At 71.2% G+C, this 56,678-nt stretch carries 51 protein-coding genes and 3 pseudogenes (1 of these 54 only partly in view); 34 read left to right on the plus strand and 20 right to left on the minus strand.

The window, feature by feature from the left end:
- The first annotated feature begins 498 nt into the window (after positions 1-498).
- A pseudogene (locus tag ACIBAD_RS03060) lies at positions 499-2,266 on the plus strand (SulP family inorganic anion transporter).
- A 45-nt stretch (positions 2,267-2,311) separates the two neighbouring features.
- On the opposite strand, the gene ACIBAD_RS03065 reads toward ACIBAD_RS03060, so the two are convergent.
- Positions 2,312-3,694 (minus strand): diacylglycerol/lipid kinase family protein, encoded by a 1,383-nt coding sequence (locus ACIBAD_RS03065; protein ID WP_398904024.1) that lies wholly within the window; start codon positions 3,692-3,694, stop codon positions 2,312-2,314.
- A 191-nt stretch (positions 3,695-3,885) separates the two neighbouring features.
- Between ACIBAD_RS03065 and ACIBAD_RS03070 the strand changes: the two genes are divergently transcribed.
- Positions 3,886-5,712 carry a glycoside hydrolase family 15 protein gene (locus tag ACIBAD_RS03070; protein WP_134068726.1) on the plus strand — a complete coding sequence of 609 codons (1,827 nt, stop codon included), beginning with the start codon at positions 3,886-3,888 and terminating at the stop codon, positions 5,710-5,712.
- An 82-nt stretch (positions 5,713-5,794) separates the two neighbouring features.
- On the opposite strand, the gene ACIBAD_RS03075 is transcribed toward ACIBAD_RS03070, so the two are convergent.
- On the minus strand, positions 5,795-6,430 hold the full coding sequence (locus ACIBAD_RS03075) for a maleylpyruvate isomerase family mycothiol-dependent enzyme (protein WP_398904026.1): 636 nt from the start codon (positions 6,428-6,430) through the stop codon (positions 5,795-5,797).
- Positions 6,431-6,500: 70 nt separating this feature from the next.
- Between ACIBAD_RS03075 and ACIBAD_RS03080 the strand changes: the two genes are divergently transcribed.
- Positions 6,501-7,472, plus strand: coding sequence for a LysR family transcriptional regulator (locus ACIBAD_RS03080; protein WP_398904028.1), 972 nt, complete (start codon positions 6,501-6,503; stop codon positions 7,470-7,472).
- Here ACIBAD_RS03080 and ACIBAD_RS03085 read toward each other — a convergent pair.
- The 3 genes from ACIBAD_RS03085 to ACIBAD_RS03095 all read right to left on the minus strand — a co-directional run bounded on the left by ACIBAD_RS03085 (position 7,426) and on the right by ACIBAD_RS03095 (position 9,669).
- The gene (locus ACIBAD_RS03085) at positions 7,426-8,223 is read right to left on the minus strand and encodes a hypothetical protein (RefSeq protein ID WP_398904030.1); all 798 of its coding nucleotides are present in this window, start codon (positions 8,221-8,223) and stop codon (positions 7,426-7,428) included. The genes ACIBAD_RS03080 and ACIBAD_RS03085 overlap by 47 nt on opposite strands.
- 129 nt (positions 8,224-8,352) lie before the next feature.
- Positions 8,353-8,982: a hypothetical protein gene (locus tag ACIBAD_RS03090; RefSeq protein WP_398904032.1), complete on the minus strand. Its 630-nt coding sequence runs from the start codon at positions 8,980-8,982 to the stop codon at positions 8,353-8,355.
- A gap of 138 nt (positions 8,983-9,120) precedes the next feature.
- Positions 9,121-9,669 carry a DUF4262 domain-containing protein gene (locus ACIBAD_RS03095; RefSeq protein WP_134068729.1) on the minus strand — a complete coding sequence of 183 codons (549 nt, stop codon included), beginning with the start codon at positions 9,667-9,669 and terminating at the stop codon, positions 9,121-9,123.
- A gap of 460 nt (positions 9,670-10,129) precedes the next feature.
- On the opposite strand from ACIBAD_RS03095, the gene ACIBAD_RS03100 reads away from it, so the two are divergent.
- The 9 genes from ACIBAD_RS03100 to ACIBAD_RS03140 all read left to right on the plus strand — a co-directional run bounded on the left by ACIBAD_RS03100 (position 10,130) and on the right by ACIBAD_RS03140 (position 22,023).
- A complete protein-coding gene (locus ACIBAD_RS03100) occupies positions 10,130-10,291 on the plus strand; it encodes a hypothetical protein (RefSeq protein ID WP_166681978.1) in 162 nt (53 codons plus the stop codon).
- 336 nt (positions 10,292-10,627) lie between these two features.
- A complete protein-coding gene (locus ACIBAD_RS03105) occupies positions 10,628-12,364 on the plus strand; it encodes an immunity 49 family protein (protein WP_398904751.1) in 1,737 nt (578 codons plus the stop codon).
- A 288-nt stretch (positions 12,365-12,652) separates the two neighbouring features.
- Positions 12,653-14,344, plus strand: coding sequence for a hypothetical protein (locus ACIBAD_RS03110; protein WP_398904035.1), 1,692 nt, complete (start codon positions 12,653-12,655; stop codon positions 14,342-14,344).
- A gap of 297 nt (positions 14,345-14,641) precedes the next feature.
- Positions 14,642-14,905 (plus strand): hypothetical protein, encoded by a 264-nt coding sequence (locus ACIBAD_RS03115; protein ID WP_134068731.1) that lies wholly within the window; start codon positions 14,642-14,644, stop codon positions 14,903-14,905.
- Between the two features lie 435 nt (positions 14,906-15,340).
- Positions 15,341-15,865: a VOC family protein gene (locus tag ACIBAD_RS03120; RefSeq protein ID WP_134068732.1), complete on the plus strand. Its 525-nt coding sequence runs from the start codon at positions 15,341-15,343 to the stop codon at positions 15,863-15,865.
- 439 nt (positions 15,866-16,304) lie between these two features.
- Positions 16,305-17,774: a xanthine dehydrogenase small subunit gene (locus tag ACIBAD_RS03125; protein WP_398904753.1), complete on the plus strand. Its 1,470-nt coding sequence runs from the start codon at positions 16,305-16,307 to the stop codon at positions 17,772-17,774.
- The gene (xdhB, locus tag ACIBAD_RS03130; RefSeq protein WP_398904038.1) at positions 17,771-20,170 is read left to right on the plus strand and encodes a xanthine dehydrogenase molybdopterin binding subunit; all 2,400 of its coding nucleotides are present in this window, start codon (positions 17,771-17,773) and stop codon (positions 20,168-20,170) included. Before ACIBAD_RS03125 ends, xdhB begins: the two co-directional genes overlap by 4 nt.
- Position 20,171: 1 nt before the next feature.
- On the plus strand, positions 20,172-21,044 hold the full coding sequence (gene xdhC, locus ACIBAD_RS03135) for a xanthine dehydrogenase accessory protein XdhC (RefSeq protein ID WP_398904755.1): 873 nt from the start codon (positions 20,172-20,174) through the stop codon (positions 21,042-21,044).
- A 283-nt stretch (positions 21,045-21,327) separates the two neighbouring features.
- Positions 21,328-22,023: an N-acetylmuramoyl-L-alanine amidase gene (locus ACIBAD_RS03140; protein WP_398904040.1), complete on the plus strand. Its 696-nt coding sequence runs from the start codon at positions 21,328-21,330 to the stop codon at positions 22,021-22,023.
- A 96-nt stretch (positions 22,024-22,119) separates the two neighbouring features.
- Here the strand turns inward: ACIBAD_RS03140 and ACIBAD_RS03145 are convergent, their stop codons facing one another.
- Complete coding sequence (locus ACIBAD_RS03145) at positions 22,120-23,739, minus strand: sigma-70 family RNA polymerase sigma factor (RefSeq protein WP_398904042.1); 1,620 nt, start codon at positions 23,737-23,739, stop codon at positions 22,120-22,122.
- A 385-nt stretch (positions 23,740-24,124) separates the two neighbouring features.
- Between ACIBAD_RS03145 and ACIBAD_RS03150 the strand changes: the two genes are divergently transcribed.
- Genes ACIBAD_RS03150 through ACIBAD_RS03160 form a run of 3 tightly spaced genes read left to right on the plus strand, consistent with a single transcriptional unit; the run spans position 24,125 to position 26,558 of the window.
- Positions 24,125-24,928, plus strand: coding sequence for an alpha/beta fold hydrolase (locus ACIBAD_RS03150; protein ID WP_398904044.1), 804 nt, complete (start codon positions 24,125-24,127; stop codon positions 24,926-24,928).
- Entirely contained in the window at positions 24,928-26,190 is a 1,263-nt protein-coding gene (locus ACIBAD_RS03155) for a PP2C family protein-serine/threonine phosphatase (RefSeq protein WP_398904046.1), read from the plus strand. Before ACIBAD_RS03150 ends, ACIBAD_RS03155 begins: the two co-directional genes overlap by 1 nt.
- 20 nt (positions 26,191-26,210) lie before the next feature.
- Positions 26,211-26,558 carry an STAS domain-containing protein gene (locus tag ACIBAD_RS03160; RefSeq protein ID WP_134068736.1) on the plus strand — a complete coding sequence of 116 codons (348 nt, stop codon included), beginning with the start codon at positions 26,211-26,213 and terminating at the stop codon, positions 26,556-26,558.
- Positions 26,559-26,613: 55 nt separating this feature from the next.
- Here ACIBAD_RS03160 and ACIBAD_RS03165 read toward each other — a convergent pair whose 3' ends face one another.
- Entirely contained in the window at positions 26,614-26,835 is a 222-nt protein-coding gene (locus ACIBAD_RS03165; protein ID WP_134068737.1) for a hypothetical protein, read from the minus strand.
- Positions 26,836-27,152: 317 nt separating this feature from the next.
- On the opposite strand from ACIBAD_RS03165, the gene ACIBAD_RS03170 reads away from it, so the two are divergent.
- The 8 genes from ACIBAD_RS03170 (at position 27,153) to ACIBAD_RS03205 (ending at position 34,040) form a co-directional block, all read left to right on the plus strand.
- The gene (locus ACIBAD_RS03170) at positions 27,153-27,968 is read left to right on the plus strand and encodes a CAP domain-containing protein (protein WP_398904049.1); all 816 of its coding nucleotides are present in this window, start codon (positions 27,153-27,155) and stop codon (positions 27,966-27,968) included.
- Between the two features lie 171 nt (positions 27,969-28,139).
- Entirely contained in the window at positions 28,140-28,700 is a 561-nt protein-coding gene (locus tag ACIBAD_RS03175) for a hypothetical protein (RefSeq protein ID WP_398904051.1), read from the plus strand.
- Between the two features lie 332 nt (positions 28,701-29,032).
- Positions 29,033-29,794, plus strand: a complete 762-nt coding sequence (locus ACIBAD_RS03180; protein WP_134068739.1) for a thioredoxin family protein — start codon at positions 29,033-29,035, stop codon at positions 29,792-29,794.
- Positions 29,791-30,402 carry a TlpA disulfide reductase family protein gene (locus tag ACIBAD_RS03185; protein WP_398904054.1) on the plus strand — a complete coding sequence of 204 codons (612 nt, stop codon included), beginning with the start codon at positions 29,791-29,793 and terminating at the stop codon, positions 30,400-30,402. Before ACIBAD_RS03180 ends, ACIBAD_RS03185 begins: the two co-directional genes overlap by 4 nt.
- The gene (locus ACIBAD_RS03190; RefSeq protein ID WP_134068741.1) at positions 30,399-31,163 is read left to right on the plus strand and encodes a cytochrome c biogenesis protein CcdA; all 765 of its coding nucleotides are present in this window, start codon (positions 30,399-30,401) and stop codon (positions 31,161-31,163) included. The genes ACIBAD_RS03185 and ACIBAD_RS03190 overlap by 4 nt, the downstream gene beginning before the upstream one ends.
- Positions 31,164-31,225: 62 nt before the next feature.
- Entirely contained in the window at positions 31,226-31,795 is a 570-nt protein-coding gene (locus tag ACIBAD_RS03195; protein ID WP_398904056.1) for a hypothetical protein, read from the plus strand.
- A gap of 98 nt (positions 31,796-31,893) precedes the next feature.
- Positions 31,894-32,634: a response regulator transcription factor gene (locus ACIBAD_RS03200; protein WP_134068743.1), complete on the plus strand. Its 741-nt coding sequence runs from the start codon at positions 31,894-31,896 to the stop codon at positions 32,632-32,634.
- Positions 32,631-34,040 carry an ATP-binding protein gene (locus ACIBAD_RS03205; protein ID WP_398904059.1) on the plus strand — a complete coding sequence of 470 codons (1,410 nt, stop codon included), beginning with the start codon at positions 32,631-32,633 and terminating at the stop codon, positions 34,038-34,040. The genes ACIBAD_RS03200 and ACIBAD_RS03205 overlap by 4 nt, the downstream gene beginning before the upstream one ends.
- A 23-nt stretch (positions 34,041-34,063) precedes the next feature.
- Here the strand turns inward: ACIBAD_RS03205 and ACIBAD_RS03210 are convergent, their stop codons facing one another.
- Positions 34,064-34,660, minus strand: a complete 597-nt coding sequence (locus ACIBAD_RS03210) for a DUF2867 domain-containing protein (protein WP_134068745.1) — start codon at positions 34,658-34,660, stop codon at positions 34,064-34,066.
- A gap of 82 nt (positions 34,661-34,742) precedes the next feature.
- On the opposite strand from ACIBAD_RS03210, the gene ACIBAD_RS03215 reads away from it, so the two are divergent.
- The 4 genes from ACIBAD_RS03215 to ACIBAD_RS03230 all read left to right on the plus strand — a co-directional run bounded on the left by ACIBAD_RS03215 (position 34,743) and on the right by ACIBAD_RS03230 (position 39,140).
- Positions 34,743-35,300, plus strand: a complete 558-nt coding sequence (locus ACIBAD_RS03215) for a TetR/AcrR family transcriptional regulator (RefSeq protein ID WP_134068746.1) — start codon at positions 34,743-34,745, stop codon at positions 35,298-35,300.
- A 123-nt stretch (positions 35,301-35,423) separates the two neighbouring features.
- Positions 35,424-35,735 carry a trypco2 family protein gene (locus ACIBAD_RS03220; RefSeq protein WP_398904061.1) on the plus strand — a complete coding sequence of 104 codons (312 nt, stop codon included), beginning with the start codon at positions 35,424-35,426 and terminating at the stop codon, positions 35,733-35,735.
- Positions 35,725-38,697 carry a trypsin-like peptidase domain-containing protein gene (locus ACIBAD_RS03225; protein ID WP_398904063.1) on the plus strand — a complete coding sequence of 991 codons (2,973 nt, stop codon included), beginning with the start codon at positions 35,725-35,727 and terminating at the stop codon, positions 38,695-38,697. The genes ACIBAD_RS03220 and ACIBAD_RS03225 overlap by 11 nt, the downstream gene beginning before the upstream one ends.
- Positions 38,698-38,864: 167 nt before the next feature.
- Positions 38,865-39,140, plus strand: coding sequence for a GlsB/YeaQ/YmgE family stress response membrane protein (locus tag ACIBAD_RS03230; RefSeq protein ID WP_134068749.1), 276 nt, complete (start codon positions 38,865-38,867; stop codon positions 39,138-39,140).
- A gap of 63 nt (positions 39,141-39,203) precedes the next feature.
- Here the strand turns inward: ACIBAD_RS03230 and ACIBAD_RS03235 are convergent, their stop codons facing one another.
- Complete coding sequence (locus ACIBAD_RS03235) at positions 39,204-39,830, minus strand: TetR/AcrR family transcriptional regulator (RefSeq protein WP_134068750.1); 627 nt, start codon at positions 39,828-39,830, stop codon at positions 39,204-39,206.
- Between the two features lie 119 nt (positions 39,831-39,949).
- On the opposite strand from ACIBAD_RS03235, the gene ACIBAD_RS03240 reads away from it, so the two are divergent.
- Complete coding sequence (locus ACIBAD_RS03240; RefSeq protein WP_398904066.1) at positions 39,950-41,095, plus strand: FAD-dependent oxidoreductase; 1,146 nt, start codon at positions 39,950-39,952, stop codon at positions 41,093-41,095.
- 122 nt (positions 41,096-41,217) lie between these two features.
- Here ACIBAD_RS03240 and ACIBAD_RS03245 read toward each other — a convergent pair whose 3' ends face one another.
- Entirely contained in the window at positions 41,218-41,625 is a 408-nt protein-coding gene (locus tag ACIBAD_RS03245; protein ID WP_398904068.1) for a hypothetical protein, read from the minus strand.
- Positions 41,626-41,931: 306 nt separating this feature from the next.
- Complete coding sequence (locus tag ACIBAD_RS03250) at positions 41,932-42,438, minus strand: MarR family transcriptional regulator (RefSeq protein WP_134068752.1); 507 nt, start codon at positions 42,436-42,438, stop codon at positions 41,932-41,934.
- Between the two features lie 149 nt (positions 42,439-42,587).
- Here ACIBAD_RS03250 and ACIBAD_RS03255 point away from each other — a divergent pair, with 149 nt between their 5' ends.
- Complete coding sequence (locus ACIBAD_RS03255) at positions 42,588-43,862, plus strand: MFS transporter (protein WP_398904070.1); 1,275 nt, start codon at positions 42,588-42,590, stop codon at positions 43,860-43,862.
- A 94-nt stretch (positions 43,863-43,956) separates the two neighbouring features.
- On the opposite strand, the gene ACIBAD_RS03260 is transcribed toward ACIBAD_RS03255, so the two are convergent.
- Together ACIBAD_RS03260 and ACIBAD_RS03265 are read right to left on the minus strand one after the other, a co-directional pair.
- Entirely contained in the window at positions 43,957-44,742 is a 786-nt protein-coding gene (locus ACIBAD_RS03260; protein ID WP_398904072.1) for an alpha/beta fold hydrolase, read from the minus strand.
- A 97-nt stretch (positions 44,743-44,839) separates the two neighbouring features.
- A complete protein-coding gene (locus ACIBAD_RS03265) occupies positions 44,840-45,421 on the minus strand; it encodes a TetR/AcrR family transcriptional regulator (RefSeq protein ID WP_134068755.1) in 582 nt (193 codons plus the stop codon).
- 57 nt (positions 45,422-45,478) lie between these two features.
- Between ACIBAD_RS03265 and ACIBAD_RS03270 the strand changes: the two genes are divergently transcribed.
- Positions 45,479-45,958: an SRPBCC family protein gene (locus tag ACIBAD_RS03270; protein WP_134068756.1), complete on the plus strand. Its 480-nt coding sequence runs from the start codon at positions 45,479-45,481 to the stop codon at positions 45,956-45,958.
- Between the two features lie 303 nt (positions 45,959-46,261).
- Here ACIBAD_RS03270 and ACIBAD_RS03275 read toward each other — a convergent pair whose 3' ends face one another.
- Positions 46,262-47,380 (minus strand): FAD-dependent oxidoreductase, encoded by a 1,119-nt coding sequence (locus ACIBAD_RS03275; protein WP_398904075.1) that lies wholly within the window; start codon positions 47,378-47,380, stop codon positions 46,262-46,264.
- Positions 47,381-47,433: 53 nt separating this feature from the next.
- Here ACIBAD_RS03275 and ACIBAD_RS03280 point away from each other — a divergent pair, with 53 nt between their 5' ends.
- Complete coding sequence (locus tag ACIBAD_RS03280) at positions 47,434-48,126, plus strand: TetR/AcrR family transcriptional regulator (protein WP_398904077.1); 693 nt, start codon at positions 47,434-47,436, stop codon at positions 48,124-48,126.
- A gap of 95 nt (positions 48,127-48,221) precedes the next feature.
- On the opposite strand, the gene ACIBAD_RS03285 is transcribed toward ACIBAD_RS03280, so the two are convergent.
- Positions 48,222-49,871, minus strand: coding sequence for an allantoin permease (locus ACIBAD_RS03285; RefSeq protein ID WP_134068758.1), 1,650 nt, complete (start codon positions 49,869-49,871; stop codon positions 48,222-48,224).
- A gap of 331 nt (positions 49,872-50,202) precedes the next feature.
- Between ACIBAD_RS03285 and ACIBAD_RS03290 the strand changes: the two are divergent.
- A pseudogene (locus ACIBAD_RS03290) lies at positions 50,203-50,457 on the plus strand (helix-turn-helix domain-containing protein); the annotation flags it as partial.
- 132 nt (positions 50,458-50,589) lie between these two features.
- Here the strand turns inward: ACIBAD_RS03290 and ACIBAD_RS03295 are convergent.
- The 3 genes from ACIBAD_RS03295 to ACIBAD_RS03305 form a co-directional block, all read right to left on the minus strand.
- Entirely contained in the window at positions 50,590-51,687 is a 1,098-nt protein-coding gene (locus ACIBAD_RS03295) for a pentapeptide repeat-containing protein (protein ID WP_398904079.1), read from the minus strand.
- Between the two features lie 493 nt (positions 51,688-52,180).
- A complete protein-coding gene (locus tag ACIBAD_RS03300) occupies positions 52,181-52,894 on the minus strand; it encodes an alpha/beta fold hydrolase (protein ID WP_398904081.1) in 714 nt (237 codons plus the stop codon).
- A 93-nt stretch (positions 52,895-52,987) separates the two neighbouring features.
- On the minus strand, positions 52,988-53,419 hold the full coding sequence (locus tag ACIBAD_RS03305) for a hypothetical protein (RefSeq protein ID WP_398904083.1): 432 nt from the start codon (positions 53,417-53,419) through the stop codon (positions 52,988-52,990).
- Between the two features lie 717 nt (positions 53,420-54,136).
- Here ACIBAD_RS03305 and ACIBAD_RS03310 point away from each other — a divergent pair.
- Positions 54,137-54,412: pseudogene (locus tag ACIBAD_RS03310) on the plus strand (hypothetical protein); the annotation flags it as partial.
- Positions 54,413-54,671: 259 nt separating this feature from the next.
- On the opposite strand, the gene ACIBAD_RS03315 reads toward ACIBAD_RS03310, so the two are convergent.
- Both ACIBAD_RS03315 and ACIBAD_RS03320 read right to left on the minus strand, forming a co-directional pair.
- Complete coding sequence (locus ACIBAD_RS03315) at positions 54,672-55,514, minus strand: hypothetical protein (protein ID WP_398904085.1); 843 nt, start codon at positions 55,512-55,514, stop codon at positions 54,672-54,674.
- 56 nt (positions 55,515-55,570) lie between these two features.
- A complete protein-coding gene (locus ACIBAD_RS03320; RefSeq protein ID WP_134074184.1) occupies positions 55,571-56,215 on the minus strand; it encodes a GAP family protein in 645 nt (214 codons plus the stop codon).
- A gap of 242 nt (positions 56,216-56,457) precedes the next feature.
- Here ACIBAD_RS03320 and ACIBAD_RS03325 point away from each other — a divergent pair, with 242 nt between their 5' ends.
- On the plus strand, positions 56,458-56,678 hold the 5' end (the start) of the coding sequence (locus ACIBAD_RS03325) for a vWA domain-containing protein (RefSeq protein ID WP_134068763.1). Its footprint extends 820 nt past the window's final position; 221 of the gene's 1,041 nt are visible here — the first part of the coding sequence; its start codon is at positions 56,458-56,460; the stop codon falls past the right edge of the window.

A 56,678-nucleotide genomic window follows, 5' to 3' on the forward strand; every position in this document is an offset into this window, starting at 1 on the left:
GGCCTCCGGGGTTGGCGCCGTGGGGGGCGGTGGGGGGGGGGGGGGGGCGCGCCGCCCCCCCCCCCCCCCCCCGCGCCGCGGGGCCGGGGGCGGGGCGGGCCCCCCCCCCCCCCCCCCCACTTCCGGCCGTCGGACCACGATCCGCCGTACTCCTTCCGAGGCGACCGCCCCAGGCCCCGGCATTCGGCCCACCCCGTAGCGCCCAAGGCCTCTCGTGCTCCGGCACCGGCGCACGCCTGGAGGGCGATCTCGTCGAGTCGAGCACGGAGTGACCATCAGGGTGGCCGAGCCCCGCGGGTGCGCTCGGTCCCGCAGCCGCGTCCGCACCGGAGAAGGGGTGACGGTTGATGTCGGACGGGAGAGCCGAGTCACTCGACGCCGGGGCGAGGACCGGACGATCCGCCACGTGATGAGCGCGGAGCAGCCCCGGGCTGCCCGTCCGTGACGCCCTGGCACGACGGTCCCCGGGTCCTCTCCCGCTTCCGGTCGCTCCCCGGGATCGGCGCGGCCTCCGCCTACCGGCGCGAGTGGCTGGTCAGGGACTTGGTCGCGGGTGTGGTCCTGACCACGCTGCTGGTGCCGCAGGGCATGGCGTACGCCGAGTTGGCGGGCCTGCCGGCCATCACCGGCCTTTACACGACGATCCTCTGCCTGCTCGGATACGCGGTGTTCGGCCCGTCCCGGATCCTGGTGCTGGGCCCGGACTCCTCGCTGGGGCCGATGATCGCCGCAACCGTGCTGCCGCTGGTCGCGGCCGACGGCGATCCCGGCCGGGCCGTCGCGCTGGCGTCGATGCTCGCGATCATGGTGGCGGCCATCATGATCCTGGCCTCGGTGGCGAAGCTCGGCTTCATCGCCGACCTGGTCTCCAAGCCGACGATGATCGGCTACATGAACGGTCTGGCGCTGACCATTCTGATCGGTCAACTGCCCAAGCTGCTCGGGTTCAAGGTCGACGCGGACAACCTGATCGGCCAGTGCGTCGGCCTCGTACGGGAACTCGCCGGCGGGGCGGCGGTACCGGCCGCCGCCGCGGTGGGCATCTGCGGAATCGCCCTGGTCCTGGTCCTCCAGCGCTTCCTGCCGAAGGTTCCCGCGGTGCTCGTGATGGTGGTCCTGGCGATCGCCGCGGCCACCGCCCTCGACCTGGGCGAGCACGGCGTCAGCCTCGTGGGGGTACTTCCCGAGGGCTTTCCGCCGTTCACCCTCCCCGACGTGCGCCTGACCGATCTCGCACCGCTGCTCGGCGGCGCGCTGGGCATCGCCCTGGTGTCCCTGGCCGACACGATCTCCAACGCCTCCGCCTTCGCGGCCCGCACCGGGCAGGAGGTCCGCGGCAACCAGGAGATGGCGGGCGTCGGTGCGGCCAACCTGGCGGCCGCCCTATTCCAGGGCTTTCCCGTCAGCACGAGCGGGTCCCGGACGGCGGTGGCGGAGCGCGCGGGGGCCAGGAGCCAGCTCACCGGGGTCGTCGGAGCGGCGCTCATCGTCCTCATGCTCGTGCTGGCCCCGGGCCTGTTCCGCAACCTCCCCCAGCCGGCACTGGCCGCCGTGGTCATCACCGCGTCGCTGTCCCTGGCCGACGTACCGGGTGCCGCCCTGTTGTGGCGCCGTCGCCGGACGGAGTTCCTCCTGTGCTTCGCGGCCTTCGCCGGTGTGGCCCTGCTGGGCGTACTGCCCGGGATCGCCATCGCCGTCGGCCTGTCCGTCCTCAACGTCTTCCGGCGCGCCCGGTGGCCGTACGACACGGTACTCGGACGGGTGCAGGGCCTGGAGGGCTACCACGACATCCGCTCCTACCCTCAGGCCGAGCAGCTGCCGGGCCTGGTGATCTACCGGTTCGACGCCCCGCTCATCTTCGCCAACGCCAAGACGTTCCGGGACGAGATCAGGCGAATGGCCGGCGCGGAGCCGCGGGCCGGGCTGGATCGTGGTCGCGGCGGAGCCCATGACCGACGTGGACACCACCGCCGCCGACATCCTGCAGGACCTGGACGAGGCGCTCAACGCGGACGGTGTCCACCTCGTGTTCGCCGAGCTCAAGGACCCCGTACGGCGCAAGATCGAGCGGTACGAACTCACCCGGACCATCGACCCCGCGCACTTCTTCCCCACCGTGGAGGCCGCCGTGGCCGCCTTCCGCCGGCGCACCGGAGCACAGTGGGCGTCTCCCACCGGGCCCGGCCAAGAGTCCGGCGAGCCCGGTCGCCGGCCCGCAGAGCCCGGTCGCGGGCCCGCCGGATCCGCGCCCGCCGACGAGAAGTGACCGGCCGCCGGGTGGCGGCGTCACCGGTTCGACGGGCTCCGCCGCTCACGCTCCGCCGTGTCCGGCCGCGGCCCGTCCCACGGTCAGTGCCAGCCGCCGCACCCGGCGCCAGTCCATCGGAGCCACGGTCCGCGGCACGCCGGGGCGGTGCCGGGGCACGCGCACGCGCAGGGCGCCCGATTCGATACGGCAGCGCACGGGAGTGGACAGCATCAGGGCCTCGCCGTCGACACCGACCGGGATCACGGGAGAGTCCGCGTCGACGAGGACCTCACGGGCGGTGACCACGGTCAGGCCGCGGCCCTGCCCGCCGTGCAGCAGGAGCTCCGCCGCTTCGGCGGCGTTCGCGACGTCGACGCTCAGCACCCCCAGCTCGCCGGAGTCCAGCCGCTCCCGGTGCCCCAGTCCGGCAGAATCCCCCCGCTGGTAGGGGTTGTTGCTCACCAGGACGGCTTGGGGACCGTCCCAGGCCAGCGCATTGGCACGGACGCCCAGCCGTGCACCGCTCGCACGGCTCAGCAGGTCCGGCAGCATCTCCAGAATGGTGCGGGCCTTGTCGTCACGGTAGGCCGGACTCTGCACGACTTCCGCGTACACGCCGAACGAGGCACTGTTCACGAAGACGCGCCACGTACTCCCGTCCGCCGGTTCGCCCTCGTGGAGGAAGCCGAGGTCGACGCGGAGCTCGACGCCGTCGGTGAGTGCCTCCAGGCACCGGGAGGGGTCCTGCCGGTCCAGGCCCAGATCCATGGCGAAGTGGTTGCGCGTGCCGGCACTGATCACCATGAACGGAATATCGTGCTCCACGGCCACGGCGGCGACCAGGGCCTGCGTGCCGTCGCCGCCCGCGACGCCGAGCAGGTCGGCCCCGTGCCCGACGGCCTGCCTCGCCAGCTCGGCCACGTCCTGGCGCCGGTCCGGATCCAGGACCACGACCTCGGCACCCAGGGCCCGGGCCCGCTGCGCCAGACGGAACTTCTCGACCTTCCCGCCGCCCGAGCGCGGATTCATGATCAGGAAGGGCCTCTCGGGGCGGACGGCCGAGTGCTCGGGCATGCTCGATGCCGTGGCCTCGGCCAGAGCATGCCTGCCCGCGGCAATGGCCAGGGCCCACAGGCAGAGCGAGACCGGCACGGCCCACAGCAGCCCCGCGGTCGCGTACATCAGCAGGACGGCAAGTGGTGCGACGACCACCAACAGCACGGCCAGCACCCTGATCCAGCCGGTGTGGGTGAGCATCCACCACACGCCGGCGGCCGTGAGCGCCAGCCCTGCCCACCCGACCGCCATCAGCACGAGGCTGACGAGGCCGCCGAACACCAGCAGCACCACGGGCGCCGCCAGGGCCGCCACCAGGGCCAGCCGCGCGGCCCAACGCTGACGCCTGCTCACGCGCGGCTCGGCGTCGTCGGGGTTGCGGCAGGGCATGAGGGTCTGTCCTTCGATTCGCCGACGGTTCGTATCGCCCCCCCCTCGGCCCCACGCTACCGGGCACCTCCCCCGCGCGCCCGAGCGGCGCCGACGCGGCTCCTCCGCATGCGCGGTGCCGCGGGTCGACGCACCCTGTGAGCGTGAGGGCGTGATCGGGACACGGCCTGCGGCCGGGCCAAGGAGGGCATGTGAACCACTATCCAGCCATCGCCGACCACGGTCTGGTCGGCGATCTGCAAACGGCAGCGCTCGTGTCGTCCGGGGGAACGATCGACTGGTGGTGCACACCTCGGTTCGATTCCCCCAGCGTCTTCGCCTCGCTCCTGGACAGTGAGCGGGGCGGCCGCTGCACGCTCGCCGCGGAGCTCCCGGACGGCAGCGGCGGGACGGTTCGCCAGCTGTACCTCTCCGACACGGCCGTCCTCGTCAACCGCTTCCTGGCACCCGGTGGCGTCGGCGAGGTCGCCGACTTCATGGTCCCGATCGAGGGCACCGTCGCCACCGACCGGCACCGCCTGGTCCGGATCGCCCGCGTCGTCCGGGGGAGCCTGTCCTTCACCTTCGAATGCCGCCCGCGCTTCGACTACGGCCGCGCCTCCCACTCCCTCACCCGGACCGACGACCACACCGTGGTCTTCCACGGGCCGGAGACGGATCTTCACCTTCAGGCGGCCGGCCACGTCACACTGCAGGCCGACGGCGACGACATCACCGCCCGTTTCACCCTCGGGGCCGGCGAGGTCGCCGCTGTCGTACTGACCAGCGCCGCGAGTGGCGGTCCCGCCCCCGAGCCGCTCTCCCGGGACGGCATCGCCGACGAGCTGGAGGCGTGCCGGACCTTCTGGCACCGATGGCTGCGCTCTTCCACCTACCGCGGCCGTTGGCGGGACATGGTCAACCGCTCGGCGATCACCCTCAAACTGCTCACCTACGCCCCCACCGGCGCGCCGATCGCCGCGGCGACCATGGGACTGCCCGAGCAGATCGGCGGCGAGCGCAACTGGGACTACCGGTACACGTGGGTCCGCGACGGCTCGCTGTCGGTGCGCGCCCTCGTCGACCTGGGTTTCAAGGAAGAGGCCCATGCTTTCCGCCGCTGGCTGCGCGACCGCATCGACGCCGGTGCGACCTCGTCGGGCGACCCCCTCCAGATCATGTACCGGGTCGACGGGGAGCCCCATCTGACCGAGGAGATCCTCGATCACCTGGAGGGCTACATGGGCTCCGCACCCGTACGGGCGGGCAACGCGGCGGCCGACCAACTCCAGCTCGACATCTACGGCGAGGCGGCAGACGCCCTCTCCGTTTCCGGCGACATGGGCGCCCTCCGCGGCTGGCTGGCCTTCAGCAACGTGCTGGACTGGCTCGCCGACAACTGGGACCGCCCCGACGAGGGCATCTGGGAAACCCGCGGGGGCCGCCAGAACTTCACCTACAGCCGGCTCATGACCTGGGTCGCCTTCAACCGCGGGGTCCATCTGGCGACGTCCCACTCCCGACCCGCCGACATCACCCGCTGGACCGCGGCCCGGGACGCGGTCTTCCGGCAGATCGTCGAACGCGGATGGCACGAGGAGCGGCAGGCCTTCGTGCAGCACTACGACACCGACGTGCTGGACGCCTCGCTCCTGCTCATGCCCCGGGTCGGCTTCATCTCCCCCATGGACCCGGCCTGGCTCAGCACCCTCGACGCGATGGACCGGGACCTGGTCAGCGACAGCCTGGTCTACCGGTACGACCCGGCGGCCTCCCCCGACGGCCTGCGCGGCTCGGAGGGGACCTTCAACCTCTGCAGCTTCCTCTACGTCGAGGCCCTGGCGCGGTCCGGCCGGCTCCAACAGGCCCGGTACGCCTTCGACAAGATGCTCACCTACGCCAACCACGTCGGCCTGTTCGCCGAGGAGACCGGGCCTTCGGGCGAGCAACTCGGCAACTTCCCGCAGGCGTTCACGCACCTCGCCCTCGTCGCCGCGGCCATGGCCCTCGACGAGCAGCTCGACAAGGCGGAGCCGTGACCGGGACCCGGGCCGGACGCGGTCGCCCTCCGGCGGGCGCAGGCGCAGCCGATGCCGGTGCCGGCAGGGTACGTCCTCGGCCTCAGCGGTGGCGCGGTTGGCCGCGGAGGTGTCCCGGCGGGAGCCGTCGGCCGTATGCGAGCAGGAGGAGGTCCTGTGCGGCGCCGGACAGGAGCGTTCCGGTACCGAAGGACCAGTCGAGGTCGTCGGCCCGGAGTTCGACGCCTCCCAGGTCGGCTCCGAAGAACGTGAGGGTCCTGGCGTCGATGCTTTCCAGGAGGATGCGCACGCGCTCCTCGGGCACCCGGCGGCCGAGGCCCAGCGCGACGGTGATGTCCAGGCCGTGGACCACGTCGTGGCCCAGGGCCGCCTCGATCCCGCCGACCGGCGGCTTCCACGGATGATCCGCGTTGTCGCCGAGGAACGCGGCGAGCTCATGCGTCGAATGGGCGGCCGCGTCCTTGCGGGCACAGCGGTCGGTCATCCGGTTGAGGCTGCCCCGCGCGCCGATCAGTTCCCGCGCCATCTTGGGGAGCGAGTAGCGGAACCCCATCGTCATGTGGGCCGCGACCTCCCGTACCCGCCAACCCCCGCACAGACTCGGGGCGTCCCACTCCTCGGCCGACAGGCCGTCCAGTACGGCCGCCAGCTCCCGGCGTTCCGCTGCTATCGCGGCTTTGACATCCGCCACTGGTCTCCGGTGTGTCATGTTCCCCATGGCTCAAGGCTCTCGGCAGGCCCGCCATAAGTCCAAGAGTTTGCACGTCTCACAACTAGAATGATCGGTTATGGACATTCGGCAGTTGCGGTACTTCGTCACGGTCGCGGAGGAAGCCAACTTCACCCGCGCCGCCGCCCGTCTGCACCTGGCGCAGCCGGGAGTGAGCGCCCAAGTCCGCCAGCTCGAAAAGGAACTCGGGCACCGGCTGCTCGACCGCTCCGGCCGGTCGGTGACCCTGACGGAGGTGGGCGGGGCCGTACTGCCGTACGCGCGGGCCGCGCTCGCCGCGGTCGAAGCGGTGCGGCAGACCGCTGACGAGTTCACCGGATTGCTGCGCGGTCACGTCACCCTCGGCCTCGTCTCGGGCGCGGCCGCGGCAGCCCACGAGTTCGACCTGGCCTCCGTACTGGCCGGATTCCACGAGGACCACCCCCAGGTCGAAATCGCCCTGACCGAGGACACCTCGGAGCGGATGCTCATCGCAGTGGATCGCGGCGAACTCGACGTCGCCGTGATCGGACTCGCGGACGAAGAGCCCCCACCGGGCATCTCCGCCCAAGTCCTGGTCGACGAACCCCTGGTCGCGGCCGTCGCCCCGGGCGACCCCGTCCTCACGCCCCCCGACCGCACCTGCATTCCCTTGGCCGAGCTCCGCGAGCGCCCGCTGATCAGCCTGCCTCGTGGCACGGGGCTGCGCGCAGTCCTGGACCGCGCGTGCGCGCAGGCGGGTTTCCGGCCCCGCATCGCCTTCGAGGCCGCCGCTCCGCCGTTCCTCGCCCAGCTCGCCGCCCGCGGTCTCGGCGTGGCGGTGATTCCGGAGCTCTCCGCCGGCGAGGCGTCGGCCCTCGGGCTGCGGACGCTGGAGATCACCGAGCCGCGGCTACGCGGCCGGGCCGCTCTGGTCTGGCGGACGGACGGCCCCTGCAGCCCCGCAGCCACCGTCTTCCTGGAGCTGCTGCGGACCGGCCTGACCGCGCCGGAACGGCTCGCCGTCAGCGCGCCCAGGGCAGTGGTACCGCCTCGACCCCCGTGTCGTTGAGTAGCGCTTCGATGAGGACGGGAGGGCCGACGATCTTGGTGCCCCACAGGTCGTAGTCGGTGCACAGGACCCAGGAGCGGTCCTCGGCCCAGAAGTTGGACGGGCTGAAGTCGGCCACGGGGTTGTCGTAGAGGATCTCGGCATCGCCGAGACGACCGGCTTGCACATGGAGGTCGTCGAAGTCGACGGTCTTCAGCATCAGCGGGTTGTAGTAGGCCAGGCACGGGGTGTCCGGCCCCGCGGGACTGTGCTCGGTGAGGATGGCGACCAGCCGGTTCCAGGTCGCGCGGTCCAGGCTCCCCTCGGTGGGCGGATCGATGCCGAGAGGCCAGCTGCCGTTCTTCTTGACCGTGGGAAAACAGCGGTACGACGGCAGCAGCCCCTCCGGCACGATGGGATCGCCGGTACGCAGGGCGAGTTCCGCCCAGCGCAGCCGCCGCCAGCCGCGGCCGGGAGGCTCGGCGCGGCCCAGGCCACCCCCGGTGGCGATGCCCACTTCGAGATCGATGCCGGCAAAGGTGGCGGGCTTGATGGTTCCGTCCGCCAGGCGCGCCTGACGGTGCTCGTGGTGCGACACCTCGGTCGGACCGTGCTCGTTCTCGTACATGGCGTTGAGGACCCAGACGGCGTCGGGTATCGCGGGCGGCATGAAACCGGTCACGCCGTCGCCGCACAGCTCCGACAGCCAGTCGGTCGTACCCGACGGCGCGAGCGGCCACAGGGCTGACAGCAGGTTCGACTCCTCGGGCATGGGGCCATGATCCCAGCCGGAGCCACCGGACCCTTTGGGGGGGGCCGGCCCCTTTGTGACCGTCGTTCTCGGACTCTGCGTGTCGCATCGGACATCGACCTGTCGACCGGACGAGCGCCGACGAGCAGCTCACCAGCGGCTGTCCGGCAACGGGGCGGATATGGCCAGGCCCTCGTCAAGCTTCTCGACCAGGGCTGCGGCCACCGACGGAGCGCAGTGCTCAGCCCACCGGCCCACGGAAGCCAAGAAGGCGACGAGTTCGTCCTGAACGGAGCCGAGCAGCTCAGACAACTGGGCTCGGGGAATGTCGATGGGAGACCCCTCGGGCCGGTCCGCATCGGGCCACAACCGGATGACCGCCCCGACGTGCTCGACACGCGGCGTCGGATCATGCCCGAGCCAAGGCCACTCGCCGTCGGCGAGGGCGAGCCAGTCCCGCCAGTTCTCCAGTCCGAAACAGCATCCGGGCGACGCCGTGACCCCGGTGGCGGTGTCCCGGATCCTCAGACCACCAGGAGCGACGGCACACTCCGCTGCCAGCAGACGGCGGACCTGCTCCAGACTGCTCTCGGGCGCGGGGACTCCGGGCTCGCCATGTTCCTGGTTGTGGTTCGTCAGGATCGCCATGGCCGTGCCGACCTGCAGGGAGGACAGCTGACCGGACAGAGCCAGAAGGCGGTCCGCGGATGGTTCGGCAAGGGGCCACAGAGAGAAATCCCCGGCGCCGTAGGTCTCCAGTACGGCATCCATGATCAGCATTCACACAGTGTCCCTCAGCCTCGGCCATTGACGTGAAGCCTCACCATTTCCCGAGCCACCGAACCACTCCGAAGAACGATCTCGCTCCGGTGGCTCCTCGCACCGGTGCGGGTCTGTCGCCGGCCGGCACGATCGAGGTCAGAGTTCGGTCGTCCAGACCCCGACAGGATGCTCACTCGGTGGCAGCCACAGCTGAGGCTGTGACTCCCGATGCCTCTCCTCAACCGGTTCTTCCCAATGAAAGCGGTCGTCCACGTCGGGCCACGCAACTTGCAAGACGGGAAGAGGCGGCCGCCGGTAGAACCCGATGGCCCGTCCGAAGAAGGTCCGGTACCAGCGGCGATCCACCTGCCTGAGCGCGACGCGACGACCGTCGGCAACACCGGGATGCGTCTGGCCCTCACCCAGTACGGCGCCCGCTGCGGACTTCGCCCCGAGCATGTTGAGCATGCCGTGCATGGCGCGGACGTCCAGCCCGAACATCGCGAGTTCAGGTGCGCCGTGCGTGTGGGCGAGGCCGATCGTATAGGCGAATCCGGGCCCGATCTCGTCCTCGGGAACCATCACGACGTGCCATCCGTGCTGCTGCACGTTCTCGATGATCGTCAGATCCGCGCGGTCCGCTTCGTCCCGGTCGCCGTAGTCGTGGCAGAGGACGCAGCGGCACTGGAACGGATCATCAGTCACGCCCGGAGGCTACGCGGCGAGCGTTCGAGTCCAGCGGCGGGGTGGCCGGGCGGCGGCGTGGGGGCGACCGCCGGGTCGAACGCCGCGAGCATGTTCGCAGCCCGCAGCCCGCAGCCGGACCGGCCCGTACAGGTCGTCGAGCAGAGCACCCTCCAACGGCAGCAAACCGGCTGCCGCGGAGCGCTGCCGGACCAGCCGGCGCCTCGCCAGGTCCAGGGCCTCCCGGAACAGCGGGGGTGCCCCCGGTTCGGCGGGCGGCCTCGATCGACCGTACGGTGAAGGGAGTTGCGCCTTGAGGTGGTGCTCCATCCTGATGCGCAGCACTGCTCCGGACCAGGTCAACGGCAGCGGCGCTGGCCAGGGGGCCGTCTGGAAACTCCCGGTATGACAGGCCGCGGGGCAGCACGGCCACGGTCAGCTCGGGGCGCGGCAGCCAACCTGTCTCCAGCGGAGGTTCGCGGTGGTCGACAGCAGTCACGTGGACCGCGGCCGGCGGGACTCCGACCCCGCAGAGGTCTCCCGACTCAAGGTGCTCGGGCAGCGGGTCGGTCCGGAACAGTTCCGCCTCGGCCTCCGGCGGGGCACCCCCGCCACCGTCCACACCCAGGGCGACGACCCCTGACAGCACATCTCCGAAGCGGACGTCCCCCTCGTACGTCATCGAACCAGGCTGGAGCGCTCAGCGCACGCGATCCGGGCCGGCCCGCCCGCATCATCAGACACACCTCGACGGCCAACCACGGCGCTCAGTCAGTCCAGTCCGGTCCGGCCCGCTCCGGTCCACGCACCACGCGCGAGCCGCAGCAGCGGACGCTGCGGGGGCACGTGCCGCGAGTGCCTCGGCGCGAGACGGCGGGGGCGCCGTGCGCGGTAGCGGATCGACTGTCAGATCCCGCGCCTAGGCTGTCCCGTAGAGTTTCGATCAAGGAGCAGGGCAGTGCGAATAGAGCGTCATCAGGTGGGCGGGGCCGTCGTGTCGGCCGCGCGGGAGGACTTCACGAACCGTATCGGGGGTCAGGTGCGGTCCATGTCGCGGGCCGGCCGGATGGCCACCTGCGAATGGCAGTTGATCGCCGACGAGTTCCTCGACTACCTGGGCGCCCTCTCGGTCGGAGCACCCGGCCTCGACACCCCGGAGGCCAAGGCCGCGCTGAAGGACGCCTCCGAGGCCGCGGCAGGCGCCGTCGCCTACGCGGCGTACCACCCGCACTGCAGTTTCCAGGTCTTCCTGGAGTACGTGAACTTCGGCATGAGCTACGACCCGGGTGAGGACGCCCCCGAGGAGAGCATCACGCCGGGAGAGTGGATCGACGCGCTCTGCTTGGCGGTCCTCAGGGACAAAGCCAAGTGGCACGGGGAGGCCTTCCACTTCGCCCGCGACAAGTTCTCCGCGCAGACGCAGGGAACGCCCATCGGAGAGCTCGCCACCGGACTGATGGCCGTGGTCCTGGACGACACCGGCGACGACGAGGCGTGGCCGCCGAGTGCGCAGGCCAAGCTCGGCGCCGTCGACGCGGCCCTGGACCGCATCCGTACCCGCGCCGAGGAGACCGGCGAGCCGCTCTTGGAACGGCCGGACGGCGTGGCGCTGCGGACACTGCGCGCCCTGGCCGCCGAGGACCGGGAGGCCTTCGACACCGCGCTGGCGGAGCTCCTCGTCGGGCACAGCACGCTGCACGGCTCCGCAGCCTCACCGAGCACTCTCCTCCCGCTCGTGCCCATCGCCCTGGCCGCGCTCGCGTACCGGACGCTGGGCTGGGTGCCCGCCGTCCGCACCGACTACCTCCCGCATGCACTGATCACCGGCTTCGAGACCCGAGGACCGCGGGTCTCGGGTTTCGGCCGGGATCGGCGCCCGGACGCGGTCGCCGCGCTCGCCGCGGGCCCGCTGGTCGTGGACCGGCCCGCCTGCGAGCGGACGGTGGACCCGCGGATAGAGGCCGTGTACGGGGAACACGTCCAGGAGGCGTTCACCCCTGTCGGCGGAGAGCCCCTTGCCGTCTGGCGGCTCGGGAGCGTCATGGGTGATCAGGAGCGCCTCTTCACATGGCGCGCCGGGGATCCCGGCGGTGTCACGGATGCACGGCTCGCGACTCTCCGGCTGGCCTCGCAGATGGGGGCGGCGCTGTTCCGCATCGCCTTGGCGGAGCCGGGTACCGAGGTGGAGGTGACCGTCGACGGCCGAAAGCTGCGCTACCGGGCCGAGCGGGGCGGGGAGGCCCACGCCGGCAACTGGCAGAAGGCCACTGCCTTCGCCCTGATCTCCGGCGCCCGCGAGGACCTCGCACCGCTGGTCCTCACCGGCCCTGCCTTCGCGCGCCCGGACGGCTCCGCCCTCAGCGCGTACCGCGAAGCCCTTCACGCCTACCTGAAGGGCGCAGATCCCGAACAGGCCGCGCAGCGGGCGCTACAACAGGCCGAGAAGGCGGAGGACCGGGGGTTCGCCATGCCGCCGGCGGTGTTGCTGTCACAGCTCGTGGAGGGCGATGAGGAGAGTTTCAACCTAGCCCTGGCCGACGCGCTCGAAGCCCACCGCGACCACTACCAGGTCGCCGACCGCGCCGACGATCCGGATGGTTCCGTCAACCTCGACATCCTCGCCCTGGCCTGCCACGCCCGCCGCCGCGGCTGGGTCATCCGAGTCGAATCCCCCTACCTTCCCCAGGATCTCCTGCGGGCCGCCGAACCCTTCTAGGGGTGTGCGCAGCGGAAGGCCGCGGCGGGCGCCGGACGGGCGCTCGGCGCGGCAGGGGGGGCGTCGGCACTGCGCCGATCGGGTGAAATCCGGGCGTAGATCCGGCGTGTCGCAGGTGCCGCCGCATCCGAAGAAACGATCGGGCACTGGTACGACGGGCGCGTTCCCCCGACCGAAAGGTGCCCGCCCATGCCTCCCACACCCCGCAATGCGCCAGATCCAGGGACGCCCCGACGGCCGAAGCCCCGACATCGGCGCGGTCTGGCGGCGCTGGTCACCGGCATCCTGATGGCCGCCGTCCTACCCCTGGCCGCCGGGGCACCGCAGGCCCGGGCCGCCGTCGGCATCGCCGAATACCCCGTGCCCACCCCCAGCACCCCGGTCGGCATCACCACCGGCCCGGACGGCAACCTGTGGTTCACCGAGGCGGTCGGCAACAAGATCGGCCGGATGAGCCCGACGGGCACCCTCATCGCCGAGTACCCCCTGCCCGGCGAGTTCAGCACCCCGCACGACATCACCACCGGCCCGGACGGGAACGTCTGGTTCACCATGCAGCACTTCGACTCCCGGGTCGGGAAGATCGACACGAACGGCACGGTCACCGAATACCCCCTCCCCGACCAGTTCGACGAACCCACCGGCATCACCACCGGCCCGGACGGCGCCATGTGGTTCACCGAGCAGAACGCCCACCGGATCGCCCGTATCACCACCACCGGCGCCCTCACCGAGTTCCCGCTCCCGGTCGGCTCAGGCCAGCCGTCCTACATCACCACCGGACCGGACGGGAACCTCTGGTTCACCGAGATCGGCGACAACCTCATCGGCCGCATGACCCCGTCCGGCGCCGTCACCGAGTTCCCGGTCCCCGGCGGCGGCGGCCCGACCGACATCACCACCGGCCCCGACGGGAACCTGTGGTTCACCGTCTTCGGCGGCAACCGGATCGGCCGGATCACTCCGTCCGGCGTGATCACCCAGTACGACGTGCCGTCGAACGGCTCCGCGCCCCAGCCCCAGGACATCACCGCCGGGCCGGACGACAGCCTGTGGTTCACCGAACGCAACAGCGGGAAGATCGGGCGGATCAGCACCTCCGGCGTCATCGCCGAGTTCCCCTTGCCCTCCTCGGAGCGCGGCCCCTGGGGTATCACCAAGGGCCCGGACAACGACATCTGGTTCGCCGAGACCTCCAGCTTCATCGGGCACCTCCACCTGACCGCCGCCGACTTGGCCGTCGCGAAGTCCGACACGGGCTCCGACCCGGTCGTGGAGGGCCAGAACGTCACGTACACGCTCACCGCGACGAACAACGGCCCGCAGACGGCCGAGGGGGTCGTGCTCCAGGACACCCTCCCGGCCGGACTGCAGTTCGTCTCGGCCTCCCCCGGGTGCACCGCGGCCGGCACCACCCCGGAAGTCGTCACCTGCGGCGTCGGCACCCTCACCGCCGGAGCGAGCGCCGCGCGAACCATCACCGTGACGGCCACGACCGAGGACCTCGTCGTCGACACGGCGGGCGTCGCCGGGGCGGTCTCCGACCCGACCCCGGCCAACGACACCGCGACGGAGACCACGACCGTCGACGCGGTCACCTGCTTCGGCGAACAGCCCACCATCATCGGCACCCCGGGCAACGACAACATCAACGGCACGCCCGCACGCGACGTCATCCTCGCCCACGGCGGCAACGACACCATCAACAGCGGCCCGGGCGACGACCTCGTATGCGCCGGCCCCGGGGCGGACTCGGTCACCGGCGGTCCCGGCAACGACCGCATCTCGGGCGGCACGGGCGACGACACCCTCCACGGCTCCCCGGGCGACGACACCGTGACCGGCGGCCCCGGCAACGACTCCCTGTTCGGCGACGCCGGCAACGACGACCTCGACGGCGGCCCGGGCACGAACATCAACAACGGCGGCTCCGGCACCGACGTCTGCGCCAACCCCGGAACGGGCTCCGGCTGCCCGTGACCTGAGCCGACGGGGTGCTGCCGCGACCGGAACCGGTCCGGGAGCACCCCGTCCTCCGGTCTCGGGGGACGGCATCGGCGTACTCCTGCAGCGGACGGCCCACGGCGGCGGCGCCGAGCCGGCCGGGTGCCGGTTTCGTGGCGGCGCCCGTCAAGGAGAAACGTCACTCCATTTCTCTGCAGTCATCCTTACGATGAAGAGGACGTCGACGCGGAAGCCGACGCGTCCCCGACACCTACGAGCGCAACGGGGCAGGACCAGCCGCCACACCGCACGACTGACCGCATCGGAGACGCCATGGCGACCGCCCTGATCAGCATCGCCATCGTGGTGGCCGCCCTCGTCATCAGGACGGCAGTCGCCGAGATCCGCCGGCCCGGCAGCGGACGCAGGCACTGGAGGTTCCTCACCGACCCACGAGCCCTCGCCACCGGAGCCCTCGCCGCCCTGCTGCTCGGCCTCCTCGCCTGGACCACGGCAGGACCCGTCGCAGCGGCCTGGGCCGTGCTCGCCGGCGCGCTCGTCGGCTACGTGGTCGGAACCGACGCACGCGACGACTGACCGAAGCCGCATCCTGAGGGGTCTCGGCGCGCGGAGTTCCACTGGCCTGCACCGACGCCTGCCGGCACTGCCCACAACATGACGTGTTTGGCAGCGTGCTCCCCAGCGACGCGGATCTGCGTCCGGACTGGAAGCTCCGGCAGGAGCTGTGGGTGCGCGCCCGGCGCGATCAGACGGCCCGGCACCCCGCCGTGGACCTCTGCGACCAGCTCCACGCAGGGTCGCAGGAGCCGTGGAACGGGGCATCGACTCGGGCGAGTTCCCCCGGTGCGACGTCGCCGCCGTCAGCACGCTGGTCCTGGCCCTGTGCGACGGCTTCGGTATCCGCCTGATCCAGTGGGGCGCGTTGGTGTCGCGCTCATCTAGGCGCGAAACCGTCCTAGTTGGCCCCTAGTGTCGTCACGTCACGCAGGAGCACACGAGGGGAAGACACCCATGAGGAAGACCGCACCCGAGGGCTACACCAGCGTTGCACCGTGGGTGGTCACCGACGACACCGGCGCACTGCTCGACTTCATCACCGCCGCGTTCGACGGCGAAGAGATCGCACGGGTACCGGTCGAGGACGGCACCATCGGCCACGGCGAGATCCGGATCGGCGACACGGTCGTGCTGGCCTTCGACCGACGGCCCGACTGGCCTGTGATGCCCTCCCTGCTGCGGGTCTACGTCCCGGACGCGGACGCCGCCATGGCCGCTGCCGTGGCGCACGGGGCAGTGGTGATCACCGAGATCGCGGACAGCGCGTGGGGCGATCGCGGCGGCAGGGTGCGCGACCCGTTCGGCAACATCTGGTGGGTGATGAGCCGCGTCGAGGACATCGCACCGGACCTGGCCTGGCGGCGAATGTCCGAACCGAAGTACGCCGAGGCGATGCGCACGGCCCAGGAGACCCTGGACGCCACGCTCAGCGGCCGGGCGGCAGGAGTGGCCAGCGCCCCGCAGCGGCCGAGCCACTGAGATCGACTTATGGCCTGAAGGCCCCTCCGCCGGGCTTGAAGCGGGTCAGAGCCTCCACCGACGTGCGGACAGCGGCGGCCCTGACCCGCTTGACCGATGAACCTGCGGCAACGTAGCTTCGACCGCACCGACGCGCGAGCCACGACTGGAAGGAGGCGAAGCCGGATGTCGACCGTCTCCGAACTGCTTCGCCTCGCACACCAGATCGCCTGGGCTCCCGGTCGTGTAGCACACGGCTGCTGAGCAGCCCCCCCCTTCCCGGCGTGCCTGATTTCGGCCCCGGCACCCTCCCCTCTCTCTCCGTCACCACCTGCGGCACGTCGTTGCGTGTCGATTTGTCGCGCTCGGGGTTATCGAGCTGCGACCACCGAAAGAGAAAGCTCCTAAAAATGGCGACTTGGACAGTCACATCGACCGCGCGCCGCAATGCGAGTGCGCCGTGGTAGCGGCACGGATCACGGTCAACGGGAAAGAAACACCGATTTCACCGGCCGCACCCCACACCACCGTGCTGGATTTTCTGCGCGAGCGCGGCCTCACCGGTACCAAGGAGGGCTGCGCCGAGGGTGAATGCGGCGCCTGTTCGGTCCTGGTGGCCCGTCCCGGAGTGAGCAAGCCCACTGACTGGGTGGCGGTCAACGCCTGCCTGGTCCCGGTCGCGGCGCTGGACGGTCAGGAGGTCATCACCTCCGAAGGCCTCGCCACCGTCCGCGAGTCCGGCCTGCCGCCCGCCTTGCACCCCGTGCAGGAGGAGATGGCCGTCCGCGGCGGTTCCCAATGTGGTTACTGCACCCCGGGATTCATCTGCAGCATGGCCTCCGAGTACTACCGCCCCGACCGCTGCGCGCATCCGGACGCGGCCGCCGGCGCCGGGTCCGGCACCGAGCACGGTCCGAACGGTTTCGATCTGCACGCGCTGAGCGGAAACCTGTGCCGCTGCACCGGCTACCGCCCGATTCGCGATGCCGCGTTCGCCGTCGGTACGCCCACCGGGGACGACCCCCTGGCGCAGCGTCGCGAGCAGTCCCCGCCCGAACCGGCCCCCACCGAATACACGCGGGACGACAGCGCGTTCCTGCGGCCGAGCACCCTGGCCGATGCGCTGCGGCTACTGCGCGAGCGGACCGACGCGGTGGTCGTCGCCGGAAGCACCGACTGGGGCGTGGAGGTGAACATCCGTTCCCGCCGGGCGAAATGCGTGGTCGCCGTCGACCGCCTGCCCGAACTGCGGGAGATGCGGGTCGAATCCGACCACATCGAGATCGGGGCGGCGCAGACGCTCACCGAGGTCGAACGACGCCTCGACGGCAGCGTCCCGCTGCTGGCAGAGCTGTTTCCGCAGTTCGCATCCCGGCTCATCCGCAACAGTGCCACCCTCGGCGGCAATCTCGGTACCGGCTCCCCCATCGGTGACAGCCCGCCGGCGCTGCTCGCACTGGAGGCATCGGTGGTACTCGCCGACGCCGGCGGTGAGCGCGAAGTCCCGCTCGCCGACTACTTCACCGGCTACCGGCAGAGCGTGCGCCGTCCCGGCGAGCTGATCCGGTCGGTGCGCATCCCGCTGCCGCTGTCGCCCGTCGCGGCCTTCCACAAGATCGCCAAACGGCGCTTCGACGACATCTCCAGCGTGGCGGTCGCCTTCGCGCTCGACATCGAGGACGGGACCGTGCGCAAGGCACGCATCGGCCTGGGCGGTGTGGCCGCCACCCCGATCCGCGCGCTCGCCACCGAGGCGGCCCTGGAGGGCAAGCAGTGGACGGCGGAGACCGTCGAGGCGGCGTCCCGGGTACTGCGGGCCGAGGGCACACCCATGGACGATCACCGGGCCAGCGCCGGATACCGCTCCGCGATGCTCGGCCAGAGCCTGCTGAAGCTGTACGCGCAAACCACCGAGGCGGTGTCGTCATGAGTCATCTGTCCGAGCGCCCCGAAATGCCCGTCGTCGGCGTTTCCATGCCGCACGAGAGCGCCGACCTGCACGTCACCGGCACCGCGCTCTACACCGACGACCTGGTCCACCGCACCAAGGACGTACTGCACGCCTACCCGGTCCAGGTCATGAAGGCCCACGGCAGGATCACCGCGCTGCGCACCGAGCCCGCGCTCGCCGTGCCGGGTGTGGTCCGCGTGCTGACCGGTGCCGACGTTCCCGGGGTCAACGACGCCGGCATGAAGCACGACGAACCGCTGTTCCCCGATGAGGTCATGTTCCACGGCCACGCCGTGGCATGGGTGCTCGCCGAGACCCTGGAGGCGGCCCGGCTCGGCGCGGCGGCCGTCGAGGTGGAAGTCGACGAACGGCCCTCCGTCATCACGCTGCAGGAAGCGATCGCGGCGAACAGTTTTCACGGCGCCCGGCCCTTGATGGTGACCGGCGACGTCGAAGCCGGCTTCGACGACTCCGCCCACGTGTTCACCGGCGAGTTCCAGTTCTCGGATCAGGAACACTTCTATCTTGAGACGCACGCGGCGCTGGCCCACGTCGACGAGGGCGGGCAGATGTTCGTCCAGAGCAGCACCCAGCATCCCTCGGAGACGCAGGAGATCGTCGCGCACGTGCTCGGCCTGCACAGCCACGAGGTGACCGTGCAGTGCCTGCGGATGGGTGGCGGCTTCGGCGGCAAGGAGATGCAGCCGCACGGGTTCGCGGCCGTCGCCGCACTCGGCGCCAGGCTGACCGGTCGGCCGGTTCGGGTGCGGCTCAACCGGACCCAGGATCTGACCATGTCCGGCAAGCGCCACGGCTTCCACGCCACGTGGAAGATCGGCTTCGACGCCGAGGGCCGCATCCAGGCCCTGGACGCCACCTTGACCGCGGACGGCGGCTGGAGCCTGGACCTGTCCGAGCCCGTGGTGGCCCGCGCGCTGTGCCACATCGACAACACCTACTGGATTCCCCACGCGCGCATCGCCGGTCGCATCGCCAAGACCAACAAGGTCTCCAACACCGCCTTCCGCGGCTTCGGCGGACCGCAGGGCATGCTGGTGATCGAGGACATCATGGGCCGGTGCGCCCCGCTGCTCGGCCTGGATCCGATGGAGTTGCGCGAACGCAACTTCTACCGGCAGGGCCAATCGACGCCGTACGGTCAGCCGGTCTCCCACCCCGAACGGATCTCCACCGTCTGGCGGCAGGTTCAGAACGACGCCGGCATCGCCGATCGCAAGCGCGAGATCGCGGCCTTCAACGCCGCGCACCCGAACACCAAGCGGGCACTCGCGATCACCGGGATCAAGTTCGGCATTTCGTTCAACCTCACCGCCTTCAACCAGGCCGGCGCACTGGTGCTGATCTACAAGGACGGCTCGGTCCTGATCAACCACGGCGGCACCGAGATGGGGCAGGGCCTGCACACCAAGATGCTGCAGGTGGCCGCGACCACGCTGGGGGTCCCGATGCACGAGGTGCGGCTGGCCCCGACGCGTACCGACAAGGTGCCCAACACCTCCGCGACCGCCGCCAGTGCGGGGGCGGACCTCAACGGTGCGGCGGTGAAGAACGCCTGCGAGCAGTTGCGCGGGCGGCTGCTGCAGGTGGCCGGAACCCAGCTGGGTGCGAACGCCGCGGACGTGCGCATCGTCGAGGGCGTCGCACGCGTCCTCGGCAACGACAAGGTGCTGGCCTGGGACGACCTGGTGCGCACCGCGTACTTCCAGCGGGTCCAGTTGTCGGCGGCCGGCTTCTACCGGACCGAGGGTCTGCACTGGGACGCGCAGTCGTTCCAGGGCTCGCCGTTCAAGTACTTCTCCTACGGCGCCGCCGCGACCGAGGTGGAGGTGGACGGCTTCACCGGCGCGTACCGCATCCGGCGGGTGGACATCGTGCACGACGTCGGCGACAGCCTCTCCCCGATGATCGACATCGGTCAGGTCGAGGGCGGTTTCGTGCAGGGCGCAGGCTGGCTCACACTAGAGGACCTGCGGTGGGACGCCGGCGAGGGGCCGAACCGCGGTCGGCTGCTGACCCAGGCCGCGAGCACCTACAAGCTGCCCAGCTTCTCGGAGATGCCCGAGGAGTTCAACGTCAGGCTGCTGGAGAACGCCACCGAGGAGGGTGCGGTGTACGGGTCCAAGGCGGTGGGTGAGCCTCCGCTGATGCTGGCCTTCTCGGTGCGGGAGGCGCTGCGGCAGGCGGCCGGGGAGTTCGGGCCCTGCGGAGTCAGCGTGGAGCTCGCCTCCCCCGCGACACCCGAAGCGGTGTACTGGGCGATCGAAGCAGCCCGCGGGGAAGGCGTACGGCTCGGCGGTCGCGTCTGCGACGGCAGCGAGGTCCCCGCCGACGCAGGCGCTTTGAGCAATGCCTGACATGAGCTGGGTGGCCGCGGTCGCGCGGTTGCGGGCACGCCGGGAACCCGGCGTGCTCGTGACCGTCGCGGCCGTGCGCGGCCACGCACCCCGCCGGGCCGGTGCCAAACTCGTCGTGGGACGGACCGAAACCTGGGGTTCGATCGGCGGAGGCAATATCGAGGCCGTGGCCATCGATCGGGCGCGCGAGCTGAACGGGGCGGCCGGTCCGGGGTCGGAGCCGGAGCTGATGGAGTTCGCCCTCAACGACAAGGCCGCCGGCCGGCACGGCGTGCAGTGCTGCGGCGGAGCCGTCACCGTACTGCTCGAACCGCTGCCGGTGGTCCAGGCGGTGGCGGTCTTCGGCGTCGGTCACGTCGGACTGGAACTGGCGCGCATCCTGGCCCGCCACCACCTCGACCTGCACCTGATCGACTCCCGCCCCGACATGCTCACCGACGAACGACTCGGCGTTCTCGCGGATGCGGTGGCACAGATCCACGTGCACCACACCCCGCTGCTTCCGGAGGAGGTGCTGACGGAGCTGCCACCCGGCGCCCACGTCCTGATCATGACCCACGATCACGCCGAGGACGCCGCGCTGTGCGACGCCGCCCTGCGCACCGCCGGTCTCGGCTCGATCGGACTGATCGGCTCGTCCGCCAAATGGGCGAGGTTCCGGCAGCGCCTGGCCACCGAGGGCGGCCACGCCGCCGCCGCCATCGACCGGATCAAGACCCCGATCGGAATCGCCGAGATCACCGGCAAGGAACCCGCCACGATCGCGGTGAGCGTCGCGGCAGACCTGCTCCGGTCCTTCGAACAGGACCGCCACCGGGTAGTGCCGAGCCCGGTCCCCGCGGTGCCGTACGCACCGGTCGCCGGCGGCGCGTGAGCTGGCACGGACCGCGGCGCGTGGGCGACCACGCGCACCACGGAGTGGACTGCCGGCATCCCGCGGCCCACTGGGTCGGAGCGAAGTCCCACCCCTGTGCCGAAAGTTCGCTGCGGCCGCACGCCGGGCGGAGCCGCATACCTGTTGGGCCGTCACGAAACGGTCATCATCCGGTCCCATTCCGGCACTAATGGTCGGCGAGCATTCCGGTTGAGAACGTTCAGCCAGCAAAGGATCTGCCGATGCCCCGTTCCCGACGGGCCAGGGTCAGAGAGCCGCTCGCGTGACCCACCGCAAACCGAAGCCGCGACTGGTGTCACGGCGTACCGCCATGGTCTGCACCGCCGGCGGACTCGTCGCCACCGCTCTCGGCGTCGTCGAGGACGGCGACGACGTCAGCAGGGACCCCGGGCCCGGCCGAGCGGAACCGCTGGACGAGGGTGGGCCGGGGCTGCCCGCCGAAACGAGTCCCGAACGGGGGCAGGCGTGGATGCCGGACGTCACCCGCAAGCCGCTCGCGGTGAACTTCACTCCGGGCGGGATCAGGGAGATGCGGGGTCTGGTCCTGCATGTGCAGGAGGGCGAGAACTCGCTCCACGATCGCTTCAGCGACCCGGCGGTGCAGTGTTCCTCGCACTTCTGGGTCTCACAGTCCGGCGAGATCGAACAGTACGTCTCCGCGCACGACCGGGCCTGGGCGCAGGGCACCGGGAACCCGTCGTGGCTCTCCGTGGAGACCTCGGGATTCGCGAGTCGGCCCCTCACCGCACAGCAGGTGGACGCCCTCGCCCGGATCTACGCGTGGGGCATGGCTCAGCACGGGTGGCCTCTCGAACCCGCCTCCACACCGCTGGGCCAGGGGTTCGGCATCCACAGCATGGGCGGCCGGGACTGGGGCGGCCACGCCTGCCCCGGCCCTCTCCGGTCCGCCCAGACCGGGGCGATACTGAGCGCGGTCCGCTTACGGTACCCCCGGTAGGCGTGGTCAGACCGTCCGCGGGTGCTCCGCGAAGGGCTCGCCGGTCTGCGCAGCCCCCGGGGAAGGGGGAACGCCGCACCGGCTCGCCCGTGCGCTTCACCCCAGGCTGAAGAGGAAATTGACGGAGTTGTAGTAGTTGGGGATCTGCACCAGGTCCGAACCCTGCCGCGGCGGATCGGCCTTCGGCCAGTTCCGAGGGCCCAGCAGGTGGTCGGCGTAGTCGCTCTTCGACACCGGTGGCACCAACCAGAGCCGGAAGGCGCCGGATCGTCCGGCCGGTTCGGACCTCCAGAGCTGCGTCCCGCGGCCGGGGCCGGAGCGGCAGGTGCGAAGGGCGACCTCAACGGCGTTTCCGCCGGCGTTCGTTCCGTCGAGGCAGGTACCGGTGCCCGTGTTCCGGAACTGGTACGTGTCCCGACCGGCCGGCAGGCGCTGCCAGCCCTGGGAAGCGGCGCCTGTGCACGGCTGGAGCTCCAGCGGCCCCTCGGAGCCGCTGCCGGCGAAGCCGACGCACAGCCCCGAGCTGGTGTTGACCAGCTGCGGGCCGGTGGGGGCGGGGGTCGGCGAGGGTGGTGCGGAGGACGGCACGGGGGAGGCGGGAGCCGATGGGGCGGTGACGGCCGGCATGGCGGCGCCGATGGACACGATCGGTGGCGCCGCTTCCGTCGGGGTGGGGAAGAGGTACGGGTTCGGCTCCTGGCTCGTGCCGGGGCTCGCGACCGCGGGTGCCGGTGCGGCACGTTCGAGCCGGTCCTCGGCCGGAAGCAGCACGAAGGCGGTCATCGTCGTGCCCGCGACGGCCGCCACCGCGGTCCACTTCGCCCCGCCGAAGCGCGCCGCGGCCAACTTGAACCCTGCCAGCTTCCCTGCCGCCAGGTGGTGGGCGCCGGCGGCGAACGCGTAGGCGTCAGGATGCCACAGCAGGATTCCGGCCGGCAGCAGCGCCCCCAGTCGGCTGTTGACGGCTCGCAGATCACGCTCGGCCCGTCCGCACTCGTCGCACGCCTGCAGATGCCGCCCCAGGTCCCGGGGCACGCGCTTGCCCGGTCGGCGGAGCGCGGCGGCGAGCAGCCCGCCGTAGTGCCGGCACTCGTCGCTCGCGCTCTGGTCCAGGTGCGCGCGCAGGTACGCCTCGCGCAGGCCCTCACGGGCGCGCGCCGCCAGGGAACCGACGCCCCCCGCGGAAATCCCGAGGCGCCGGGCCGTCTCGGTCGCGGACTCGCGTTCGACGACCGCGTGCCACAGCACGGCCTGCCAGCGCTCCGGCAGCGACCGGTACGCCCGCAGGACCAGCGAGCCCTCCTCCGCCGACAGGGCGGCGTCTTCGGCGTCCCGGCCGTCGGACAGGCCGGCGGCCCATGTGTCGAAGTCGGCCGAAAGCTGGGTGCGGGCACCGCGGCGTGCCCATTCCATTGCCACGCGGCGGACGCAGGTCAGCAGGTACGGCCGCCAGGCGTACTCGGGGCCGGCTCCCCAGGAGACCGCCCGGTAGGTGCGGGCGAAGGCCTCGGCCGCGAGGTCGCCGGCGGTGGCCAGGTCGCGGCAGCAGGTGCGGGCGTAGGCGAGTACGGCGTCGTGGTGACGGGCGAACACCTCGCCCATCACGTCGCTGACATCGGCACCGGGCGCCGAGTCGCGCTCGCGGAGCAGCGCGCACAGCTGTGCGTCGCTGAGGTCGTGGAGGTCCTGCTGGCGGGCAGTTCCCGATGTGCTCAACCTTGCTCCCGTTGGCTTGCTGATGGCCGGCACGGCGAATGCCAGGCAGGTGGGCAGTGGGGTGCGACGCTGCGCCCGGCCGGAATTCGCGCAAGTGTGCACGCTTTCAGGGCTTGTGAGCAACCGGGCTCCCCGGCACTCGCCGGCCTGACACGACTTCAGCAAAGGCCTGGCAAAGTCGCGGGACGGCGCCGGGTCCACGCCGTCTCCCACGTACACCGACTACAGGTCAGGAGGCGAGCGTGCGGAACGGCGGGACCCTTTGCATTCCGGGCGCCAGGGCTGCGCGCAGGTGCGGGGTGTGGTTGTGAACGTCCCGGGTGGGACAGGTGGGGTGTTTCCGCCCGAGGTGGAGATCCGCGCAACTCCTGACAAGGTGGTGGGTATGGATATCCCCCGCAGGAACAACGTCACGGTCACCGGCAACCCGCACGGACCGGCGGTGGTGCTGGCCCATGGGTTCGGCTGCGACCAGAACATGTGGCGGCTGACGGTACCGGCACTGGCCGAGGACTACCGGGTGGTGCTGTTCGACTACGTGGGCGCCGGGCGCTCGGACCCGTCCGCGTTCTCGCAGGACCGCTATGCCACGTTGGGTGGTTACGCCCTCGACGTGGTGGAGGTGTGCGAGGCGCTCGATCTGCGCGATGCCGCGTTCGTGGGGCATTCGGTCAGCGCGATGATCGGCGTGCTGGCCGCCCGGTTGGCTCCGGAGCGCATCGGGGCGCTGGTGATGGTTGCCCCGTCCCCGCGGTACATCGACGACGAGGGCTACCGGGGCGGTTTCAGCGCCGAGGACATCGATGAGCTGCTGGAGTCTCTGGAGTCGAACTACCTGGGCTGGTCGGCAGCCATGGCACCGGTGATCATGGGGAACGCGGAGCGGCCCGAGCTGGGTGAGGAGTTGAAGAACAGCTTCTGCGCCACCGACCCGGAGATGGCACGCGTCTTCGCGCACACCACGTTCCTGTCGGATTCGAGAGACGACCTCAAGAGTGTGGGCGTGCCCACACTGGTGCTGGAGTGCACCCAGGACGCCATCGCACCCCGCGAGGTCGGCGCCTACGTCCACCGGGCGATCCCCGGCTCGACACTGGTGACGCTCGACGCGACCGGCCACTGCCCCCACCTGTCCGCGCCCGAGGCCACCAATGAGGCGATCACCACGTTCCTGGCCGGCCTACGGTGATGTGTCCCGCCGGGCAGTTGCCCGACCACCCCGAGGCCGACGACGCCAGATCATCGGTGGCGACCTTCGCCGAACTTCTGGAGGACAGCGCCGAGGAGTTGTACGAGAGCGCGCCGTGCGGATACCTGTCCACGCTGATGGACGGCACCATCGCGAGGATCAACGCGACGCTGCTGGACTGGCTCGGCCTGGAGCGTGGGGCCGTGGTGGGCCGCATGCGGTTCACCGACCTGCTGACCGTGGGCGGCAAGCTGTACCACGAGACGCACTTCGCCCCGCTGCTGCACCTGCGGGGTGAGATCAGCGGCATCGCCCTGGACGTCAAACAGGCCGACGGCGGACGAATACCGGTGCTGGTCTCCTCCGCGGTCAAGCACGGCGGCGACGGCGAGCCACAGCTGATCCGCACGACCGTCTTCGACGCCCGGGACCGGCGCGCGTACGAACAGGAACTCCTGCGCGGCCGGAAGGTCGCCGAAGAAGCGCTCAAGCAGGCGGAGGCCGACCGGGCCCGGCTCCAGGACGCCCTCGCCGTGCTGCAGCGGTCCCTGCTGCCCGACGCCCTTCCCGAAGTACCCGGAGTCGAGGTGGATGCCTACTACCACACGGCCTCACCCGACCGGCTCGGCGGCGACTTCTACGACGTCTTCCCCGTCGACGGCAGACGCTTCGCGTTCTTCCTCGGCGATGTGTGCGGCAAAGGACCGGCGGCCGCCGCGGTCACCTCGTTGACCCGCTACACCTTGCGCGCCGCCGCTCTGCACGACGCCGATCCCGTCTCGGCTCTGTCGACCCTCAACAAGGTGCTCCACGAGCGGTACTCCGGCGGCGACCCGCGCTACTGCACCGCCGTCTTCGGTGTCCTGGACCCCGACCCCGAGACCGGTGACGTCGCCGTCCGCATCGCCTCGGGCGGCCACCCCCCGGCCGTCGTGATGCGCGCAGACGGCACGGCCGACTTCCTGCCCACCCCCGGCGGCCTCCTCGTCGGCATCCTCCCCGCCGCGCGCTTCACCACCGCGACCACGATCCTGGCTCCCGGCGACACCCTCCTGCTCTACACCGACGGCCTCACCGAAGCCCGCACCGGCCAAAGCCGCACCAGCCTGTACGGAGACGAGGCCCTGCTCGCCTTCGCCGCAGACCACGCGGGCATGCCCCCGCACGCCGTCGTCAAGGCCCTGACCAGCCTGCTGGACGACTTCGGTGAAGGCCTCGACGACGACACCGCCCTCCTCGCCCTCGGCGTTCCCCGCCTCTGACCGCTGGACGCTCACTGACCATGACCCCGCTGAAGATCACCGCCCGAGACGCCACGACCGGTCCCGTTCTGGAAGTCACCGGCGACCTCGACTACGCCAGCGCCCCCGAGCTGCGGGACCTGCTCACCGCGCTGACGCTGCGACCGGGCCAGCGCCTCGTCCTGGACCTGTCCGGCCTCACGTTCTGCGACTCCAGCGGCATCACCGCTCTGATCTCCGCACACAACCGCGCCCACTCCGCCGACGCGGAACTCGCACTCGCCGCCGTGCCCACCCACACCGAGCGCATCCTGCGCGTCGTCGGCCTCGACCAGATCATCCCCCTCTACACCGACGTGGAGGCCGCCGGGGCCGGCGGGGCCACGTAGGCCTTCGGCCGGGCCCGCGACCCCCTTTCCCCCGGTGCGGGGGGCCACGCCCGCGCTAGTCCTTCACCGGGTCGGCGCCAGGGCGCTTGACGAGGCGATCGCCGACCGCGATCGCCTTCCAGAGTCGACGGCTGATCCTGACCTTGAGGGATTCGCCGTCGGCGAGGCGGATCTCGGCGAAGTGGTACATGTTGGAGCCGTCGAGCATGCCCCGGGACATATGCGTGACGACGCCTTCCCAGGAGTCGTCACGCCGGACTTCGTGTGATTTCGGCATGATGAGGAGTCTAGGGAGAGCGGCAGCCGCGCCAACAGGGCCGCAGATCCCGGTCTGCGGAGTACAAATGTCACACCTCCCGCGACCGCGGGCCCTTTGTCGCAGGTTGGGTCGATTGCCCGGCTCGCCCCTGTGCCGATCCTGCGGGCTTCCTTAAGGGAAGTTGAAGAACCCCTCCAGATCGCTCTTTTCGCTGGTCACCAGCCTAGGCTCGGACGCACTCCCCTCGTCCCCTGCCTTGTAGAGGTGTTACCGGCATGAGCCCCAGCCGTACTCCCGAACGTCCGTCCCGCGCCGAAGCACGACGGAGGAAGACGGTGCGCACCCGCATCGTGCTGTCCGTCACCGCGGCCGCCGCGGCCGTGGCGGTCGGCGTTGCGGTGGCCGACTCGGACGGTGCCGGGCGCGGGGGCGGGCACACCGACGGCGCCGCGGGGCCGTTGTCCGGGAAGTCGGGTGGCGGCGCCGGAACCGCTGACCCCACCCCTCCCGCCCCCACGGGCGACGCCTCGGCCACGGCGAGCCCGAGTCCGTCCGGGACGCCCGGCGCCGACGCCTCGGCGTCCGCCACTCCCGCGCAGCCCTCGGCGGCGGAGAGCAGCACTGCGGCCAAGTCGGCATCGGCCCCGGACGACAAGCCCACACGCAAGCCCGCGACCATGGGCGGCGGGTCCGGTACTTCCGGCGGGTCCGGTACTTCGGGCGGTTCCGGTACTTCGGGCGGGTCCGGTGGCTCCGGCACGGTCGACAAGGACAGCGAGTCGGCGGTCCTCGCCCTGGTCAACAAGGAGCGGGCCACCGCCGGCTGCGGCCCGCTGACCTCGAACGCCAAGCTGAGCGCGGCCGCACGGGCCTACAGCGACACCATGGCCCGCAGCGGCGTCATGTCCCACACCGGGCCCGACGGGTCCACCATGACGAGCCGGGTGGAAGCCGCCGGATACTCCTGGTCCAACCTGGGCGAGAACATAGCCCGCGGTCAGGCCGACGCCAACGCGGTGATGAACGCGTGGATGAACAGCTCCGGCCACCGGGCCAACATCCTCAACTGCGCCTTCAAGGAGATCGGCATAGGCGTGCACAAGGGCGACGGCGGCCCGTGGTGGACGCAGGACTTCGGCGCCTCCAGGTAGCCCGACCACACCCGAACCCCCACGTCCTCCGACCCGTCCGCGGGTACGGAGGACGTCGGCGTTCGCCGGCCCGGCCACCCGTACCGGCCCGTACCGGCCCTGCGGAACCCCGGGTTCCCCGGAAGGGGGAGGCGGTGACGGGCCCGGGGACGCGTCCGCCACTATGGGGCCGTGCCCCGACTTCCGCGTTACCTGCTCATATGGCTGTCGTGCACGGCCGCCAGCGTGACCGCCGTGCTCGCCACGGTCCAGTTCGTCGTCGGCTCGACCCGGCATACGCCCCCCGTCGCCCGGTCCGCCCCGACGGTCATCGAGACGCCGCCCGCATGGCAGGCCGGCACCCCGTCGCCGAGCACGCCGCCCCCGAGCGCGTCCGCGAGCCCCTCGCCCTCGGTGACGCAGCGGCCGTCCCCCTCGGCCGCCTCCCCCGCCCCCGCCAAGGCCTCGCCGGGAACCTCCCGCACCAGCGCCTCGAAGAGCGCCGTGGACTGCGCGGAGGGCGGACCGGGCCTGTACACCGTTCCCTCGCAGGGCGGCAAGGTCACCGTGCGGTACGGGAGCCGCGGCGTGTGCCTGATCTCCGCGGTCCCGGACCGCGGCTTCAAGACCACCACCTCGCAGACCTCGGACGACACCCTCTCGGTCACGTTCACCAGCGCCGATCACCGGTCGGTCGTGACGGCGACCATCGAACCGTCGGCCAAGGCAACCGTCCGCGAGTCGTCCCTCTGACGCCTGGCGGCGCCGGGCACTCGGGCCGGTTCGGCGGGGACAACACCACACGGCGCCGCTCTCTTTGACGGGATTCATCACCCTGCATCCGCCGCTGTGACGTGCTCCGGCGAAACGGAAGGTGAGCTGTTCCTTAGGGCATCCTCAAGATCGGGCCGAGCCGGTTCCGGCGGCCGCGAGCGGTCCTATGCTCGCCTCAGCCGAGCGGCCCTCGGCGCCGGGGCCCGACCCCGGCGATCCGTCGGGGCCGCAGGTTTCACCGAGTCGGGGGGCGCCCTGCCCTTCCCGCATTCCGATCCGCGCCTTGGGGTGTCTTCGCCATGAGTCCTCGCATGCTCCGACCCGTCAGCTCCGACCGCCGTACGCAGGCGCCCCGCCCCGGCACGGCGCGGGGAATGCGCCTGCCGCTGGTCGCCGCGGCCGTGGTCGCGGCGGGTCTGACCACTTCCTGCGGGCCGTCCACCCAGCCCATCGGATCCGCCGCGTCCGCGGCCTCTCCCGCCCCGGAGACTTCCGCCGCCTCCGCCGGCGAGTCCGCCACCGCCTCCCCCTCGGCGTCCCCGACCGCCTCCGCCTCGGTGTCCGCGTCCGCGTCCGCCACCGCCCGGTCCGGCTCCTCGCCCGCCAAGGGCGGGTCCACCGCCGCCACCGGCACGTCGGCCAAGCCGTCCCGTACGTCCACCGCAGCCCAGCCGGCCCCCGTGCCCGGATCCGGGTACGACAGTTCGGCCGACGCACAGAAGCTCATCGACGCGGCCCTGCGCACGGCCAAGTCCGAGGGGCGGATGGTGCTCCTCGACTTCGGTGCGAACTGGTGCGGCAACTGCAAGGCCGCCGACAAGGTGTTCGCGCAGTCCCAGACCGCCGCGATCCTGGGGAGCTCCTATCAAATGGTCAAGATCGACATCGGTGGCAACAGCTCCGCCAACTCCGCGCTCCTGCGCAAGTACAGCCCGTCCGGCGGGACGTACACGATGCCCGTACTGGTCGTCGTCTCCCCGTCGGGCACCGTACGCACCGACACCCACGTCACCGGCAACCCGGCCCTGACCCCGGCGGGCATCAACTCCTTCCTGCGCCAGTGGGCGTCATGAGAAGACCGGGCCGGTGGCCGGTCGCCGTCCCGGCCGGGGCCGGACTCGCGGTGGCCGCCGCCCTGGTCCTCGCAGGCACCGCCACGGACGACCGCGGAAGCGGGGCGCCGGACGGGCGGGCGGGCACGCTCGGGACCGCGGCCGGGGCCACGCTCGCGGACCCGGGCGCCCGGCCGGACGCGCCCGAACTGGCCGGCGAGGACCTGGACGGGAAACCGGTCAGCCTCGCCGAGCTGCGGGGCCGTGTCGTCGTCCTCAACGTGTGGGGTTCCTGGTGCGGCCCCTGCCGGGCGGAAGCCGACGACCTGGAGCGGCTCAGCCGGCAGACCCGGGCCGACGGGGTCCGGTTCCTCGGGATCAACACGCGGGACCGGGACCCGGCGGCCGCCCGGTCCTTCGTACACGCACACGAGCTGAGTTTCCCCAGCCTGCCCGACCCCACCGGCGAACTGCTGCTCCGCTTCCCGCCCGCGCTGCTCAACCCGCAGGCGGTCCCCTCGACGCTCGTGATCGACCGCCGCGGCCGCATCGCCGCGGGCATCGCAGGCGCGGTCACCGAGGAACAGCTGCGGCCCGTGCTCACCCACCTGGCGCAGGAGGGGTCATGACGTTCGCCGCCGCGGACGCCCCCTCCCTCGTCAACGGGACGCTCCTGATCGCAGCTCCGGTGGCGCTCGTCGCAGGACTCGTCTCCTTCCTCTCGCCGTGCGTCCTGCCGCTCGTACCGGGCTACCTCAGCTATGTGACCAGCCTGTCGGTCTCCGACCTGGCGGACGCGCGCGGGGGGCGCCGCAGCCGCATGGCGACGGGAGCCCTGCTGTTCGTTCTGGGCTTCACGGCGGTCCTGGTCTCCGGAGGCGCCCTGTTCGGCCACTTCGGGCGCGTCCTCCTGGCCCACCAGGAAGCGGTCACCCGGGTCGTCGGCGGGTTCACCGTGCTGATGGGCCTCTCCTTCACGGGGTTCCTGCCGGGTTTCGCACAGCGGGAGTTCCGCAGCCACCGGCGGCCCGCGCTGGGGCTGGCCGGAGCCCCCGTGCTGGGGGCGGTGTTCGCAGTGGGCTGGACCCCGTGCATCGGCCCGACGCTGGCCGCCGTCCAGGCGCTGGCCTGGACCGAGGCGAGCGCGGCCCGCGGAGCCCTGCTGATGGCCGCCTACTGCCTCGGGCTGGGTCTGCCGTTCGTCCTGGCCGCGCTGGCCTTCCGTCGCGCCCTGGACGCCTTCGGCCTGGTGAAACGCCACTACCCGTGGGTGCTGCGGACCGGCGGAGGCCTGCTCGTGCTCGTCGGCGTACTGCTGGCCACCGGGGTGTGGAACGACCTCGTGTACACGCTGCAGCTGTGGAGCGCGGACTTCAGCGCCGCCCTCTAGGGGTCCGGTCAGCCCCTCCTGATTCTTCGCGATACAGAGACACAGAGACACGGAGAGCGCACATGAACCTTTTGCGTCACATACGGCATTCCCGGACGGCGGCCCTGGTCGGGGCGGTTCTCCTCTCCTGCGCCGCCCTCGCAGCATGCGGCGGTCAGCACGCCGAGGGTACCGCCGGCTCCGCACCCACGACGAGTTTCACCGAGCAGGGGGTCACGGTCACGCTCTCGGTGTCCGACTGGCACGCCTCACAGGGAACGCTCACCGCGGTCTTCACACCCGAGCGCAAGGGTTTTCACCTCTACAGCACCGATCTGCCGGCCGACGGCGTCGAGGGCGTGGGCAGACCGACGGCGATGGCCGTCACCGGGTCCCTCAAGGCCGGCGGCAGGTTGGCCGCCTCCGCGGAGGTACGGCCGATCACCGTGCCAGGCGTCGAAACCCCGGTGCCCGTCTACCCGGACGGCCCCGTCACCACCACGCTGCCCGTCCGCGCCGACGGAAACGGGGACGCGACGGTGCTGATCGGATACGCGAGCTGCAGCACCCGGGACGGCTGTACGATTCCGGTCTCCGACCGCCCGGTGCACCTGCACGTCACCGGCGACCGCGCGACGTTCGACCCCCACTAGGGGGTGTCCGCCAAGTCCCGCCCGGCCGGCGGCGCCCGGCACGACTTCACGGAGACCCCCTGGCCGCAACCCACCCGGCCGCACCTAAGGTGTCCCCCATGCCCAGCGTCCTGGTCGTGGAAGACGACCCCAGCATCCGCCAGTCACTGATCGAGGTCCTGACGGAACACGGGTATGCCGTACGCAGCTCGGCCGACGGGTTCGGAGCCCTGCGGGAGGTCACCCAGACGCCCTTCGACGCGGTGGTCCTCGACCTGGGCCTGCCCGATCTGGACGGAGGGGACGCACTGCGCATGATCCGGGGCATCTCCTCCGTACCCGTCCTGGTGGCCACCGCCCGCGACGACGAACGGGAAATCATCAGCCTCCTCAACGCGGGCGCCGACGACTACCTGGTCAAGCCGTTCTCCGGCGGGCAGCTCGTCGCGCGCCTCTCGGCCGTCCTGCGGCGCACCGCTCACGTCCCCGCCACCGGACCCGCGCCGGGCTCGCGGGGAGCTCGGGCGGCACGGGTCGCTCCGGCGACCGACGCGCTGCACGCCACCACCGTGGGCGAACTCTCCGTGGACCCGGGCGCGCGCACCGCGTACCTGGCCGGCGTGGAGTTGCGCCTCACCCGCCGGGAGTTCGACCTGCTCGCGTTCCTCGCCCGCCACCCCGGCCAGGTGGTGTCCAAACGCCGTCTGCTGACCGAGGTCTGGCGTGAGCCGTACGTCGACGACCAGACCGTCGACGTCCACCTGTCGTCGCTGCGCCGCAAGCTCGGCGAACGGGCGGCGGCCCCCCGGTACCTGCTGACCGTCCGGGGCGTCGGCATCAAACTGGTGGCACCGCGTTGAGGCGATCGCTGGCCGGAGTGGCGCTCGCCGTGACCTCCATGGTCGCCCTCTCCTTCCTCATACCGCTGGCCGCGCTGGTGATGTCGCTGGTCAAGTCGCAGGCCGTCACCGCGGCCGAACAGCGTGCCGCCGCCCTGGCCCCCATCCTCACCCTGACCACGGACCCCTCCGCCCTGCGGGAGTCCGCCGCCAGCCTGGACCCGGCCCAGCAGCTGGTGGTTCACCTTCCGGCGGACGCGGGGGCACTCGGCGACTCCAAGGCGCCCGCGGCACTGCTCGAACGGGCGCAGCAGGGGCGGGAGTCCATCTCCCAGGCGGTCCCCGGCGGCTGGATATGCCTGCAGCCGGTGGTGCTCCCCGGGGACCGGGTCGCCGTGATCGAGAACTTCGTGCCCGAGGAGGAACTGACCCACGGGGTCAAGGAATCGTGGGCGGTCATGTCCTTCCTCGCGGTCGCGCTGATAGGCGGTTCGGTCCTGGTCGCCGACCGGCTCGGCGCGAAGGTCGTGAGGTCCTCGAAGAAGCTCGCCCAGGCCTCGCGCGCACTCGGCCAGGGCGACCTGGACACCCGCGTGGACCCAGTGGGCCCCAAGGAGCTGCGGGACGCGGGCGTCGCCTTCAACGCCATGGCGCACCGGATGACCGAGTTGCTCGCGGTCGAACGCGAACTCGTCGCCGATCTGTCCCACCGGCTGCGTACGCCGCTCACCGCACTGCACCTCGCATCGGAGCGCATGGAGGGCAGCCCCGAGTCGGCCAGGGTGGAGGCGGCCGTCTGTGAACTGGAGGCGGAACTGCGGGCCATCATCGCCGCGGCGCGCACGCCGCTCGCCGTCGGCCCCATGGGCCAGGGCATGCTCGGCACGGAGCCGTCCGCGGGCTCCGGGGCCGGAACCGGAGCCGGGGCGTCCGGCCCGCGCTGCGAGGCTGCCGACGTGGTCCGCCGCCGTACGGCCTTCTGGTCGGTGCTGGCGGAACAGCAGAACCGGTCCTGCTCCCTCGACCTGTCCCAGGAACCCACCACCGTGGGCCTCTCCGATGACGACGTCGCCGCCGTGGTGGACGCGCTCATCGGCAACGTGTTCCGCCACACGGCGCCCGGAACCCCGTTCGCCGTCCAAGTGGTGCGCACGGCCCAGGCCGTGGAGCTGGTCGTGGAGGACGGCGGACCCGGCATCCCCGAGCCGGACCTGGCCCTCTCACGCGGGAGCAGCACAGGTTCCACCGGGCTGGGCCTCGACATCGCCGGGCGGGCCGCGACCGCGACGGGCGGCTCGGTGCACATCGGCCGCAGCTCCCTGGGTGGCGCGCACATCACGGTGTCGTTCGCCCTGGCGGCGCGGGCTCCCGCCGGACGCAGACCGCGCATGTCCCGCCGCCGACCGGCCTGGCCCCGTAGACGGTAGGGCCGGTTCCGCCCCATCGAGGGTCAGTGCGCGTTTCTTCCGGCGTCGGTCGACTGCCACTCGCGGCCGATGCCACGGATCAGGGCCGGGTAGACGCCTAGGTATCGGAAGGGCTTGATGGCTGCCATGTACAGGGCTCCGAGAAAGCCGTTCGGCTTCACCAGGACGGCCATCTGGCCTCGGTAGCCGCCGGTTCCGTCGGGGACCCAGCCGATGTGCATCAGGCCGTGCACCGTCCGGTTTCCCATCTCGGCCACCCACTCGTCGTGGGTCTGGTAGACGGAGGTGAAGGGGACCGCGCCGGGGTCCTCGCCCCGGGGGCCCTCCCGGAGGTCTTCGGGCAGTCGGTTCCGGAGCGAGTCCACGCGGGTGCCGACTCCGGCACCGGGCTTGTCCCAGCCGAAGAGTCTGCCGAGCTTCCAGCGGATCGCGAACAGCATGCGCGGTACCGGGGCGGAGACGGGCTCCCCCGTGCCGTGGGTGAACTGGTCCACCAGTCGTGCGAGGTCGTCCGGTCCGCCCGGGGTAGGGAGCGCCCACACGTCTTCGACCCGGAAGTCGCCGGCGATCTCGTGGATCCGCCACGGACGGGAGGTGTGCGCGGTTACGGGGAGTCTCATCTGTTGGCCCCTGTCTATACGATGCCGTATAGATCAAGCTAGCACCATCTATACGGCACCGTATAGACGAGGGAGGTACATCATGGGCGCGACGCGGACGCCTCGCGGCAGGTGGATCGAGGAGGGACTCAAGGCCCTGGCCGCCGGCGGCCCGGAAGCCGTGCGGATCGAGCCGCTGGCGCAGGCGCTCGGCGTCAGCAAGGGCGGGTTCTACGGGTACTTCGACAACCGGGGCGCGCTGCTCACGGAGATGCTCGACACCTGGGAGCGCGGGGTCACCGAATCGGTGATCGAGCAGGTCGAGAGCGGAGGAGGAGACGCGCGGGCCAAGCTGGAGCGCCTTTTCGCGATCGCCTCGGCCGCCGACGGCCCGACGACGGGCGTCGCGGCCGACCTCGCGATCCGCGACTGGGCCCGGCGCGACGAAGACGTGGCACAGCGCCTCCGGCGCTGCGACAACCGCCGCATGGACTACCTGCGTTCCCTCTTCCGCTCTGTCTGCACCGACGAGGACGAGGTCGAGGTCCGCTGCATGTTGGCCTTCTCCCTCCGGATCGGCTATCACTTCATCGCCGCCGACCACCCCGGTCGCTCCCGCGCCGAGGTCATGGCCCGGACCAGGCAGTGGCTCCTGCGTTGACGCCAACCCACTTGGTGTCCTGCTCCCGGAGCCGGCCGCCAAGGCGACCGGCAAGCGCTGATGCGTGATGATGTTGACTACCATCGTGGGTAGTTGACGTGCGGACCGGCCCGGGGGGCTCCTGTGAATGATGCGGTCGAATTGGCGGACATGATTGCGCAGCTGCGCCGGGAGCTGAGCCGCGCGATGTCCGCCGGCGAGGAATCCGACCTGAAGTTCAAGGCGGAGCGCGTGGAACTGGAACTGACCGTGGGAGTGGAGCGGACCAACGAACCGGGCGTGAAGGTGCGGTTCTGGGTCTTCGACGCCGGTGCTTCGGCGAAGCGCTCGGCCACCGTCACCCAGAAGCTGACCCTCACGCTCCAGCCCGTACGGGCGGACGCGCCCGAGCAGATGGCTCTGATCTCCGGGGACGAGCTGGTCGGTGAGCGCTGAGGCGGCCGCCGGGCGCGGCGGACTCGACCCGCACCGCATCGCGGAGGTCATCGTCACCACCGCTGCCGGAGGCGGGCGGCGGGGCTCGGGGTACCGGGTCGGCGGCACGGCGGTACTGACCGCCTTCCACGTGGTGGCGGGGGCGGCGGAAGTGCTGGTGCGCTTCGATGCCGACCGGCCGGGCGAGTGGGCCGCGACGGCGGAGCTCGCCTGGTCGGATCCCGGAACGGACGTCGCGGTGCTGTCCTTCACGGCCGCACCGGACGCGATGCCGGTCCCGTCCGCGCTGTGCGGCCGTATCGGCGACGACCGCCACGCCGTCATCGACGTCCACGCGGCCGGCTTCCCCCTCTGGAAGCGCCGGCGGGGCGCGGACGGCAGGCAGTTCCGGGAACTGCACCAGGCCGACGGTACCGTGGCCGCGCTGTCCAACCTGCGCACCGGAACCCTGGAGATCACGGTCCCGGCGGCGGCCGCCGACCCCGACCCCGCGGTGTCACCCTGGTCCGGGATGTCCGGGGCCGCCGTGTGGGCCGGGCCGTACCTCGTCGGGGTCGTCGCCGAACACCACCGCGGAGAAGGCCTCGGCCGGCTCACGGCGGTCCGCATCGACCACACCCTGCAGCGGGTCGCCGACAGCCCCCGGGCGGCACTCGCCGCGCTGCTGTCCATCCCCGATCCCGCGGCGCTGCCGGACGCCGGCGCTGAGCCGGACGGCCCGTACGCCCCGGGCCCGCCGGCCCCCTCGAAGGTCATCGGGCTGCCCGTCGCGCACGGCCTTGAGCTGTTCAAGGACCGGGCCGAGGCCCGGGACCTGATCGGCCGCCACCTCGCGGACCCGGGTATCCGGATGGTGACGGTCACCGGACGCCGGGGCATCGGCAAGAGCGCGGTCGCCGCCAAGGTCATGGAGCTGCTGGAACGCGGCGAGTGGCCGGGCCACGCTCAGGCGCCGCTTCCGGCGGGCCTGGTCAACCTGAGCACCCGCACCTCCGGGGTCTCCCTCGAACGCCTCTACTTCGACTGCGCCCGCGCCCTGGGCCCGGCACACGAAGCACGCCTTCTGGAGGTCTGGGCTGCCAACCGCCCCGTGCCGGACAAGATCGATGAACTGTTCGCCGCGATGGGGGGCCGGCTCTTCGTCATCCTCGTCGACAACCTGGAGGACCGGCTCTCGGACGACGGCCGGCTCGACGACGAGGAACTCGACACGTTCTTCGACTGCCTGTTCCGGGCCCGTGGCACACCGAGGCTGCTGGTCACCTCGCAGCTGCCGCTGCGCCTGCCGCCCGAACTGCGCCGGTTCGCCGCCGAGGTCGAGCTGACCGACGGTCTGCCGCCCGCCGAGTCCGTCGCGCTGCTGCGCGAACTCGACCATGACGGCGCCCTCGGTGTGGCGCAGCTCTCGGACGAGGAGCTGCTACAGGCGGCGGTCCGCGTCCACGGGGTGCCGCGCGCCCTGGAACTGCTGGTGGGCGCCCTGGCCGACGACACCTTGCTGCTGCCGACGCTGGAGGACGTTCTCGACGACTTCGCCCTGCGCGGTGACGTGGTCGCGGGCCTGGCCCAGGACCGCCACCAACGCCTGGGTGCCGACAGCCGCAGCGTGCTCGGCGTCCTCGCGGTGTTGCGCACCCCCGCGCCGCGTGAGGCGGTCGAGTGGATCGTCGGCGGCCTCGATCCCGCCCTCGACGTCACCGCCGCCCTGTCCGGCCTGCTGCGGATGCGCATGCTGTCGGTGGACCGGGGAACCCGCACCTACGCCCTGCACCCGATGGACGCCGACCTCGCGTACGGCGCCCTGTCGGCCGAAGGCCCGCTGGGGCGAGCCGCGTTGGAGCGGCGGGCGGCCGAGTGGTACGCGCGGATCGCCCCGCCCCGCCGGGACTGGCGCACGCTGGACGACGTACAGGCGTACCGGCGCGCATTCGACCACCGGGTGCGGGCCGGGGACATGGACGAGGCAGCACTGATCCTGGGTGCCATCGGGCAATGGATGGTGTGGCACGGTTCCGTGCTCTCCGCGATCTCGATGCACCTGACACTGGAGGAACGAGTGAACGACGACCGGGCTCGACTCGCCCACCTGATCAGCTTCGGGCACGCCCGGTTGAGCGCCGGCCCGCTGCCGCACGCGCTCGAACTCTTCACCGAGGCGACGGAGGTGGCCGAGCGCATCGAGGACCGTCGCGCTCTCCAAGAGGCCGTGTTCGGCCTCGGCGACGCGCACCGGCAGCTGGGCCGCTTGGAGGATGCGACGGGGTCGCTGGCCCGGGCCGGCGCACTGGCCCGGGAGAACGGCGATGCCGAGGCGGAGGCCCACGCCGTCCTCAGTCTCAGTCTCACCCACAGCACCCTCGGTGACGGGGAGGCAGCCCTGGCGGGCGCCGACCGGCTGGGCGAACTCGCCGCGGCTTCACGGGACCGGCTCACCGAAGCCCGCTCCTGGAACGCCCGCTTCACGGCGCTGCTGACCCTGGGCCGCTGGGAGGAGACCATCGCGGCGGGCGACCGTGCCGTACGCGCGTACGCGGCCGCCGGCGTGCAGGAGGCGACGGACTACGCGCTGAACGCCAAGGGCGTGGCCCTGCTCGCCCTGGATCGCCCCGAGGCGGCCCTGGCCTGCCTGGAGGAGGCGCTGCGCGCGGCGTCGGCCATGGAGAATCCGCGGACCGAGGGCGTCGTCCTCTACAACACCGCCTGGGCGCAGTGGACCTTGGGCCGGTACGGGCAGGCTGTCGAGGCGGCCGAGCGCTCGGCCGCCTCCCTGCACCGCGCCGGGGCCGCCGAGGCCGCGGCGGCGCAGGCACTCGGCGAAGCGGCCCGCGCCAGGATGGTGCCGGCTGCACGTACGGCGGCCGACGCCCTGGACCGGGCTGCGCAGGGCGCCGGCAGCAACGTGGAGATGGTCCGCCCGGCCTGGCTGAGCGCGCAGGCCGAGCACTTGCGCGACCAGGGCTGACGGCGCCCCGCCGAACCGCCCTGCGCGGCCGTCCTGCGTGTGGTGAAGGCCGGGGCCGACCGCCGCGGGCCATGATCCGGAGATCTGGAGATCCACACGTTTGGAAACCTCGGCACGGTGAAGACGAGCGTTGACAGCAGCTCTATTCATCGAGGCAGGAGAAGCACATGGGCATCATCGCCTGGATCTTGATCGGACTGCTCGCGGGCTTCATCGCCAAGGCGCTGATGCCGGGCAAGGACCCTGGCGGCGTCATCATCACGATGCTCATCGGCATCGCGGGCGGCCTGCTCGGCGGCTGGCTCGGGAAGGTCATCTTCGGCGTCGACTCCATCGACGGCTTCTTCGACCTCTCCACCTGGATTGCCGCCATCATCGGCTCCCTCATCCTCCTTGCCGGCTACCGACTGGTCACCGGCAACAAGCGCCACCACCACGCCTGAGCAACCCGGTTCCCCAGACGTAGACGGCTCCCCCTCCACCGGAGGGCGGAGCCGTCGCGCTGCTCAGGCGTCCGGGATGACGGAGTTCCAGCCGTTCTCCAAGAGGTCGAACGCACGGGCGACGGCCTGGCGAGGATCACTCTGCCCCCGTGCGGCCTGGGGGGCCTCCAGAGCGAAGTGGGCGAGGGCGGCGCACGCCGGATCGTCAGCGGGAAGTCCGCTCTCATCGGCGATGACACGGGCGAGGACGGCTTCGTGGCGGAGCCACATGCGCTGGGCGTAGTCGCGCAGGGCGGGGGTGTTGTCCACCAGTTCGAGGAACGCGGTGAAGTGGGGTTCGCCGCCTGCTGTTGCGGTGCGGCGCCGAAGCGCGTGCTCGCGCAGGGCCGCCGGAATGGACCGGCCGTGGGGTCGCTCGCGTACGGCGGCCACCAACAGGGCCTCCTGGTCGGCGTCTTCGTCGAAGACGAGGGCTTCCTTGACCGGGAAGTGCTTGAACAGCGTGGTGGTGGACACGTCAGCGGCATCGGCGATCTCCCGGATGCCGACCTGCTCGTATCCGCGCTCCAGGAAGAGTCGCAGTGCCGCGTCGGCCAGGGCCTGGCGGGTTGCGGCCTTCTTGCGTTCACGCCGGCCTGTCGGCGCCTTCGGCGGGATGCCGGTCGCCGCGCCACTCACGATGTCGCTCATGCGAGGAGACTAACCCTTAGGTTGCCCGAGTGCAAAAGTTGAGTCGTTGCACTTATTGAGTTGGTGTGCTTTTCTGAAAGCCTTCGAAGCCTTCCGAGTGCCACGAACGGAGCAACCACATGGAGACCACCCCCCGCATCGCGATCATCGGCGCCGGCCCCGGCGGCCTGATCTGCGCCCGCATCCTGCAGCGACTCGGAATCACCGCGACCGTCTACGACCTGGATACGCCCCGTGCCGCCCGCGACCAGGGCGGCACCCTCGACATGCACCCCGACTCCGGCCAGCGAGCCCTGGGCGAGGCCGGCCTCCTGGAGGCCTTCCTCGCCCAGGCCCGTCCGGAAGGCCAACAGATGCGCATGGTCAGCCGCGACGGCCGCATCCTGTTCGACGCGCTCCCGCCCGAGGCCGATCCGACCGAGGGCAACCCCGAGATCGACCGAGGACGGCTACGCGACCTCCTCCTCGACTCCCTCACTCCGGGCACCGTGCGCTGGGGGCACAAGCTCACCCGTGCCGAACCCCTCGGTGACGGCATCCACCGCCTGCACTTCGCAGGGGGCACGACCGCCGATGCCGACCTCGTCATCGGAGCCGACGGCGCCTGGTCCACCGTGCGCCGCCTGGTATCCGACGCGACGCCCCGCTACACCGGCGTCACCTTCGTCGAAACCGGCCTCGACGACGCCGACACCCGCCACCCGCGCCTCGCCGAACTCACCGGCCAGGGCACCATGATGGCCCTCGACGACAACCGGGGATTCATCGCCCAGCGCAACGGCAACGGCCACATCCGCATCTACGTCGGCATGCGCACCGACCTGGACTGGCACCAGCAGGCCGGCCTCGACCTGACCGAGACAGCCGCCGTACGAGCAGCCCTCAGCCGGGAGTTCGCCGACTGGAGCCCCGATCTGCTCGGCTTCATCACCGACGCCGACTCCGGCTACACCAACCGCCCGCTGTACGCCCTGCCCGTCCCCCACACCTGGACCCACACCCCCGGCGTCACCCTCCTCGGAGACGCCGCCCACCTCATGTCGCCCTTCTCCGGCATGGGCGCCAACCTCGCCATGCTCGACGGCGCCGACCTCGCCCGAGCCCTCATCGGAGCGCGCACCACCGACGAGGCCGTCCGCACCTACGAAGCCACCCTGCTGCCCCGCTCCATCCGGGCCGCCGAAGGCGCCGCAGAGGGAATCGACAGCGCCTTCGCCCCCGACAGTGCCGTCACGGCCCTCGCCCACATGACCCAACACCACTGAGACCGCAGGGTCACGGCTTCCGCGAGGTGATCCGGTCGGGCTCGTGCCGCATCTTGCACGTGCCGGCCTCATCACTCCCGCCCGCCCCGCAGGACGACGAAGCAAGGCCGGCCGACACGGCACTACCAGGCGTTCTGACGGCCGTAGCGCGCCCTGTACCAGGCCACCTGCTCGGCAGTCATCGATGAAGAGACCGCGTACACGTCCCCGATGCGACCGCCGCCACGCCGCCCCTTCGCCCTCTCGTGAGTCCGGCTCGCCATGACGGACACCTGGGAGCCGGGCTGCCAATGCAGGCTGTAGGCCGGAGCGTTGGAATCCGGGACGTCCTCCATGCGCATGCCGCGCTTGGCGAGCAGCCGTTCCAGCCTGTCGAAACGGAGGTGACGGCCGAAGCGGCCGTACCGCTCGCGAATCACCCCGTTGACAACGCCGCCGCCCACGGATGCGAGCCGGTGCACCTGCAGGGTGAAGTGGTGTCCCGCCCACGGGTGGTCGCGCGACTCCCGGTCCCAGAAGAACTCGACCACTGCGAGCCGTCCACCAGGCCGGCCCGGGCGCCGGGCCCGTGGGAGCCAAGGCCCCCCGGGCCGTCGTCCCGCGTACGGGGCGGTGTTGCCCGACCCGTCGGCGGCTCGCCGGAGTGGTGGCCTCGGGGGGGCGAAACCGGCCACATCGGGTGGAACGGACTGGCGGATGGACCGCCGGCGCGCCCCGGCGGGGCGGGGGGCAGGTTCCAACTGCCGCCCCGGTACGGCTTCGTTGCAGCTCAGAGGTGGTTCCGGCGCGGCATGGCCGGATGTGTGGGGGTGACCTGACACAGCGCCCGGAGGGCCCTAGCCGATCGACGTGTCCCCGTGGGATTCCAGGAGGGTACGCAGCGCCGAGGCCACCGTGTCGCAGGTGTCGCGGTCCAAGGGAGCGAGGAGGGAGGCGAAGTGATCCAGGTGTTCCGCCATCACCTTCTCCGCGACCTCGCGGCCCCGGTCGGTCAGTCGGATGCGGACCGAGCGGCGGTCCCGGCCGTCGCGGATCCGCTCGACCAGACCCTTGGCCTCCATCCGGTCGATGCGGTTGGTGATGGCTCCCGAGGTGACCATCGCGGCCGGGATGAGCGCCCCGGCGGTGAGCGTGTACGGCGGGCCCGAACGCCGCAGCGTCGTGAGGATGTCCAGTTCGCCGACCTCAAGGTCGCGTTCGGCCACGAAGGCCTTGAGCTGCTTCTCGATGATGCGGTTCATCCGCTGGATCCGGGCCAGGACCTCGATGGGCCACAGCTCGTCCGTCAGGTCGGGTCGTTCCTCCACCCACTGGCCGACGATCACGTCCACCGCGTCACTCATCAGGTCCTCCGTCTCGGTCACTCGGTCGCGCCGGATCCAGCATAAACCAGATGTCTCAGCGTTAAGAGACTTGACGTTCAGGTACTTCTGGTGATTTCATTTATCTTAACGTTGAGATTGTTAGCCTTCAGATGGATTGGAGCGGCGCCATGACCACCGCGCCCGCACGCACAGCCGCCGGCATCGGTGCCGACACCGGCGCATCCCCCACCCGCTCACCGGGAGCCCCCTGCGCACACGGCCGTCCGGCGGCCCGCGGGCCCGTCCCCGCCTTCTGGCTCGCGCTGCTCGCCACGCCCATCGCCGCCGGGGCCAACGCCCCGGTCCTGATCCTCCCGGACATGGCGCGCTCCCTCGGGGTGTCCACCTCCACCGCGTCCTGGCTGGTCTCCGCGTTCGCCTGGGCGATGGCCGTCGGCACCCCGCTGCTCGCCGGACTCCTGCGCCGCAGCGGTCTGCGGCCCGTGCTGCGCCTCGCCTCCGTCCTCGTCATCGGCGGCACCGTCCTCGTCGCGGTCTCCCCCTGGCTCCCCCTCACCCTGGCCGGCCGGGCCGCCCAGGCCGCGGGGGGTGCGGGACTGGTCGCGTCGGCGATGAGCCTGGCCGGCACGGCTCGCCGGATGGGCGTCATCAGCGCCGGGTTCGGCATGCTCGGCGCGGCCGGCCCGCTCCTCGGCGAACAGCTCGCGCACACCGTCTCGTGGCGGCTCTCCCTCTCCGTGTCCGTGGTCGCGGTGCTGGCCGTGCCCGCGGTGCTCCGGTACGCCGGGGCCATCACGCCCTCGTCCGACCGCTTCGACGGCCGCGGCGCCGCCCTGCTGACCGTGCTGGCCACGGCCCTGGTCACGCTCCCCCATGCCCCGCTGGCCGCACTGGGCGCGGCTCTCGTCGCCGCGGTCCTGCTCGCCCTGCACATCCGCCGCCGCCCCGAGGGGTTCGTCCCGGCCGCCCTGCTGCGCACGCCGGTCTTCCTGACCTCGGGCCTGCTGGCGCTCGTCCTGTCGGGCTCGTACTTCACGCTGCTCTTCGCGGTACCGCGGCTGCTCGGCGACCGGGCCGGCTGGGACACCGGCGCCGCCGGGGCCGGCCAACTGGTCGCGCTGCTCGTCGGCTCGGCACTGTCCTGGCTGCTCGCCGCGGCCTCGGCCCGGATGGGCCGCCCGGCGGTGCTCGCCGTCCTGATCGGCGTCGGGACCCTGGCCGCTGCCGCCGCCGCGTTCTCCGACTGGGGCCCGCTGCTGCTGGCGGCCACCGTCGGCGGGGTCTTCGCCGCCACCGGCGCCAACGCCTGCCTCTCGATGCACGCCGCGGCCGGCGCCCCGGAAGCCCAGCGGCCCACCGCCATCGGCCTGTTCGCCCTCTGCTACCAGCTCGGCGGCGCCTTCGGCCCGGCGGTCGCCGCAGCCCTGGTACTCGGCTCCTGATAAGCGGTCGGCCGCACGGGTCCGTTCCCTCGTCGTCACGCACGAGGAATCCGTGCGGCCGCCGCCACGCCACGCTCCGGTAGGGCGCGGGGTCTTATCCCCGGTCGTGGTCCCGGTCCGCGAGCGCCGCCGCGCCGGCACGGGCGAAGGCTTCCGGGTTGTCCAGCATGATGTTGTGTCCACAGTCCGGGATCGCGACTACGGACACCCCGGACCCGGCCAGTGCGTCAGTGCCCGGGAGCGGGCCGTCGGCCTCGGGCAGAAGGTAGGTGCGGGGAATCTCCAGGTCCAGCAGAAGCTCACGCATGGTGGGAACCGTCCCGCGGGTGAGGTGGACCGCGCTGCGATGCAGCGCTTCACGGCCGGCCAGGCGCATCGTGGACCACCAGTGGGAGCCGGCCCGGTCGCGTACCTCTTCCCAGCCGTGCGTCAGGAACTCCTGCTCGGAATAGGCGGCGATGCCGCTGCTGCCCGATGAGCCCGGAACGCGCGGTACCGGGTCGAGGTTGGCGTCGACGAGTACCAATCGGGAGACCAGGCGGGGATGCCGGGCAGCGAGGACGATGGCCACCGAGCCCCCCATGCTGTGGGCGATCAGCTCCGCGCCGGTGACGCCCGCGGAGGTCAGGGCCACCGCGAGTGCGTCCGCGTGGGATTCCAGGGTGTAGTCGAATCCTGTCGGCCGATCACTGATGCCATGACCGAGCAGGTCGATGAGCAGCGAACGGCGGCCCGCCAGCAGAGGGTGGACCGCGACCTCCGTGAAGTAGGCGGGTGAAGTGGCGCCCAAACCATGCACGTAGACGCGTGACGGCTCCTGCCCCGGCAGCTCGACCCAGCGGATCCGGTCGCCCTCGGGTGTCACGGCGGCATCGCGCACGGTCTGCTCCCCTGCCTTCAAGATCGATGAGGACGCGAGAGTAGCCTCCGGGGTCGAAGCACCGCCGTCGATCCCCCCACCGCACCACACCCTTTCTTCAGCCGAGCAGGGCAGCCGCGGACTCCTCGGCGAGGTCCTCGGCGTGCGGGGGCAGCGCGTCGCCTGCCCGCAGGGGGCGGCGGACCACCGCGAGCGGAAGGTCGATCAGGGCCAGGGCGATCCGGTCCCGGCCCTCGGGCCCGGTCAGTCCGAGGGCCGCGCCGATCAGGCCGAGGCGCGCGAACACCCTCTCGTTGCCCCGATCCGCGCGCTCCCGATGCTCCTCGGACCAGCCGGCCCGGCCGAACTCCACGGCGCCGTACAGCAGCAGCGCCGCCTCCCGCGGGTGGGCCCGGCTCCAGGCCACGACGTGCCGGGCACCGGCACGGGCGGCTGTGCGGGGGTCGGGAGCGCCGTCGAGGGCGGCGAGGTAGCCCTCCTGGAAGCCCTCGACGGTACGCAGCCACACCTCGGCGAGCAGTGCGGGGCGCCCCGGGAACCGGTGGTACACGGATCCGCTGGGCGCGCCTACCGCTTGGGCGACGGCGGACATGGTGACTGCGGTCGGTCCACCCTCGGCCGCGAGGAGGACGGCGGCGTCGAGTAGCGCCTCGACGCCGAAGCGGGGTGGTCTCGGCATGAATCAGAGAGTACTCTCCACTTCTATTAGAGGCTGCTCTCCAATTGAAGGAGCTCCATGCCCGTCCACAACGTCCACGAACGTCTGCTGCCCATGAGGGCGGACGAGGCCGGCGCCCTCCTCGACTCGCTCTCCGACGGGCAGGCGGACCGGCTCTGGCCCCACCGGACCTGGTCTCCCATGGAGTTCGACCGCCCGCTGTCAGCGGGCGCGAAAGGCGGGCACGGCCCGGTCCGCTACACGGTCGCCGCGTACGTCCCGGGAACGTGGGTCCGCTTCGCCTTCAGTGGCCCTCGCGGCTTCCACGGCTTCCACGAGTACGCCGTGCTGCCGGTCGACGACGAGCACACGCTGTTGCGGCACACCCTGTCGATGCGGGTCACCGGAATCGCCAGGCTGAGCTGGCCACTCGCCTTCCGCTGGCTGCACGACGCGCTACTGGAGGACAGCCTCGACCGCGCCGAGCACCCGGCCCGGCCCGCCCGCTGGTCCCCGTACGTCCGGCTGCTCATGGCCATCGCCCCGAAGGAACGCTGACGGGGCCCGGGCCCTCCGCCCCCGACCCGCCGTGACGTGACTCCGACCGTCAACTGCCGGCCGCCGACGGCCGCACCGGCCCGGCCGTCGTCCGCCCGGCCCTGCCACCGGTCGTGATCATTCCTGCCAGGCCGTCCAGCCGCCGACGAGTAGCACTCGTGCCGGAAGTCACGCCCGTCACCAGGAGGTGGAGCACTTCGGACTTCAGCCGTTCGGCACGTGTCTCCGGACCGCACGATCGCGCTGCGGCGAAACGGCAGATCACCGTGCAGGAAGACGACGCCGTCCTCTCACGCTTGGCGGTCAGGACGGCTGGACTTGGTCGAAGAGGGCGATGGCTTCGGCGGGGTCCGGGCTCACGAGGCGTTCCAGACCGGCCGTGGTGATCTCCGCCCATCTGCCGGCCCGCGCCCACATCCGCTCCTCGAAGACGCGGACGATCTCGTCCAGATCTCCGCGGCCGGTGGCGATGGATTCGGCGAGTTCGGCGCCCTCCAGCATCGCGAGGTTCGCGCCCGCCCCCAAGGGGGGCATCAGATGGGCGGCGTCACCCAGCAGCGTCACCCCGCGGACGTGGGTCCAGGTGTGGGACACCGGCAGGACGTGGAGGGGGCGGTGGGCGAAAGCGGTGCCGTGGCGGAGGAGGTCGAGCACGGGAGCGGCCCAGCCGTCGAACAGGGTCAGGAGAGTCGATCGCACGGCCTCGGCATCGGCCCGGTCCAGGTCCGTGTGCCAGTCGAGCGGCACGCGGAACTGGGCGTACACCTTCACGTGGCCGCCGCTGTTGCGCTGGGCGACGAGGGCACGGTTGACGCCGTACACGGCCACGGACCCGTCGCCGATGAGCCGGGCGAGGTCGGGATGGCTGGCGTCGACGTCGTCCAGGGAAGTCTCGACCAGGGTGACGCCGGTGTAGTGGGGCGTCGCCGAGGAGACCGCCGGGCGAATCCGGGACCAGGCGCCGTCCGCGCCGACCACGAGGTCGAACGCCTCCTGGCGCCCGTCCGCGAAATGGACGAGTACGCCGTCCCGGGTCCCGGGCACCACCTTCGTCACGCCACGCCCCCACCGGACTTCGAGAGGGCCGAGCAGCAGGTCGCGGAGTTGCCCGCGGTCGATCTCGGGATTGGCCCGCTCATCCGGACGGGGTCGCCAGTCGCGAAGCACGGTCCCGTCCGTGTCCAAGATGCGCATGGCTTGCCCCTCGGGACGGGACAGCGCCTGGAACTCCGCCAGCAGGCCCGCCTTGTCGAGCGCGAGCTGGCCCAGTTCTTCTTGCAGGTCCAGCGTGCCGCCCGGGGGGCGGGCGTCCGGGGCGGGATCGCGTTCGAGGACGGTGACGGGGTGATCGTGGCGGTGCAGGACACGGGCGAACGTAAGGCCGGCAGGGCCACCCCCGACCACTGCGATGCGGTGTCTCATGTCGATACACTGTATTGCCGCATGACGACGTATCGCAACAGGACGGTGTGACCATGACCGCGTGGGACCGACCGGATCCGCCGACCCGCCCCGTGCCGCTCGACCGGGAGCGGATCGTCGCCGCTGCCGTCGCGCTGGCCGACGAGGGCGGGCTGGAGGCGGTGTCGTTGCGCAAAATCGCCGCCCGGCTGGGCGCCGGCCCGATGCGTCTGTACGGATACATCGCCACCAAGGAGGAGCTGTTCGACCTCATGGTGGACGAGGTCCAGGCCGAGATCCTGCCCGAGGAGCGGCCCGGGGACTGGCGGGAGGCGCTGGGCGGCCTCGCCCACCGCACCAGGCGGGCCGCCCTCCGTCACGAATGGCTGGCGGACCTGCTCGGTGGCCGCCCGAGCCTGGGCCCGAACGGCCTCGCCCTTGCCGAGGCCACGCTGGCCGCCCTCGACGGCCTCGCCGACGTCGACACCGTGATGCGCGCCGTGGAGACCGTCAGCGCCTACTTCACCGGCGCGATCAGGCGCGAGATCGCGAACCTGCGGGCCGAGCGCGCCACGGGCCTGTCCAAGCGCGACTGGCAGCGCGCCTCCGGCCCGTATGTGACGAGGATGCTGGCCACGGGCCGCCTTCCGGCGTTGGCCAAGGCCGTGTACGACGGCACGGACGTGGACGCCGAGGCATCCTTCGCGACCGGTCTGAACTGGGTCCTCGACGCCGTGGCCGCCAAACTCACCCCGCCGTCGGCATGACACGCCATGACGGACTCGAAGATCCACCTACCACCACCGGCGCCACCGGTCCGCCCGGCCCGGTAGCACCGCTCCGAACGGTGCTGCGGGCTGTCCTACGCGGAGGCGGGCAGGACGTGTTCGCCGAGCCTGTCGGTGCTCAGGCACAAGGAGCAGACGACTGCGTCGTGGGTGGGGCAGGCGGCGAGGTCGGGGCGCTCGTAGGGCTGGCGGCAGACGTGGCAGTCGAGGGTGACGGCGCTCGGGTTCCCGTCGGTGTCCAGCAGGGGCTCGGCGATGCCGTCGCCGGTGCGGCGCAGGTAGTAGCGGCCCTTGGTGGCCACGGCCATCAGCGGGGTGACGGCGAAGGCGATGACGGCTGCGGCCACGGGTGAGTACGGCTGGAGGGTGTCGCCGAAGAGGTGGAAGTACATGGCGATCGACAGGCCGGAGGCGGCGACGAAGGCAACGACGCCGACCGGATTGACCGCGTGCAGCATGCCCCGGCGGAACTCCGGCTGGAGCGGGGACAGCTTCAACAGGTACTTGTTGATGCCGATGTCGGTGGCCACGGTGACCACCCAGGCGATCGCGCAGTTCGAGTAGAAGCCCAGGATGCTGCCCAGGACGCTGAACATGTCGGCTTCCATCAGGGCGAGTGCGAAGGCCAGGTTGAGGAGGACGAAGACCATGCGGCCGGGGTAGTGCTGGGTGACGCGGGTGAAGGAGTTCGTCCAGGCCAGCGAGCCGGAGTACGCGTTCGTCACGTTGATCTTGATCTGGCTGATCACCACCAGGACCACGGCCAGTGGGACGACCAACCAGGAAGGCATCATCGCGTCGAAGGCGCTGCGGAACTGCTGGATCGGCTCGGGCGCAGCGGCCGGTCCGACCTCGGCGATGATGTGGACGGCGAGGAAGACACCGATGGCCTGCTTGAGCGCACCGAGCACGACCCACCCGGGGCCGGCCATGACCACGGCCGTCCACCACGTGCGCCTGTTCGCCGCCGTCTTGGGCGGCATGAAGCGCAGGTAGTCGATCTGCTCGCCAATCTGCGCGATCAGCGACAGGCACACGCCCGCCCCGAGCATGACGGAGGCGGTGTTGACGGCACCGTCGCCGCTCGTGCCGGGGTAGGCCAGGAAACGGTCCACCGTCCCGGGGTCGTTGGCGATCAGATACACCAGCGGGCCGACCATGAGCAGCAGCCAGATCGGGGTGGTCCACACCTGGAGCTTGCTGAGCGCCTTCATGCCGTAGACGACCAGCGGGATCACCATGAGGGTGGAGACGGCGTAGCCCAGCCACAGCGGCAGTCCGAGGCCGAGTTCGAGGCCCTGGGCCATGATCGAGCCTTCGAGGGCGAAGAAGATGAAGGTGAAGCTGGCGAAGATGATGCCGGTGAGGACCGAGCCGTAATAGCCGAAACCGGAGCCGCGGGTGATCAGGTCGAGGTCGATGTTGTAGCGGGCGCCGTAGTAGGCCAGCGGGAAGCCGGTGATGAAGATGACGGCCGCGGCGACGGTGATGGCCACGAGCGCGTTGCCGGTGCCGTGGGCCAGGCCGATGCCGGCGCCGATGGAGAAGTCGGCCATGTAGGCGATGCCGCCGAGGGCCGTGGTGGCCACGACCATGGGGGTCCAGCGGCGGTAACTGCGGGGCGCGAAGCGGAGGGTGTAGTCCTCCAGCGTCTCCTTGACCACTTGGTCGGCGACGTCCCCCGGCGCGTCCGTCGTGATCTGTGGTGACTCCGTGGTGCTCATGCCACGCCTCCCGATGCGGCTGGGTGCAGTGCTGCGATGCAGTGGGGAGCCCCGTGTGGCACCGTTGGCAGGACGGGGGGTGAAGGGCCGTCATGAAAGGCTTCCAGCGGCCCTGTTACGGCTGTCCTCCCACGGTCGGTCACGCTAGAAAGCGGTTGTTACCCCGGATGCGCGTTGGTGTGAACACCATGTTGCTGGCAGCTGCGTGGCGTGTGGCTGCATGCGTACGTGCCGTGCTGGTGCCGTGACCGAGAAGGTTCACCGGGTTTGGCGCGGGCGGGCGGGCCCTCCACCGGTTGGATGTCGCGAGACGCTCAACTCGGAGGGGTCGATGGGAGAGCCGGTCAGGGTCCGTAGGCTCACGGATCAGGAGGGCCATCAGTTACGGCGGATCGTTCGCGGCGGCAGTACGAACTCGGTGCGATACCGGCGGGCGATGATGGTGCTGGCGTCGGCCGGCGGCAACCTGGTGCCGGTGATCGCCCGGCTGGTGCAGGCGGACGGGGACACGGTGCGGGACGTCATCCACCGGTTCTACGAGATCGGGCTGGCCTGCTTGGACGCTCGGTGGGCGGGCTGCATGCCTAGCTGCGCTGGTGCAATGCCCACGTCCGCCACCCCGACGTTCTGGAAGCCCAGCGACGCGAACGTGCCCGTATCCGCAGCGAGAAGGGCCTGAGCTGGTGAGGCCGATCCCCCGAATCTGCGGCCTGACCACTCAATTGGACGAAGCTGCCGGACCGGGCATCAGGTCCGACCGCAGCGGCGGGGCTTGCCTTGTCAGCGCGGCAGCCGGCAGCAGGTTGTCAGGTTCCGCCCCAGGGTCCTCGGCGACGACAACGCCGGCCGTCTGAACTTCGAAGCCGACCGGCCAGATCGTGAGATCGCTCGCCATCGCGCCTTCCAGTTTCGCCTCCCGCAGGTCGGCGCCGCTGAGATCGCAGCCCCGGAGGTCGGCCAACCGCAGGTCCGCGCCGGCGAACACTGCGCCGTCAGCACGGGCCTTTCGCAGATTCGCCTCCCGCAGGTCCGCACCGGAGAAATTCGCCTCGCGCAAGTCGGCCTTGACCAGGCGCGCGCCACGCAGATCACCTTCGATGCAGCGGATTCGGCGGAGAATCGAAGTTCCGAGTTCGGCATGCCGCAGGTTGGCCGCGATCAGCGACGCGCCGCTCAAATTGACCTGATAGACGCTGGCGGCTTCCAGACACGCGCCATCGAGATTGACTCCATTCAGCCACAGTCCGTCGCAGTCCGCCCGGCGCAGATCGGTGAAGCTGACGTTGAGCCACTCTGGGCGGCGCTCCTGACCCAGGACGCCGAGGCAGGTCAGCGCCGTCTGAGCATCCGCGGCACGCGTCTCCAGCGGGCGCACCGAGTTGATGGACACGTCCGCCGCCGGCGCTCCGAGCTCCAGCGGCGGCCACGGCACGTGCGTCCGCAGATACGCCGCCATGATCGAGATGACCGCCTCGTGATCGTGAACAGAATGATCTGCGATCCGCCTCAGTGCGTAGATGCCCCCGATCCGCACGTCCAGCTTGTCGCTGCCGAGCTGGTCCACGGCCCGACTGAAGCGGTCGGTGATGTGCCCCTCCCGGGTCGCGTTCAGACCGTCCTGGCTCACGCGCAGCTGCCGCCATGTCGCATAGGCGCCGAACAAGACGACCGCGCCACCGACCGCTTGCAGGAGCGTGGTGCGCACGTTGTTCACCGCGTTCAACCGGTCGGCCGCGGCGAGCTGGGTGCCCGCGAGGTCATGGTCCACCACCAACCCCGGAAGAACCAGGAGCACAACCGCCAGTCCGACGAGCACAGCCAGTACGGCCGACGCCCCAGCGACGTTACGAGGCAGACGACGGCGGCCAGTATCAGATTCCCCCATATCCATCGGATCATAGGGCAAGGCCGAACCCGGCGAACCTTCTCGGTCACTCGCCGCTCGCACCCGTGCTGAGGAAGGTCCGCGTGCCCCGCATCGGGCCGGACCGGCCGCGCGTTCGTCCCGATCGGGTGCGTGCTGATAAGGCGTACGCCTCGCGCAAGAACCGCGCTTACCTCAGGCGCTTCACCGCAAGCAGCGCGGCTCTCGCGGCGGCCGGCCGCCGAAGTTCGACCCAGTCGACTACCGTGAGCGCCACGCGATCGAGTGTGGGATCAACCGCCTCAAGAGGTGCCGCGCCGTCGCCGCGCGGTACGACGAGCCAGCGGTCCGCCATGAGGCGATCGTCCTCATGGCGGCCATCGGCGAATGGCTGTGACCAGCACACAAGCGCGTCCAAAACGAGCCCGCAGGCATGGAGCTGCTCTCACTCCACGGCAGCATTGAGGAGAATCTGCGCCAGCTCGCGCGGCTGGGAGAACATCGGCCAGTGGCCGGTGTCCATCTTGACCAGTCGCCACTGCTTGCTGTTCAGCAGCTCGGCCACATTTTCGTCGGGCTCGGCGTCGTCAGGCTCGGCCCCCGGCATCACGCACAGGATGTATGTCGCCGGAAGTTCACCGAGCGGCCCCGCCAGCACAGCGGGCTCGGTCAGCGTGGCACCTGGGTGAGGCGTCGAGCCACGCACGAGGCGTTCGATCTGCTCATCGGTGAGACCTTCGCCGTCGAAGTGAGCGGCTGGCGCGAGCGGCCAAAACCCTCCGTTCTCGGCGATCGATGCCTCCACTGCAGCCCCGCCGTCCGGCCAGGCGGAGACAAACGACTCGCCGTCAGTCGGAACACTTGAGTCGACGAATACCACGCGGGCCAGTCGGTCACCGATCCGCTCCGCGGCCTGACCTACCGGGATGCCCGAGTAGCTGTGACCCACCAGGACTACGTCACGCAGACCCTGGCGTTCTACCTCGGCAACGATGTCCTGGACGTGAGTCGCTTGCCCCGCCGGTACACCCCGCTTGTCAGCAAGACCGGACAGCGTCAACGGATGGACGCCGTGGCCAGCCGCACGCAGATACGGCACCACCTCGCCCCACGCCCACGCCCCGAGCCGTGCACCTGCAACCAGCACGAAATTCGCCATGCCCGCACCGTAGCCGGGCCGCCTGACAACCTCCCAGAAAATACTTTCGATACACGCCCCTGGCGCCGGCATCCGCAGGGCCACGACCCGGAGTCAGGCGGCGAGGACCAGGTAGGCCCTGATCTTCGAGCAGGGCCCGTCCACGGCGCGTTCGGGCAGGACAGGGCGACCCTGTCGCCCTGCACGATTTCGCGGGAGCGGAACAGGTCGGCCGCGCGGCGGGCCGCCGCGTCCAGCACGACTGCCGTGCGAACGGGCACGGGCCGCAGGCAGTTTCATCACGCTCGGCGCGGCCGTGAAGCGGATGACGCGCTCCACGGTGGTCGGCGCGGTCCGGTTCGTGATCGTGACGAAGTACGGCGAGCGGGGGGACGGCGAGAGGTCGCCCGTGACCAGCCCTCGCGGAGCGGGCGTGAACGGGGCGCGCGGCACGGTCTTCTCGGTGTCCTCAAGCGGGAAGGCGTTGGGCACGAAGCCGATGCCGCTGCCGAGCTCTTGGCGGGAGTGCCCGGGTGGGCGTCCCACGGGGTGAAGCCGAGCAGGAAGCCGACCGCCGACCAGCAGTTGGCACCCAGGGTGCTGTAGCGCAGGTCGGCGATGCCGCTGCGCACCGTGTCACGGTGGGTCTTCTCGGTGCCACGCCGTCGACACCCTGCCCGGCACGCTCGGTGCGACCTGATCGTCCGACTGAGGCTCGCGCTCCTCCAGCGGCTGTGTTCCCACCAGGCGAAAGGCCTACGTCCCCGCCGGGCCGCACCGGACCGATGGTGCACCCGCACACCGGACCCTGGCCGTGCTCCCCGCCGCCGGGCCATGGGCCATGGGCCATGGGCCATGCGAAACGGCAAGGTCCGGCTGGAGCGTTAAGGGCGGATCATCCGAACCTTAAGGCTTCCTTGCTGTCTGTCCGCCTCCACGTCGATCAAGATGGTCGGCCTGAGCGCTGATCGCGTGGACCATGATCGGCGGCAGGGCTTCCATCTGCGTCTTTGGGCTTGCTCCCTGCGCCTCAGGTCACCGTGGCATGCCACGCAGCGCGCCGAAGGCCTCCTCACCGATGGATTTGTAATGCGGCGACAAGAACTGAACTCGCCTGTGATCCCGGGCGTATGCAGGACGGGAGTGGGAGAGCGTCCATCGGATTGAGGAGTGTCAATGTCCCGGAAACGGACGATGAGTCTTAGGAAGAAGCTCGTGCTCACTGTCACCGCGGGAGCCCTGGTGACCGGAGCGGTCATCGCCTCGGTGGCGACCGGCAATGCCGCTGTTCCCGACGTCGTGTGCAAGGGATCGACGGTGACCCTGTCGGGCGAGGCGGGTGCGCCGGCGGCGACCAGCGGGACGTTCCCCGTCGGGACGAAACTGAAGGTGACCAACCTGGACAACGGCCAAACGACCACCGTGACCGTGAACGGCCCCTCCGGCAGCTGCGTCCTACTGAACAACGCCGCCTTCGACAAGGTGCGAGAACCGGGCAAGAACCTGATCCGACGGGCCCGCATCGAACGCGTGCGCTGAGCAACGGGGCCGATTCGGGCCCGCTGAAGCCATGGCGGGGCACGGAACGCGCCCTCCCCGCCATGGCACCGACCCCGTGGTGTGCGCGGCGGACTTCGCTGCACGGGAGGACGTATCCCCCCGGGCAGGATCGTCGAGGAGAAGCGCTTGCGGCGAGCTCCGGAGCACGCCCCCCACTACGGGGGTGAGGCGGCCCAGAAAACCGCAGGCTGGGCGTTCCGGTCGGTGACCCGGCCCGGCTCCCTGAACGCCGCCGCGCCTACGGTCGTTCGAAGGCCTGGAGCACGCCACCGACCGAGAAGCACAGGGCGCCCGACAGCGTCCCCCAGTTGGCGATGGCGGAGTTGACCAGGCTCCCGGTGACCGGCCGGGTGAACGCGGCCAGTGCCGACACCATGAAGAGCACCGACCCCAGCTGGTTCACCGCGACCACCCACCAGCCCAGGCTCCGCGAGCGCAGGCAGGGCCGGAACCGGTGGCAGATCTCGGCGAACGCGAGGTGACCGGAAATCAGGAACAGTACGCATCCGACCACGTCGGGGGTCCAGACGAGCCGGTTGACCTGCTGAGTGGTGAGCCCCTGCCGGAAGGAGTCCAGCAGGTTCACGCCGAACACGAGCGTCCCCACGAACAGTACGAACGTGCCCAGCCAGTCCAGCCGCATCGGCTCGTACCCCCACCACCTCCAGGCGGTCGTGGCCAGTCGGCCGCTGCCCGGCGTGTGGCGAGGCGCGTTCAGCACCTGCAGGAGCGAGGTGTATCCACCCAGGTTGAAGAACAGACCGCCCGCGAAGTAGATCGAGGCGCTCACGAGTGCGTCGCCGGACCCGAACTGGGCCACGGCGGCTCCCAGGGCGAAGAGCGCCCCTCCGACGACGAACGCGCTCGACGCCACGGAGTTCAGCCTGCGAAGGCGGCCGAGGGCCAGTGCGTCGGCGCTCGCCGACAGGGTGACCGCGTCCCCGGGGCCGCGGACCGAGAGCACCCCTCGCCTGCGCGCGGGCCGGGACTCCCACACCACCGTTCCTCCTTCGGGGTGGTCCCAGAAGAGGCGGGTGGTGAACGGTCCTGCGCCTTCGGCGCGCTGCTCGGGCTGTCCCACCACCCGAGCGTAGCCACGGCCCCGGGCCCCGGCAGGCAGCGAAACGCGTCCGTCCGTCAGGCGACCAACTCGTAGATTCCCCGCGCCGCCAGCCATAGGCCGGCGAGCACGGAGAGCGCGATGACCAGCTGTTCCTGATGGTGCGCGAGCCAGCCGCGCAGAGCGCTCAGCTTCGCGCCCGCAGCCTGTGGCGCCCATACGGTGTACATCTCCATGACGACGAGACTGAGCGTGGCCAGCAGGCAGTAGCCGGCCAGGGCCAGCCAGCTGGCGGCGGAGGAGAGGTCCGCGGCGACGACCGTGGCGGCGCCGGCACCGACGAGCGCCCAGGGCTGGAGCAGCCAGGCCAGCCCGGCGGCCGTGGCCAGCGAGGCACCGTCCACCCTGGCGGTCCAGCGCGGCGGGCCGTGCGGACGAGGCGGCCGACGGCGGCGGTGGGCGCCGTACAGCACCAGACACACGCCGATGGCGAGTTTCGCGCAGGCCGCGGCGGTCGACGGCGCGCTGTGGCGTGCCGGGGGCTCACCGCCGGTCAGCAGCAGCACGCAGGCGATGACCGCCACCAGGTCGGCAAGCCACGACAACAGGAACGCCGCGCCTTTGCGCACGCCGCGCTGTGAGGAGAGCAGCAGGATGAAGGCGCTGTTGTGCAGGGGGCCCAGGGTGATGGCCGTACCGATCACGACGAGGTCGACGACCATCAGTGCAGTCACTCCCGGAGGTCGAGGCCGTCCGCCGCCTCTGGAAGGCGGAACCGGCTGGACGGGGTCGAGCGGCGCTGTCACGGCACCGCATGCCGACTCTGCGGGCGGCGGCCCGACCGGTCAAGGAGGCCACGCGCGCGTCCCCGAACGCCGCATCCGGACCCGGGTCCCTTCCAAGATCGATTGTCAGTGGTGGGTGGGAGGATTTCAGTATCAAGTCGGGAAACGGGGGAGCCTCCATGTCCGGAATGCAGAACTACATCAATCACGTCGCTCTCGTGCTGGACGCCAGTTCGTCCATGTCGCATCTGAGTCGCAAGGTGGTCGAGGTCGCCGATCAGCAGATCGCGTATCTGGCCCGCCGTTCGCAGGAACTGGACCAGGAAACCCGTGTCACGGTGTACGTCTTCGCTGACAAGGTGGAGTGCGTCATCTACGACAAGGACGTGCTGCGCATGCC

The sequence above is a fragment of the Streptomyces sp. NPDC051109 genome (assembly GCF_044455885.1).
Taxonomy (GTDB): Bacteria; Actinomycetota; Actinomycetes; order Streptomycetales; family Streptomycetaceae; genus Streptomyces.

Coding starts and splice junctions, on each gene's coding strand:
- ACIBAD_RS03065 (WP_398904024.1), bottom strand. CDS start 3,694: ATGCCCTGCCGCAACCCCGACGACGCCGAGCCGCGCGTGAGCAGGCGT.
- ACIBAD_RS03075 (WP_398904026.1), bottom strand. CDS start 6,430: ATGGGGAACATGACACACCGGAGACCAGTGGCGGATGTCAAAGCCGCG.
- ACIBAD_RS03080 (WP_398904028.1), top strand. CDS start 6,501: ATGGACATTCGGCAGTTGCGGTACTTCGTCACGGTCGCGGAGGAAGCC.
- ACIBAD_RS03085 (WP_398904030.1), bottom strand. CDS start 8,223: ATGCCCGAGGAGTCGAACCTGCTGTCAGCCCTGTGGCCGCTCGCGCCG.
- ACIBAD_RS03090 (WP_398904032.1), bottom strand. CDS start 8,982: ATGCTGATCATGGATGCCGTACTGGAGACCTACGGCGCCGGGGATTTC.
- ACIBAD_RS03110 (WP_398904035.1), top strand. CDS start 12,653: ATGGCCGCCGTCCTACCCCTGGCCGCCGGGGCACCGCAGGCCCGGGCC.
- ACIBAD_RS03115 (WP_134068731.1), top strand. CDS start 14,642: ATGGCGACCGCCCTGATCAGCATCGCCATCGTGGTGGCCGCCCTCGTC.
- ACIBAD_RS03120 (WP_134068732.1), top strand. CDS start 15,341: ATGAGGAAGACCGCACCCGAGGGCTACACCAGCGTTGCACCGTGGGTG.
- xdhB (WP_398904038.1), top strand. CDS start 17,771: ATGAGTCATCTGTCCGAGCGCCCCGAAATGCCCGTCGTCGGCGTTTCC.
- xdhC (WP_398904755.1), top strand. CDS start 20,172: ATGAGCTGGGTGGCCGCGGTCGCGCGGTTGCGGGCACGCCGGGAACCC.
- ACIBAD_RS03150 (WP_398904044.1), top strand. CDS start 24,125: ATGGATATCCCCCGCAGGAACAACGTCACGGTCACCGGCAACCCGCAC.
- ACIBAD_RS03155 (WP_398904046.1), top strand. CDS start 24,928: ATGTGTCCCGCCGGGCAGTTGCCCGACCACCCCGAGGCCGACGACGCC.
- ACIBAD_RS03160 (WP_134068736.1), top strand. CDS start 26,211: ATGACCCCGCTGAAGATCACCGCCCGAGACGCCACGACCGGTCCCGTT.
- ACIBAD_RS03165 (WP_134068737.1), bottom strand. CDS start 26,835: ATGCCGAAATCACACGAAGTCCGGCGTGACGACTCCTGGGAAGGCGTC.
- ACIBAD_RS03180 (WP_134068739.1), top strand. CDS start 29,033: ATGCTCCGACCCGTCAGCTCCGACCGCCGTACGCAGGCGCCCCGCCCC.
- ACIBAD_RS03185 (WP_398904054.1), top strand. CDS start 29,791: ATGAGAAGACCGGGCCGGTGGCCGGTCGCCGTCCCGGCCGGGGCCGGA.
- ACIBAD_RS03190 (WP_134068741.1), top strand. CDS start 30,399: ATGACGTTCGCCGCCGCGGACGCCCCCTCCCTCGTCAACGGGACGCTC.
- ACIBAD_RS03195 (WP_398904056.1), top strand. CDS start 31,226: ATGAACCTTTTGCGTCACATACGGCATTCCCGGACGGCGGCCCTGGTC.
- ACIBAD_RS03200 (WP_134068743.1), top strand. CDS start 31,894: ATGCCCAGCGTCCTGGTCGTGGAAGACGACCCCAGCATCCGCCAGTCA.
- ACIBAD_RS03210 (WP_134068745.1), bottom strand. CDS start 34,660: ATGAGACTCCCCGTAACCGCGCACACCTCCCGTCCGTGGCGGATCCAC.
- ACIBAD_RS03215 (WP_134068746.1), top strand. CDS start 34,743: ATGGGCGCGACGCGGACGCCTCGCGGCAGGTGGATCGAGGAGGGACTC.
- ACIBAD_RS03230 (WP_134068749.1), top strand. CDS start 38,865: ATGGGCATCATCGCCTGGATCTTGATCGGACTGCTCGCGGGCTTCATC.
- ACIBAD_RS03235 (WP_134068750.1), bottom strand. CDS start 39,830: ATGAGCGACATCGTGAGTGGCGCGGCGACCGGCATCCCGCCGAAGGCG.
- ACIBAD_RS03240 (WP_398904066.1), top strand. CDS start 39,950: ATGGAGACCACCCCCCGCATCGCGATCATCGGCGCCGGCCCCGGCGGC.
- ACIBAD_RS03250 (WP_134068752.1), bottom strand. CDS start 42,438: ATGAGTGACGCGGTGGACGTGATCGTCGGCCAGTGGGTGGAGGAACGA.
- ACIBAD_RS03255 (WP_398904070.1), top strand. CDS start 42,588: ATGACCACCGCGCCCGCACGCACAGCCGCCGGCATCGGTGCCGACACC.
- ACIBAD_RS03265 (WP_134068755.1), bottom strand. CDS start 45,421: ATGCCGAGACCACCCCGCTTCGGCGTCGAGGCGCTACTCGACGCCGCC.
- ACIBAD_RS03270 (WP_134068756.1), top strand. CDS start 45,479: ATGCCCGTCCACAACGTCCACGAACGTCTGCTGCCCATGAGGGCGGAC.
- ACIBAD_RS03275 (WP_398904075.1), bottom strand. CDS start 47,380: ATGAGACACCGCATCGCAGTGGTCGGGGGTGGCCCTGCCGGCCTTACG.
- ACIBAD_RS03280 (WP_398904077.1), top strand. CDS start 47,434: ATGACCGCGTGGGACCGACCGGATCCGCCGACCCGCCCCGTGCCGCTC.
- ACIBAD_RS03285 (WP_134068758.1), bottom strand. CDS start 49,871: ATGAGCACCACGGAGTCACCACAGATCACGACGGACGCGCCGGGGGAC.
- ACIBAD_RS03300 (WP_398904081.1), bottom strand. CDS start 52,894: ATGGCGAATTTCGTGCTGGTTGCAGGTGCACGGCTCGGGGCGTGGGCG.
- ACIBAD_RS03320 (WP_134074184.1), bottom strand. CDS start 56,215: ATGGTCGTCGACCTCGTCGTGATCGGTACGGCCATCACCCTGGGCCCC.